Source organism: Streptomyces sp. NPDC059788 (genome assembly GCF_042732265.1).
Taxonomy (GTDB): domain Bacteria; phylum Actinomycetota; class Actinomycetes; order Streptomycetales; family Streptomycetaceae; genus Streptomyces.
In genome coordinates this window covers 1-57,671 of the sequence record NZ_JBHWHY010000031.1, presented here as the reverse complement: position 1 = coordinate 57,671, position 57,671 = coordinate 1, and the positions used below count along the sequence as shown (strand labels likewise).

At 71.1% G+C, this 57,671-nt stretch carries 48 protein-coding genes and 1 pseudogene (1 of these 49 running past the window's edge); 16 read left to right on the top strand and 33 right to left on the bottom strand.

Going from position 1 to position 57,671, the window contains the following annotated elements; all coding sequences use genetic code 11:
* From ACFV57_RS25965 to ACFV57_RS25885, 17 genes are all read right to left on the bottom strand, one after another.
* Positions 1–447 carry the start of a DUF4910 domain-containing protein gene (locus tag ACFV57_RS25965; protein WP_385237174.1) on the bottom strand. The gene continues 807 nt to the left of window position 1, outside the view, so only the first 447 of its 1,254 coding nucleotides appear in the window; it begins with the start codon at positions 445–447; the stop codon falls past the left edge of the window.
* Positions 448–488: 41 nt separating this feature from the next.
* The gene (locus tag ACFV57_RS25960) at positions 489–1,514 is read right to left on the bottom strand and encodes an NAD-dependent epimerase/dehydratase family protein (RefSeq protein WP_385236961.1); all 1,026 of its coding nucleotides are present in this window, start codon (positions 1,512–1,514) and stop codon (positions 489–491) included.
* A 3-nt stretch (positions 1,515–1,517) separates the two neighbouring features.
* Complete coding sequence (locus tag ACFV57_RS25955) at positions 1,518–2,180, bottom strand: PIG-L deacetylase family protein (RefSeq protein ID WP_385236958.1); 663 nt, start codon at positions 2,178–2,180, stop codon at positions 1,518–1,520.
* Positions 2,177–3,007 carry a glucose-1-phosphate cytidylyltransferase gene (locus ACFV57_RS25950; RefSeq protein WP_385236955.1) on the bottom strand — a complete coding sequence of 277 codons (831 nt, stop codon included), beginning with the start codon at positions 3,005–3,007 and terminating at the stop codon, positions 2,177–2,179. The genes ACFV57_RS25955 and ACFV57_RS25950 overlap by 4 nt, the downstream gene beginning before the upstream one ends.
* Positions 3,004–4,239, bottom strand: coding sequence for a class I SAM-dependent methyltransferase (locus ACFV57_RS25945; protein ID WP_385236952.1), 1,236 nt, complete (start codon positions 4,237–4,239; stop codon positions 3,004–3,006). Before ACFV57_RS25945 ends, ACFV57_RS25950 begins: the two co-directional genes overlap by 4 nt.
* A complete protein-coding gene (locus tag ACFV57_RS25940) occupies positions 4,236–5,510 on the bottom strand; it encodes a glycosyltransferase (RefSeq protein ID WP_385236949.1) in 1,275 nt (424 codons plus the stop codon). The genes ACFV57_RS25945 and ACFV57_RS25940 overlap by 4 nt, the downstream gene beginning before the upstream one ends.
* Before the next feature lie 17 nt (positions 5,511–5,527).
* A complete protein-coding gene (locus ACFV57_RS25935) occupies positions 5,528–6,826 on the bottom strand; it encodes an O-antigen ligase domain-containing protein (protein WP_385236946.1) in 1,299 nt (432 codons plus the stop codon).
* A gap of 1 nt (position 6,827) precedes the next feature.
* Complete coding sequence (locus ACFV57_RS25930) at positions 6,828–8,354, bottom strand: right-handed parallel beta-helix repeat-containing protein (protein ID WP_385236943.1); 1,527 nt, start codon at positions 8,352–8,354, stop codon at positions 6,828–6,830.
* 8 nt (positions 8,355–8,362) lie between these two features.
* On the bottom strand, positions 8,363–10,330 hold the full coding sequence (locus tag ACFV57_RS25925) for an alginate lyase family protein (RefSeq protein WP_385236940.1): 1,968 nt from the start codon (positions 10,328–10,330) through the stop codon (positions 8,363–8,365).
* On the bottom strand, positions 10,327–12,501 hold the full coding sequence (locus tag ACFV57_RS25920) for a bi-domain-containing oxidoreductase (RefSeq protein ID WP_385236937.1): 2,175 nt from the start codon (positions 12,499–12,501) through the stop codon (positions 10,327–10,329). The genes ACFV57_RS25925 and ACFV57_RS25920 overlap by 4 nt, the downstream gene beginning before the upstream one ends.
* Before the next feature lie 18 nt (positions 12,502–12,519).
* Positions 12,520–14,454, bottom strand: coding sequence for an asparagine synthase (glutamine-hydrolyzing) (asnB, locus tag ACFV57_RS25915; protein WP_385236934.1), 1,935 nt, complete (start codon positions 14,452–14,454; stop codon positions 12,520–12,522).
* A gap of 3 nt (positions 14,455–14,457) precedes the next feature.
* Positions 14,458–16,062 (bottom strand): Wzz/FepE/Etk N-terminal domain-containing protein, encoded by a 1,605-nt coding sequence (locus ACFV57_RS25910; protein ID WP_385236931.1) that lies wholly within the window; start codon positions 16,060–16,062, stop codon positions 14,458–14,460.
* Positions 16,059–17,456 (bottom strand): Wzz/FepE/Etk N-terminal domain-containing protein, encoded by a 1,398-nt coding sequence (locus tag ACFV57_RS25905; protein WP_385236928.1) that lies wholly within the window; start codon positions 17,454–17,456, stop codon positions 16,059–16,061. Before ACFV57_RS25905 ends, ACFV57_RS25910 begins: the two co-directional genes overlap by 4 nt.
* Positions 17,453–18,733, bottom strand: a complete 1,281-nt coding sequence (locus ACFV57_RS25900; protein ID WP_385236926.1) for a glycosyltransferase family 4 protein — start codon at positions 18,731–18,733, stop codon at positions 17,453–17,455. The genes ACFV57_RS25905 and ACFV57_RS25900 overlap by 4 nt, the downstream gene beginning before the upstream one ends.
* Complete coding sequence (locus ACFV57_RS25895; RefSeq protein WP_385236923.1) at positions 18,723–20,042, bottom strand: nucleotide sugar dehydrogenase; 1,320 nt, start codon at positions 20,040–20,042, stop codon at positions 18,723–18,725. Before ACFV57_RS25895 ends, ACFV57_RS25900 begins: the two co-directional genes overlap by 11 nt.
* Before the next feature lie 82 nt (positions 20,043–20,124).
* Positions 20,125–21,603, bottom strand: coding sequence for a sugar transferase (locus tag ACFV57_RS25890; protein ID WP_385236920.1), 1,479 nt, complete (start codon positions 21,601–21,603; stop codon positions 20,125–20,127).
* A gap of 668 nt (positions 21,604–22,271) precedes the next feature.
* The gene (locus ACFV57_RS25885) at positions 22,272–24,683 is read right to left on the bottom strand and encodes an ATP-binding protein (RefSeq protein WP_385236917.1); all 2,412 of its coding nucleotides are present in this window, start codon (positions 24,681–24,683) and stop codon (positions 22,272–22,274) included.
* A 371-nt stretch (positions 24,684–25,054) separates the two neighbouring features.
* Here ACFV57_RS25885 and ACFV57_RS25880 point away from each other — a divergent pair, with 371 nt between their 5' ends.
* Together ACFV57_RS25880 and ACFV57_RS25875 are read left to right on the top strand one after the other, a co-directional pair.
* Entirely contained in the window at positions 25,055–25,282 is a 228-nt protein-coding gene (locus ACFV57_RS25880; RefSeq protein WP_385236914.1) for a hypothetical protein, read from the top strand.
* 189 nt (positions 25,283–25,471) lie between these two features.
* Positions 25,472–25,984: an RICIN domain-containing protein gene (locus ACFV57_RS25875; RefSeq protein WP_385236911.1), complete on the top strand. Its 513-nt coding sequence runs from the start codon at positions 25,472–25,474 to the stop codon at positions 25,982–25,984.
* A gap of 153 nt (positions 25,985–26,137) precedes the next feature.
* On the opposite strand, the gene ACFV57_RS25870 is transcribed toward ACFV57_RS25875, so the two are convergent.
* The 7 genes from ACFV57_RS25870 to ACFV57_RS25840 all read right to left on the bottom strand — a co-directional run bounded on the left by ACFV57_RS25870 (position 26,138) and on the right by ACFV57_RS25840 (position 34,130).
* The gene (locus tag ACFV57_RS25870) at positions 26,138–27,007 is read right to left on the bottom strand and encodes a geranyl diphosphate 2-C-methyltransferase (RefSeq protein ID WP_385236908.1); all 870 of its coding nucleotides are present in this window, start codon (positions 27,005–27,007) and stop codon (positions 26,138–26,140) included.
* Positions 27,008–27,021: 14 nt separating this feature from the next.
* A complete protein-coding gene (locus ACFV57_RS25865; RefSeq protein ID WP_385236905.1) occupies positions 27,022–28,290 on the bottom strand; it encodes a family 2 encapsulin nanocompartment cargo protein terpene cyclase in 1,269 nt (422 codons plus the stop codon).
* Positions 28,291–28,325: 35 nt separating this feature from the next.
* Positions 28,326–29,747 carry a family 2B encapsulin nanocompartment shell protein gene (locus ACFV57_RS25860; RefSeq protein WP_385236903.1) on the bottom strand — a complete coding sequence of 474 codons (1,422 nt, stop codon included), beginning with the start codon at positions 29,745–29,747 and terminating at the stop codon, positions 28,326–28,328.
* 281 nt (positions 29,748–30,028) lie between these two features.
* Entirely contained in the window at positions 30,029–30,175 is a 147-nt protein-coding gene (locus ACFV57_RS25855; RefSeq protein WP_385236900.1) for a hypothetical protein, read from the bottom strand.
* A gap of 39 nt (positions 30,176–30,214) precedes the next feature.
* Entirely contained in the window at positions 30,215–30,697 is a 483-nt protein-coding gene (locus ACFV57_RS25850) for a hypothetical protein (protein WP_385236898.1), read from the bottom strand.
* 931 nt (positions 30,698–31,628) lie between these two features.
* Entirely contained in the window at positions 31,629–33,080 is a 1,452-nt protein-coding gene (locus ACFV57_RS25845; protein ID WP_385236895.1) for a CoA transferase, read from the bottom strand.
* Positions 33,081–33,131: 51 nt separating this feature from the next.
* On the bottom strand, positions 33,132–34,130 hold the full coding sequence (locus ACFV57_RS25840) for an MDR family oxidoreductase (protein ID WP_385236892.1): 999 nt from the start codon (positions 34,128–34,130) through the stop codon (positions 33,132–33,134).
* Between the two features lie 137 nt (positions 34,131–34,267).
* Between ACFV57_RS25840 and ACFV57_RS25835 the strand changes: the two genes are divergently transcribed.
* Together ACFV57_RS25835 and ACFV57_RS25830 are read left to right on the top strand one after the other, a co-directional pair.
* Positions 34,268–35,113, top strand: coding sequence for a LysR family transcriptional regulator (locus ACFV57_RS25835; RefSeq protein WP_385236889.1), 846 nt, complete (start codon positions 34,268–34,270; stop codon positions 35,111–35,113).
* 1,162 nt (positions 35,114–36,275) lie between these two features.
* Positions 36,276–37,427: a serine hydrolase domain-containing protein gene (locus ACFV57_RS25830; protein ID WP_385236886.1), complete on the top strand. Its 1,152-nt coding sequence runs from the start codon at positions 36,276–36,278 to the stop codon at positions 37,425–37,427.
* Positions 37,428–37,589: 162 nt separating this feature from the next.
* Here the strand turns inward: ACFV57_RS25830 and ACFV57_RS25825 are convergent, their stop codons facing one another.
* Positions 37,590–39,179: a hypothetical protein gene (locus ACFV57_RS25825; RefSeq protein WP_385236883.1), complete on the bottom strand. Its 1,590-nt coding sequence runs from the start codon at positions 39,177–39,179 to the stop codon at positions 37,590–37,592.
* Between the two features lie 538 nt (positions 39,180–39,717).
* Between ACFV57_RS25825 and ACFV57_RS25820 the strand changes: the two genes are divergently transcribed.
* From ACFV57_RS25820 to ACFV57_RS25800, 5 genes are all read left to right on the top strand, one after another.
* On the top strand, positions 39,718–40,260 hold the full coding sequence (locus tag ACFV57_RS25820) for a hypothetical protein (protein WP_385236879.1): 543 nt from the start codon (positions 39,718–39,720) through the stop codon (positions 40,258–40,260).
* A 278-nt stretch (positions 40,261–40,538) separates the two neighbouring features.
* On the top strand, positions 40,539–41,204 hold the full coding sequence (locus tag ACFV57_RS25815; RefSeq protein ID WP_385236876.1) for a nitroreductase: 666 nt from the start codon (positions 40,539–40,541) through the stop codon (positions 41,202–41,204).
* A 110-nt stretch (positions 41,205–41,314) separates the two neighbouring features.
* Positions 41,315–41,656: a DUF5713 family protein gene (locus ACFV57_RS25810; RefSeq protein WP_385236873.1), complete on the top strand. Its 342-nt coding sequence runs from the start codon at positions 41,315–41,317 to the stop codon at positions 41,654–41,656.
* 314 nt (positions 41,657–41,970) lie between these two features.
* Complete coding sequence (locus ACFV57_RS25805; protein WP_385236870.1) at positions 41,971–42,621, top strand: LysE family translocator; 651 nt, start codon at positions 41,971–41,973, stop codon at positions 42,619–42,621.
* Between the two features lie 497 nt (positions 42,622–43,118).
* Positions 43,119–43,391, top strand: coding sequence for a hypothetical protein (locus tag ACFV57_RS25800; RefSeq protein WP_385236867.1), 273 nt, complete (start codon positions 43,119–43,121; stop codon positions 43,389–43,391).
* A gap of 238 nt (positions 43,392–43,629) precedes the next feature.
* Here the strand turns inward: ACFV57_RS25800 and ACFV57_RS25795 are convergent, their stop codons facing one another.
* Together ACFV57_RS25795 and ACFV57_RS25790 are read right to left on the bottom strand one after the other, a co-directional pair.
* A complete protein-coding gene (locus tag ACFV57_RS25795; protein WP_385236865.1) occupies positions 43,630–43,764 on the bottom strand; it encodes a hypothetical protein in 135 nt (44 codons plus the stop codon).
* A 170-nt stretch (positions 43,765–43,934) separates the two neighbouring features.
* Complete coding sequence (locus tag ACFV57_RS25790; RefSeq protein WP_385236862.1) at positions 43,935–45,194, bottom strand: MFS transporter; 1,260 nt, start codon at positions 45,192–45,194, stop codon at positions 43,935–43,937.
* Between the two features lie 100 nt (positions 45,195–45,294).
* Here ACFV57_RS25790 and ACFV57_RS25785 point away from each other — a divergent pair, with 100 nt between their 5' ends.
* Together ACFV57_RS25785 and ACFV57_RS25780 are read left to right on the top strand one after the other, a co-directional pair.
* Positions 45,295–46,383, top strand: a complete 1,089-nt coding sequence (locus tag ACFV57_RS25785) for a DUF5937 family protein (protein WP_385236859.1) — start codon at positions 45,295–45,297, stop codon at positions 46,381–46,383.
* 367 nt (positions 46,384–46,750) lie between these two features.
* A complete protein-coding gene (locus tag ACFV57_RS25780; RefSeq protein WP_385236856.1) occupies positions 46,751–47,695 on the top strand; it encodes a ribosome-inactivating family protein in 945 nt (314 codons plus the stop codon).
* 193 nt (positions 47,696–47,888) lie between these two features.
* On the opposite strand, the gene ACFV57_RS25775 is transcribed toward ACFV57_RS25780, so the two are convergent.
* The gene (locus ACFV57_RS25775; RefSeq protein ID WP_385236853.1) at positions 47,889–48,932 is read right to left on the bottom strand and encodes a hypothetical protein; all 1,044 of its coding nucleotides are present in this window, start codon (positions 48,930–48,932) and stop codon (positions 47,889–47,891) included.
* Positions 48,933–49,607: 675 nt separating this feature from the next.
* Between ACFV57_RS25775 and ACFV57_RS25770 the strand changes: the two genes are divergently transcribed.
* Positions 49,608–50,474, top strand: a complete 867-nt coding sequence (locus ACFV57_RS25770) for a phosphotransferase family protein (protein WP_385236850.1) — start codon at positions 49,608–49,610, stop codon at positions 50,472–50,474.
* An 8-nt stretch (positions 50,475–50,482) separates the two neighbouring features.
* Here ACFV57_RS25770 and ACFV57_RS25765 read toward each other — a convergent pair whose 3' ends face one another.
* Positions 50,483–50,707: a hypothetical protein gene (locus ACFV57_RS25765; protein ID WP_385236847.1), complete on the bottom strand. Its 225-nt coding sequence runs from the start codon at positions 50,705–50,707 to the stop codon at positions 50,483–50,485.
* A gap of 425 nt (positions 50,708–51,132) precedes the next feature.
* On the opposite strand from ACFV57_RS25765, the gene ACFV57_RS25760 reads away from it, so the two are divergent.
* Positions 51,133–51,555: a VOC family protein gene (locus tag ACFV57_RS25760; RefSeq protein WP_385236845.1), complete on the top strand. Its 423-nt coding sequence runs from the start codon at positions 51,133–51,135 to the stop codon at positions 51,553–51,555.
* A gap of 48 nt (positions 51,556–51,603) precedes the next feature.
* On the opposite strand, the gene ACFV57_RS25755 is transcribed toward ACFV57_RS25760, so the two are convergent.
* The 4 genes and pseudogenes from ACFV57_RS25755 to ACFV57_RS25740 all read right to left on the bottom strand — a co-directional run bounded on the left by ACFV57_RS25755 (position 51,604) and on the right by ACFV57_RS25740 (position 55,543).
* Complete coding sequence (locus ACFV57_RS25755) at positions 51,604–52,017, bottom strand: helicase associated domain-containing protein (protein WP_385236842.1); 414 nt, start codon at positions 52,015–52,017, stop codon at positions 51,604–51,606.
* Positions 52,014–52,694: a helicase associated domain-containing protein gene (locus ACFV57_RS25750; RefSeq protein ID WP_385236839.1), complete on the bottom strand. Its 681-nt coding sequence runs from the start codon at positions 52,692–52,694 to the stop codon at positions 52,014–52,016. Before ACFV57_RS25750 ends, ACFV57_RS25755 begins: the two co-directional genes overlap by 4 nt.
* 324 nt (positions 52,695–53,018) lie before the next feature.
* Positions 53,019–53,714: pseudogene (locus ACFV57_RS25745) on the bottom strand (transposase); the annotation flags it as partial.
* Positions 53,715–54,598: 884 nt separating this feature from the next.
* Complete coding sequence (locus ACFV57_RS25740) at positions 54,599–55,543, bottom strand: ribosome-inactivating family protein (RefSeq protein ID WP_385236836.1); 945 nt, start codon at positions 55,541–55,543, stop codon at positions 54,599–54,601.
* Positions 55,544–56,534: 991 nt separating this feature from the next.
* Between ACFV57_RS25740 and ACFV57_RS25735 the strand changes: the two genes are divergently transcribed.
* The 3 genes from ACFV57_RS25735 (at position 56,535) to ACFV57_RS25725 (ending at position 57,441) form a co-directional block, all read left to right on the top strand.
* The gene (locus ACFV57_RS25735; RefSeq protein ID WP_385236833.1) at positions 56,535–56,702 is read left to right on the top strand and encodes a hypothetical protein; all 168 of its coding nucleotides are present in this window, start codon (positions 56,535–56,537) and stop codon (positions 56,700–56,702) included.
* A gap of 18 nt (positions 56,703–56,720) precedes the next feature.
* Entirely contained in the window at positions 56,721–57,140 is a 420-nt protein-coding gene (locus ACFV57_RS25730; protein ID WP_385237171.1) for a DUF6207 family protein, read from the top strand.
* Positions 57,141–57,225: 85 nt separating this feature from the next.
* On the top strand, positions 57,226–57,441 hold the full coding sequence (locus tag ACFV57_RS25725; protein ID WP_385236830.1) for a hypothetical protein: 216 nt from the start codon (positions 57,226–57,228) through the stop codon (positions 57,439–57,441).
* Positions 57,442–57,671: the final 230 nt, after the last annotated feature.

Genomic DNA, 57,671 nt, shown 5'->3' with positions numbered 1-57,671 from the left:
GAGGTGGCCGTCGGCGAGTGTGGAGTCGACACACACCTCGTACTCGCCGTCCGGCAGCGCGTCCAGGGTCTCCTGGGCGAGGCAGAACCCCCATTGCGGCGTGTAGTAGCTGGTGCGGTACGGCACCCAGGTGGGATGGTCCGGCAGGGTGTGCAGGTGCCCGCGCAGCTCGGCCAGTGGCATGGTCGCCGACACCGGCACGCTGTAGCCGAGCACGTGCAGGCTGGACGCGGCGAAGTCGACGACCCGGTTGCCGGCCGGATCGGCGATGTACGCGCCCCGGATGTTCCACTCCTGCGGCACCGTCCAGTCGAGCACCTGCGTCCCGGTCGGCACCTCGTGCACCTTGAGCGGAATGTACTCGCCGACGATGTCCAGGGTGGCGCGCACCCCGTCGCCGGTGATGCTCCGGCACAGCGGGTACAGCCGCTCCACCAGCGCGTGCATCCGCTTGCCGACCGAGGCCACCGGCTGTCCGCCGGCCGTGCTCACCGGCGCCGCCGCAGCGTGTCGTCGACGGCGCCGCTGTCGGACGCCGCGCGCAGCACGGCAAGCCGGGTGAAGCGCTGCTCGAAGCCCTCCCGGGTCAGCCCGAACGTGCGGTAGGCGTCGGCGAGTTCGAGTGCGCCCTGCTTCACCGTCCACTCGCAGTCGAAGCCACCCGCCGCGGCGCGGAACCGGGAGAAGTCCACCCGGTACGACCGCGGGTCGGCGCCGGTCTCCCCGGTGATCACCACCTTCGAACCGGACACCGCCTCGGCGACCTGCTCGGCGATCTCGGCGACCGTGACGTTGTTGATCTCGCTGCCGATGTTGAACGCCCGGCCGTGCACCGCTTCCCGCGGCGCGGTCAGCGCGGCCGCGAAGGCCCGCGCGATGTCGGCGGCATGCACCAGCGGGCGCCAGGGCGTGCCGTCGGACAGCACCAGCACCTCGCCGGACAGGAGCGCGTGGCCGACCAGGTTGTTCAGCACGATGTCGGCGCGCAGCCGGGGGGAGTAGCCGAAGGCGGTGGCGTTGCGCAGGAACACCGGGGTGAAGTCGCCGTCGGCCAGCGCGTGCAGGTCGTCCTCCACCCGCACCTTGGACTCCGCGTACGGCGTCACCGGCCGCAGCGGGGCGTCCTCGGTCACCAGCTCGCCGCTGCCGGCGGCACCGTACACCGAGCAGGTCGACGCGTACAGGAAGCGCCGCACCCCGGCGTCGCGGGCCAGCCGGGCCAGCCGCACGGACGCGTGGTGGTTGATGTCGTAGGTGAGCTCCGGCGCCAGCGATCCCAGCGGGTCGTTGGACAGCGCGGCCAGGTGGATCACGGCGTCCACCCCGGCCACGTGGTCCGCCGTGACGTCGCGCAGGTCCACCCGGTGGCCCGCCGGGTCCGCGGGCGGGGGGCCCAGCACACAGTCGGCGAACAGGCCGGCGTCGAGACCGACGACCTCGTGCCCGGCGGCCGCGAGGACCGGGGCCATCACGGTGCCCAGGTAGCCCTGGTGTCCGGTCAGCAGTACGCGCACAGTTCAGTCCCCCAGATTCGAAGTGCCGAGATCGAGCGTGAGTTTGGTGACGGCGAACGCCTCGGCGTAGCGCGCGTGGCATTCGATGCCGCGAATCCGCGCGAGGCCGAGGAAGGCCTCCCGGTCGTACCAGGGCCGGTGCCGCTGCGAGGGGTAGTGCTCCTGCAGCAGCCGCACCTTCTCCTCGGCGATCTCCGGCGACAGCGGCTGGTACGCCGCCGTACGGCCGAGATCGCCGTCCCACTTGGCGATCTCGTAGCCGAGCACGAGGTGGTCGCGGAACGCGGTGGGTATCAGCCGGGCCAGGCCGCGGTGGTCCTGGTGCGCGTCGTCGGTGCGCGGGGCGAGGATCAGGTCGGGCTCGGTCCGCTCGCGCAGCTCCTCGACCGCGGCCTTGGCCTCCTCCCAGTGGGCGGGCAGTCGGCCGTCCGGCAGTTTGAGCACGGTCGGCCGCAGGTCGGCGGCCGGGCAGAAGGCGGCGAGCGCGGCCTGCTCCTCCTGCTCCCGCTCGCTGCCGCCGCCGGAGAGCACCAGCGCGTCGACGCGGACACCCGGGTGCGCCAGGCACATCGTCAGCAGCGTGCCGCCGGCGCCGATGGCGATGTCGTCGCAGTGCGCGCCCACCGCGACGATCCGGTCCGGGCGCCCGGCCCCGAGCCGGATCACGCGGACCCCGCCGCGGCGCCGGCCCTGCCGCCGGTCGCTCCGGCCCCCGCGCCGTCCCGCTCCCACACGGCCCAGGGGCGATCGCCCCGGGCGTACGCGGCGTCGAGCGCGGCCCGCTCCTTCACGGTGTCGGTCGGCTTCCAGAAGCCGCGGTGCTGGTGTGCCACCAGCCGCCCGCGCTTGGCCAGTTGGGTGCAGCCGTCGGCGACCAGGTCCCCGTTCTCCGGGATGTGGTCGAAGACCTCCTGGCGGAGCACGAAGTAGCCGCCGTTCTCCCACAGGGGCAGTTCGCTCACCGCGGTGATGCCCCCCACCAGCCCGTCGTCGCCCAGGTCCACGCAGTGGAACGAGGACTGCGGCGGCACCACCATCATCGACGCACCGGCGTCGCGCCGGGCGAACCGGTCGATCATCTCGGGCAGCGGGGCGTCGGTGAGCACGTCGGCGTAATTGGCGAGGAACATCTCGTCGCCGTCCAGATGGTGGCGCACCCGGCGCAGCCGTTCCCCGATCGGTGACTCGATGCCGGTCTGTACGAACGTGATGTTCCAGTCCGCGATGTCGGTGGACAGCAGCTCGATCCGCCCGTTGTTCAGCACGAAGTCGTTGGACGCCGTCTCTTCGTAGGTGAGGAAGAAGTCCTTGATGTGGTGGGCCCCGTAGCCGAGGCACAGGATGAACTCGGTGTGCCCGAAGTACGCGTAGTAGCGCATGACATGCCAGATCAGCGGCCGCGGGCCGACCATCGCCATCGGCTTGGGTACGTCGTCGAACGCTCCCTCGCGCATACGCAGCCCGTAACCGCCGCAGAAGAGTACGACCTTCATGGCTTGACCTCGACAATGCTCAGTTCCGGAATGGGAAAGACCAGCCGGCCGCCCCAGGCGTGCACGAAGGACAGTTGCCCGGTCAGCTCGGCCCGCAGATTCCAGGGCAGGACCAGCACATAGTCCGGTCGGTCGGCGGCTATCCGCTCGGGCGAAAGGATCGGGATGCGGGTGCCCGGGGTGAACCTGCCGTGCTTGTAGGGATTGCGGTCGACCGTGTACGGGAGCAGATCGGGCCGGATGCCACAGTGGTTGAGCAGGGTGTTGCCCTTGCCCGGGGCGCCGTAGCCGACGACCGTCTCGCCACGCTCGGCCGCCTCGACGAGGAACTTGAGGAGGTCCCGGCGCACCTTGGCCACCCGGACGGAGAACTCGGCGTACCCGGACAACTCCCGCAGCCCGGCGGCCTTCTCCCGTTCCAGCACATCGGCCACCTGCCGGGACGGCTCGCCGGCCACCTCGGCCGGCCGGGCCCACAGCCGGACGGAGCCGCCGTGCGTGGGTAGCAGCTCGACGTCCACCAGCGCGAGTCCGCCGCTCGCCAGGGCCCGGATCGCGGACGCGACCGTGTAGTACTGGAAGTGCTCGTGGTAGATCGTGTCGTACTGGTTCCCCTCGATCAGGGTCAGCAGGTGCTGTACCTCGATCGAGACCCAGCCGTCGTCGGCGACCAGGGCGCGCAGCCCCCGGGTGAACCCGGCCACGTCGGGGATGTGCGCGTACACGTTGTTGGCCACGACCAGGTCCGCCGGGCCGTGCTCGGCGCGGACGGCCGACCCCGTGGCCGGGTCCAGGAACTCCGTGAGCGTGGGCACACCCGCCTCGCGCGCCGCGGCGCCGACGTTCACCGACGGCTCGATGCCGAGGCAGCGGATACCGCGGTCCACCACGTGCTTCAGCAGATAGCCGTCGTTGCTCGCGACCTCGGCCACGAAGGCGTCGGGGCCGAGCCCCACCCGCTGTACGGCGTCGGCGACGAACGCGCGCGCGTGCTCCACCCAGGACGTCGAGTAGGAGGAGAAGTACGCGTACTCGCTGAACGTCTCCTCCGGCGTGATCAGCGGCGGGATCTGCGCGAGCCAGCAGTCGGTGCATACCCGCAGGTGCAGCGGGTACGTCGGCTCCGGCCGGTCCAGTTGGTCCGCGGCGAGAAAGCTCTCGCACGGCGGGGTCGCCCCCAGGTCGACGACGCTCGCCAGCGCCGCCGAGCCGCAGAGTCGGCATCGTGTCATCTGCTTCCCCCATCTCTGCTCGCACGGTGCCCCCACCGCGAGCCAGTGCTTTCGTCCTCTGACGGCGGCGGGACGTCCCCGCCGCCGCACCGACCCGCGATCGCGGTGCGGTATCCGTCCACCAGGCGCTCCAGCCCGACGGCCGGGCTGAAACCCTGCTCGTAACGGCGCCGGGCCGCCTCGCCCAGCTCCCGGTTGCGGGCCGGTTCGGCCGTGATCCGGCGCAGGCAGGACGCGAGCGAGGCGGGCTCGCCCGGCCGGTGCAGCAGCCCGGTCACGCCGTCCTCGACGAGTTCGACGAAGGCGCCGTGCCCCGCGGCGACGGCCGGGACCCCCGCCGCCATCGCCTCCACGACCACCAGGCCGAACGCCTCCAGCCACGTCGAGGGAGCCACCACGGCGACCGATCGCGCGACGGCCTCCCGGCACCGCGCCGGGTCGTACAGGCCGACGTACCGCACGTCGTCCCGGCCCGCCGCCCAGGCGCTCACCTCGCGCTCCAGCGGCCCCGCGCCGGCGATCACGAGCGGCACGCCCACACCGCCGCCCGCCGCGATCTCGTCCCACGCGGCCATGAGCAGCCGCACGCCCTTGGCCTCCGCGAGCCGGCCGAGGTAGAGCAGATGCTCACCGGCGCCCGACCGGCGGGCGTCCGGGTCGGGCACGAAGTTGTGCTTCACCGCCAGCCGCTCGGGCGGCATACCGGCCCGCACCAGGACGTCGCGCTGCGCCGCCGAGATGCAGAAGAACCGGGTGACGCCCGACCACCAGCGACGCCGGTTGACCGACAGGCCGACCGCGAGCGGCACCGTCGCCAGGCGGGAGCCGCGGTAGCAGCCGTGCCGTACGGCGGGCAGCGGCGCCCTCCCGACGCACTCGGCGCACGGCCGGCCGTCCCGCTGGAGCGTGCCGGGCGGGCAGACCTGGGCGTAGTTGTGCAGCGTGGCGACGGCGGGCACACCGGCGTCGGCGCAGGCCGCCAGCACCGCGGGCGACAGGAGCGGGAAGACGTTGTGGATGTGCACCACGTCCGGGCGCTCGGCGCGAAGCCGCGCGGCGAGCTCCGCGCGGACCGCCGGGTTCCACGGCACCAGCAGCGGCACCGCGGCCTTGCCCGGCAGGGACCGGGCGGCGATGTCGTCGCTGCGCCGCTCGAACACCTCGACCCGGTGGCCTGCCGCGCGCAGCAGCGCCACCTCCTGGTCGACGACCTTGTTCTCCCCGCTCGGCTGCGCCGAGGAGTAGCGGTTGTGCACTACGAGCACGTGCATGCCGTGCATGGTCGAGGTCACCTCCGATCCCGGGCCCATCGCGGGATGTGTCGTGGGGGTACTGCGGGGGTCGAGAGGGGCGCGGCCGGGGCGGGCGCCACCAGCAGCGCGGCGGCCAGGGCCAGATGCAGCAGATACGGCGAGGCGTCGCCCAGCCCGGCCTCGGTGTACGACGCGATCGCGCAGTAACTGATCAGGAAGATCGCGCAGGCCCTCGCCAACGACGGCGGCCGCAGCAACGCGACGCCGCCCAGCACGACGACGATCGACGCCACCAGGGCGACGCCGGTCAGCCCCTGCTCGTGGTAGACGGCCAGCCAGCTGTTGTCGATCGGCAGCCCGCCGAACGACTTGTCGCCCAGACCCACGCCGAACCACTGCTTCGCGGCCGTCCGGGGCGCCGCCAGCAGGGCGTCCCAGACGTTGGCCCGTCCGGTGAGGCTGGTGAGGTACTCCTGACTCTGCCCGCGCAGGAACCACGCCCGCAGAGCGGAGGCGAACCCCACCGCGGCCACCGCGGCGCACAGCACCGCCCAGGTGAAGAAGCGGCGGGCGGCGGCGCTGGTCAGGACGAGCGAGCCGATCGCCAGCGCCAGCCCGATGAGCAGACCGAGCGTGGCCGTCCGGGTATGGGTCAGCGCGAGCAGGACGAGGGACGGCACGATGACGGCCGCCGCGCCCGCCCGGCCGGTCCGGCGGCCCAGTACGAGCAGCACGGTGAGCCCGATGATCACCGCGGCGTACTGTCCGATCTGCGGCGGGGTGAGCGGCCACAGCGCCCCGACCAGCCGCCCGCCGTAGAGATCGGGCATGGCCGCGCCCGGTGAGACGACCGCGCCGGCGGCGACCGTCCCGAGCACCGCGAAGTACATCCGGATGTGGTGCCGGACGAACGTCGGGCTGCCGTCCCACCAGCGGCTGAGGAGCCACAGCGTGCCGACGAAGAGAGCCAGCCGGGCGCAGCGGAACAGCGCGCCGAGCCCGGACTCCAACTGCAGGCTGGAGAGCACGCTCGGCACGAGGAGCAGGGTGAGCAGCAGCAGGAAGGCACTGGCCCGGATGCGCAGCCGGAGATTGAGCACGAGCGCCAGCACGAACGCGGCGACCAGCGCGCCCATCGTGACGATCTGGATGAGGGAGCGGGGGAGCGGGATGATGGTCTTCGCCCCCGCGGAGCCGAGCGTGTTGAGGATCAGCAGCCCCCAGACGATCCCGGCCGCCCTCGGTGTGCCCGCCGGGCGCGCCGCGGCGCCGGGCTGCGTGCCCGCCGTGTCCGGCCCGCCCGGCAGCCCACCGCACCGCAGGTCCCCGCCCACCTCAACCACCCGCCCGCGGGTCGAGGGTGCTGCCCGCGTCCTGCCGGTACGGGGCGCCCTGCCACTGCCCGAAGTCGAGCACCCGGCCGGGATCGTGGGCGACGAACGTCCAGGGGCCGAGGTAGACGTTGTCGTGCCAGCGGTTGTGCTGCCCGAGGGTGATCGCCTCGGCCACCCGCTCACCCTGGTACGGCGACCAGTCCGGGTAGGTACCGTAGTTGGCGAGCACCGCCATCCGGTCGCACTTCGCCGTGCACTCCACGACGGACTTGTCCAGCACGAAGCGGTTGGCGTGGATGTCCACCCGCTGGGTCTTCCACCGGCAGTCCGCGTAGAGCGGGGCTTCGGCGATCGCCGGCCGGGCGCAGCGGCCGGTGCTCTTCACCAGCAACGTGCAGTCGCCGGACGAGGTGTTGGCCGGGCTGTTGCAGAACCGGTCGGCGTTCTCCCACAGGGTGATTCCGGACCAGTTGTTCTCCAGCAGGTTCCGGTAGACCTCGATCTTGTCGGTGCGGGCCCGGACCCGTGGTTCGCCGCCGGATTCGGAGAGGTAGACGGTCGCGAACGGGAAGCTGTCGCCGCGGTCGGCGTACCTGCGGCCCTCGACCCAGTTGTTCCGCCGGATCGTGTTCGTCCGGATGACGGCGTTGTAGCTGGTCTCGTAGATCAGCGCGGCACCGTCGTTGGCCTCCAGCACGTTGTCCTCGATGCGGAAGTCGTTGTTGTTGGTGTCCGCCCACAACCCGGTGCCACGGTTGTCGTGCACCCAGTTTCCGCGTACGTCGGCGCCGTCGACGGCCCAGAACTTGACGCCCCCCGTGCAGCCGCAGCCCTCCCGCCGCCGCTCCCAGTCGCCGGTGTTGTTGCCCACGATCTCGTTGCCCTCGACCACCAGACCGCTGATGCGGCCGCCGTCCTTGTACGCGTTCATGCCGTACTGCCCGTTGCCGCGCAGGCAGCTGGCGCGGACCCGCTGGCGGGCACCGGCCATCAGCCCGGCACCGGAGTTGCGCTGGATCGTCGCGTGCTCGATCACCCACCCGTCGGCCGAGTCGTGATTGACCACGCCCTCGTCGTGCGGCGCGACGAAACCCTGCACGGTCAGCCGGCGGATGGTGACGTCGCGGGCGGTACCGCTGAACGCGTACTGGTTCTTCTGCTGCCCGTCGAGCACCGCGCCCGGCGCGCCGAGGTAGCGGTTTCCCTGCTTGGGGACGACCTGGGCGTAGCGGTCCGGATCGAGCCGGTGGGTGCCCGGCCGAAGCCAGAACGTGGTGTTCGGGGGGCTGCTCCGGGTCTTCGCGGCCAGGTCGCCGACCACCGCGGGGTCGACCGTCACCGCGCCCGCCGGTGCCTTCGCCGGCCCGGCTTGAGGCTGGGCGCACACCTTCGCCACGGGCGACCGGGCCCCGGACGTGGAGGGTGCGGCGCTCGGCCCCGACCCGGCGTCCGGCGTGCCCACGCAGCCGGACGCCAGCAGTGCCAGTGCCACCCCTGGCAACGCCCGGTTCCGCCACTTGATCGCCACGCGTCCCCCTAGCCGCGGAACCTGAGTACGGTGATGAACCCCGCCGTGCCGTCGGCGAAGCCGGTGCCGATCAGCGTCGTGGTGGGCTCCTTGCGCCCGAAGCCGGGGGAGTACCAGCCCAGTGGCCGGTCGCTCGCACCGCGATGCGCCCGCCAGCGCAACTGTCCGGGCAGGTCGAGTACCGCGGACCGGTCCTCGCCGTCCCGGGTCCAGGTGAGCACGGCCCGGTTGCCCACCAGGTCCGCGGCGATCGCCGGGCCGAGGTGGAACGCCAGCCGCGCGGCCCGCCCAGGGCCCCGCACCTCGTCGATCACGCGCAGCTCCCGGTCGGCGGCGGTCAGCTCCACCCGGCGGCGGTGCACGGAGGGCCGGTAACCGTCGTGCTCGGCGCACCAGCGGGCCACACCCGGCTCGGAGGTGTCCGCGACCAGGACGCGGCTGCGGGCATGCCGGGTCCACAGGAACGGGCCGCCGGACACGGACTGGTCACGGCCGTCCAGTTGCAGCGTGTTGTGGCCGAGGGTCGACCGGAAGTACCGCCGCCACTCGGGCTGCCCGTGGTAGCAGAACGTCCCCGGGTCGGCGAGCACGTCCACTCCGTCGTGCCGGACCTCCACGGACAGCGCGTCCGCGTGGGCATGCGCGGCGATGGACAGGAAGCCGTGCGGACCGCCGTCGCAGCGGCACCAGATCTCCTCCGGACCGCGCAGGACGGCGAGCCCCGCGTCGGCGAAGTGGGCCGGTCGGCTCGCCGGACGACGCACGGCCGGGGTGGCTGCGTCCTTCGCGTACGGCCGGATGAGCGCGGCCAGCAGTGGGGTGCGCACATCGGTGCCGGTCACTGCCGGCCACCAGGCGAGCCGGCCGAACACGGCGTCCCCGGTGGCCAGCAGCGAGGCCCAGCGGTCGGTGCCCGCGCCGTCCAGGACCAGACCGTGGCCGTCGTCCGCGTCTCCCTGGCGCGGCGGCCGTAACCGGTTGTCCACGACGGCCGCGAGCGCGTCGGTCATCCGCAGCAGCACGAGCCGGACGGACGCGGGGACCGGCACACCGGCGGCATCCGCCTCGGCCACCGCGGCCAGGCCGAGCTCCAGCACGAGTCCGTGATATTCGGTGGCCAGCTCACGATTGAGGCCGGAGGCGAAGGTGTTGTTGCGCAGGTGCCGCTCCAGCGACCGCAGCGCGCCGGCCCGCCAACGCGCCGAGGCGGGGAACCACCCGAACGCACAGGCCGCCGCGAACTGCCCGGCGGCCTCGGCGACGGCGTGGTTGTTCGCCGAAGACCCCCGGCTGGGGAAGGCGGCCAGCCAGCGCTGGTGGTGCCAGATCTGGTTCAGCGCCACCGGGTTGTCCTCGAACAGCCCGGCCACGCCCGGCCAGCCGTCGAGCAGCCGGCGGACCCACACCCAGGACAGCAGCCGGATGCCCAGCTCGATGCCGCTGATCCAGTGCACGCCGCGCAGCGGCGGGTTGGCCGCCCACCACGACCGCAGGTGCTCGGCCACCCGCCCGGCGTACCGCTCGTCCCCGGTGCTCGCGTAGGCGGCGGCGAGCACGGTGAGGTACTGGTGCCGGGACAGCTCCCAGATCTGCTTGATGTCGCCGACCGCCTCCTCGTTCCGGTACGGCACGTCGAAGGCGTAACCCCACGGAGCCCGGCGCCCGGTCCTCGGGTCGCACCACCAGTCCGGGTCGGCCAGATCGTCGCGGACCACCCCGAAGTACTCGGCGTGCCCGGCCATCAGCCGGTCCGCCTCGGCGATGAGACGTTTCGCGGCGTCCGGCGGCACCGCGGCGAGCGTCCCGGCGGGCAGTACCGCGGTGAACCGGGCGCCGGTCACGCCCGGGCAGTCCGGCAGCGTCGACCGCCACCGCCGCCTGCGCACCGCGTCGGCCGCCCGGCCGCCGACCTCCCGCGGCCCCATCCGGGACAGCCGCCGCAGGTACCATCCCGGACTCCCCGAGCTCACAGTCATCGTGCCCTCGCCAACGTCACCGGCGCGCCGCCCGCCAGTCCGGCCCGCACGGCGAGGGTGGCCGCCGTGGTGGCGACCAGCGACTCCAGCGGCACCGGCATCGGCCCGCCGGTCCGTACGGCCTTGACGAACGCGGCCAGTTCGGCGTTCTGGCCCTTGTCCCGGGCCTTGGGCAGCCGTGAGCTGACCCACTTCTTCCGGCCGTACACCGATGCGCGTACGAAGTCGTCGAGCCGCAGCACCTTGCCGTCCGCGACCAGGTCCAGCGTCTCCTTGGGGAAGCCGGGCGACCCGGTGGTGACGTAGCTGACGGTGGCGGTGGACCCGTCCGGGTAGCGCAGTACGACCTGGAGGTCCTCGTTGCCGGGCGGGGCGACCGCGTACACCGAGACCGGGTCGGCCCCGAGCAGCCAGCTCGCCGTGTCGATGAAGTGCCCGCCCTCACCGGCGAACCGCGAGCCCTCGGTGCCCTGGTGGAGATACCAGCTGCCGTGCTGCAACTGCCCCGCGTTGACCAGGTAGCGCAGGCTCGCCGGACCGGTCCGGTCGCCGAACCGCTTCCGGGCCTCCTGGAGCAGCGGCGCGAAGCGGCGGTTGAAGCCCACCTGTATCCGGTCGTTGCCGGACTCCTCCACCGCGGCGAGCACGCCGGTCAGCTCGTCCTCGGTGAGGGCCAGGGGCTTCTCCACGAACACCGTCTTGCCGGCCAGCAGCGCCTTTCGCGTCAGTTCGGCGTGCGAGCTGTGCCGGGTGACCACGAACACCGCGTCGACGGACGGGTCGCCGAGCACGGCGTCGAGGTCGGTGGTCGCCTCGGCGAAGCCGAACTTCCGCTTCGCGTTGGCCGCGGACAGTGCCGTCGTGGTGACGACGGCCGACAGCTCGACGCCGTCACGCTGTGCCAGGTGGGGCAGCAGCATCGACGTCGCGTAGTTCCCCGCTCCGATGAACGCGAGGCGCACCGGTGACTTGACCGGGCGCGCAGGAGCGGCGGTGCGTACGGGCGCCGCGGGCACGGTCACCGCCGGGGCCGTTGCCTCGGCTGTGTGCTCGGGGTACCGGAACAGCACGGCCACGGCCTTCAAGTCGCCGTCCTTCAGGCGCTGGTACGTCTCGACGGCGTCGTCGAAGTCGGCCACGTGGGATACCAGAGGCTCCACGTCGACGCGGCCGCGGGCCATGAGATCGAGGAAGCACGCCAGGTTGCGGCGCTCGGTCCAGCGCACGTAGCCGATCGGGTAGTCCCGCCCCTCCAGCTCGTATTCCGGGTCGTAGCGCCCGGGGCCGTACGAGCGGGAGAACCGTACGTCGAGCTCCTTCTCGTAGTACGCGTTCCACGGCAGGTCCAGGCGGCACTTGCCGATGTCGACGACCCGGCCGCGGTCCCGGCTCAGCCGGGCGGCCACCTCGACGGGCTGGTTGCTGCCGCCCCCGGCGGCCAGGTACACCTGATCCACGCCGTGACCGCCGGTGAGCTCGGCGACGGCGCCCTCCACGGCGGCGGACGCGGGATCGCCGCAGGCCGCGGCGCCCAGGCGCGCGGCGAGCCCGCAGCGCGCCGGATCGGGGTCGGCCCCGACGACGCGGACCCCCGAGGCGGCGAGGAGCTGCACCACCAACTGCCCGATCAGCCCGAGGCCGATGACCAGCGCCACGTCGCCGAGTTGCGGCTCCCCGCGGCGGACGCCCTGCATCGCGATCGCCCCGACGGTCCCGAAGGCGGCGTGCCGCGGCGCGAGGCCGTCCGGCACCGGGACGTAGAGGTTCTTCGGCACCCAGTTCAGCTCGGCGTGCAGCGCGTGCTCGTTGCCGGCGCACGCCACGAGGTCGCCGGCCTTCACATCGTCGATCCCGGTGCCGACCTGCTCGACCACCCCGCACAGCGAGTAGCCCAGCGGCGTGTAGGAGTCCAGCTTGCCCATCACCTTGCGGTAGGTGGCACCCACCCCGTTGGTGGCCACGCTCTGCATGACCTTGGCCACCTGGTCCGGCCGGGAGCGGGCCTTGCCCACCATCGACATGCCGGCCTCGGAGACCTTCATGAGTTCGGTCCCGGTGGATATCAGCGAGCAGGCGCTGCGGACCAGCACACCGCCCGGCTTGCACCCCGGCACCGGCACGTCGAGCACCGCCAGCTCGCCGCTCTTGTAGTTCTGTACAACCTGCTTCACCCGAACTCCTCCGCATTCCTAAGCCGTCAACCGGGTGCTCCGGCCGGAGCCGGAGGTCGCGTCGCGATACCAGTACTCCAGGGTCAGCACATGCCACAGATGCTTGGAGAAGTCCCGCTGCCCGGCGGCGTCCTCGGCGACCATCCGTTTCAGCGCGTCACGGCGCAAGGTCCCGGACGTGACGAGCACACCGTCGTGCACCACCTCGCGCACCAGCGGTGCCAGATCCCGGCTCATCCAGGCCCGCAGCGGGGCGCTGAACAGGCCCTTGGGCCGGTACACGATCTCCCGGGGCAGGACCGAGGCGGCGGCCTCCTTGAGGACGGCCTTGCCCTGCCGCCCGACGATCTTGCGGTTGCCGGGCACGGCGAACGCCGCCTCGACCACCTCGACGTCCACGTACGGCACCCGCACCTCGGTCGACGCGGCCATGCTGGAGCGGTCCGTGTAGGCGAGGTTCAGGCCCGGCAGGAACATCCGGGCGTCGCCCAGGCACATACGGTTGACGAAGTCGTCGAGGTCGTTGTCGTGGTAGATGTCCGCGTGCTCGGTCAGCACGTCCTCGACCGCCGGGGCCAGGTCCGGATCGACCAGCGCGAGCAGCTCGTCCTGGTCGTACATGGTGTAGCTGCGCCGGAAGGCCGTCTCCTCCGGCAGATCGGCGAAGGACAGGAACCGCTTCGCGAAGCGCACCGACCGGTACCCCCGGCGGGACGTGGCGACCGGCAGCCGGTCCACGGCCCGGGACAGGCCGTGCCGCAGGGGCCGCGGGACGCGCTGGTAGCGCAGCGCGAGCAGGTTGGCCAGATGCTTGCGGTACCCGGCGAACAGCTCGTCGGCGCCCATGCCCGAGAGCATCACCTTGACCCCGGCCTCCCGGGCGGCCGAACAGATCAGGAACGTGTTGATCGCGGCCGGGTCGCCGATCGGCTCGTCCAGGTGGTACGTCATCCGCGGCAGCAGGTCGAGCACGTTCGGAGCGATCTCGATCTCGTGCAGGTCGACACCGAACCGCTCGGCCACCTGCCGGGCATAGCGCAGGTCGTCCGGCATCGCCTCGAACTTCGCGTCCTCGGCGCGGAATCCGATCGTGTAGGCGCGGATTCCGGGCCGGTGGCGCGCCGCGAGCGCGGTCAGGTAGCTGGAGTCCAGCCCGCCGGAGAGGAAGGTCGCCACGGGCACGTCGGACAGCAGGTGCTGCCGGGCCGACTCCTCGACGACGGCGGCCAGGTCCGGCTGCCCGCCGCCGCGGGCCCGCTCCCGGGCCTCGGCGGCGACGTCCTTCAGGTTCCAGAACCGGCCGTGCTCCACCCGGCCGTCGGGCCGGCACCGCAGCCAGCTCCCCGGCGGCAGCTTCTGAGCCTCGCGGAACGCGCAGCGCGAGTCCGGCACCCAGTAGTACAGCAGCGAGGCCACCAGCGCGGCATGGTCCACCTCCAGCGACCCGCCGGTCACGGCGGCGAGCGCCTTGAGCTCGGAGGCGAACATCAGGCTCGCGCCGCGCCGGAGCAGGAACAACGGCTTGATGCCGAGCTGGTCACGGGCGAGCACCAGCTCACCGGTCCGCTCGTCGAAGACCGCGAACGCGAACATGCCGCGCAGCCGGGGCAGACAGCCGGTTCCCCAGCGCCGCCAGGCCTCCAGCAGCACCTCGGTGTCGGAAGTGCCGCGAAAGCGCACCCCGGCGCCCGCCAGCTCGGCACGCAGCGCGGGCGCGTTGTACAGCTCGCCGTTGTACGTCAGGGCGAGGCCGTCCGAGACCATCGGCTGGGCGCCGGTCCCGGACAGGTCGATGACGGCCAGCCGGCGGTGCCCGAGGTGCACTTCGCCGTCACCGGCGGGGTGGCTGTAGCGGCCCGCCCCGTCCGGACCGCGGTGGGCGAGGACAGCGGTGAGCCGGTCGGTCACGACCTTCCCGTCCGGCCACCGGTACGTACCTGCGATGCCACACATGTCCTACCGCGCCTCCTGGTCGCCGCCCGGGGCCCGTACGGCCGACACCGACGGCCGCTCCGCCCGCGCCTGGGCTTCCCCCACTGCCTGAACGGCGTGGGAGGTACCCCCACCGTGCTGCCGGGCCAGCCGTTCCGTACGCGGCTGGCTCGTCCCGTGCTGCCAGGCCAGCCGCTCATAAGGGCCGTGTGGTGCCGTGCGCGGTCTGTCCCACAGCGTGCCGTCGGTCCGGTCGCGCGGATCGGGGTCGATCAGCACCACACCGAGCACCGCGATGCGCTGGTCCGCGAGCTGCCGCGCCACGGTGTGCAGCCAGGCGGCGCTGCCGTGCCCGGCCCGCACGACGAGCACGGTGCGGCTGCCGAGGTGGCGCAGGTCGGTCCACGCCGTGCCGGGCGCGACCGAGCCGACGCCGAGCCGGCGCGCCTGGGGCCGCGCGGCCGCGGCGCGCTCGCCGCTGATCACGGTCACCCCTTCGGCCTCCTGGCGGCTGTCGGCGAGCCGCGGTCCGGGCAGACCGTCGACGACGACCACCGGCCCCTCCGCCGCCAGCGCCCCGGCGAGGTTCAGGGCGATCACGCTCGTGCTGCGTGCACTGCCCAGTTCCAGCAGCGACACCGGTTCCGCGGAGCCGCGCACGACGCGGGCCAGGGTCGCGGTGAGCCGTTCGTACGTGGCCCGGGTCCGGCGGCGCTGCCACAGTCCGGCCGGCCTGCGGGGCGCGCGGCGCGGCTCCGCGATGACCGAGGCGCCCAGATGCGCCGCGATCTCCCGGCGCAGCACGGGCCGGTCCGCCACCACCGCGCCGACCGCGGCCAGCGCGAGCCCGAGGACGAGCCCGAGGACGAGTCCGATCCCGGCGTTGGTGGCAGCGGTCTTGGGCAGGGAGCGCCGCACCGCGCGCGGTGCGTCCACGATCTGCGTGCCGGCGACGAGCCGTGGCGTGCCGGTGCGCGCGTCCGCGGCCCGCTGGTCGAAATCGGTGATCCGCGAGTTGAGCTCGGCCCGGCGGGCGAAGAGCGACTCAAGGCTCGCCGACGCTTTCGGGTCGCTCCCCGGCGACCGGTCCCCGATCGCCTTGTTGACCTGGGCGAGCTCGTCCCGCATACGGTCACGCTGGTCGAGCAGGGCCTTGGCCTCGGCCTGCGCGGTGTCCCGCATCCGCCGCACATGGTCCGCGACGAACGCGCCGGCCAGCGCCCCGGCCCGGGCCACCGCGTCCGCTTCGCTCTCACCGGTCACATCGATCTGCAACAGGTTGTTGGTCAAGCCGGTGCCCCGGTAGTCCTGCATGAAGTCCTCCGGTTTTTCCGGGGACTTGAGGACCCGCAGGGCCTGGCCGGCGATCCGCGAGGTGCCCAGCAGCGCGACATCCGTGCGGATCAGCGTGCCGGTGTCGTTCGGCTGGTCCTCCTTGTGCGCGACCAGCACCTTGGTCACCGCGGCCGGTGGCGGCGGCATCAGGACCGCCACCGCCGTGCCGACCAGCAGCCCCAGCAGCGCCATGGAGCACCAGAGGCGGCGGCGCCTGCGCACCGCCACCACCAGTGCCTGCAGGTCCAGCAGCGGAGCGGCTGCCGACGGCTCCGGAGCCGTGCTCGTCGTCACGCCGGGCCTCCCGTCGCGTGGCCGCGAACCGCGAGCGACAGGGCGGCGTTCTCCGGAGGACGGCCGGCAGGCCGCGCCGGACGGGCCCGGTCCGTTCCGGCGACGACGGTGCCGACGACCTCGTGCCCGGCGTCCGCACACGCCTCGGCGATGCCGACGAGCTCCTCCGCGGTCCAGTTGCCGGCACTGATCACGACCAGGGCACCGGACTCGGTGTCGCGGTCCGGCACCATGGGCCGGGCCACCGAAACCTCCACCACCCGCAGCGTGGGGAACCCCCGGCCCGAAGAACTGGAGGAAGACTCGCTCTCGGCCTCGGCGACGAGCTGCCCGGCGGCCCGGCGGGCGGTCTCGTCGCCGTCCGGGACGACAACCAGCAGCCGCCGGGGGGCCGGCAGCCGGTCCCGGAGGCGAGCGCACACCCGCCGGTAGCGGACGCGCCTGCCGGCCTCGTCGCCGAAACTCTGCGGGGCCGGTACGTCCCATCGGGTGTCGACACCCAGCAGCCGGCGGACCGAGGCCCGCGAACCATGGTCTTCCGCCCGCCGCGCGCGCCGTTCACCAGGCACGTCGACAGTGCCCAGCAGCGCCGAGCCCAGCGCCGCGGCGATCTCCGGGCCGGTGCGCAGACGGCGGTTCACCCGTGCGGCGGTGAGATGGCCGACGACCGCGAGCAGGAAGAACAGCAGCGCCCCGGCGACGATCAGCTGCACCCTCGTCGGCGGCTCCGCACCGGTCGGCCGGGGCGCCGGCCCCATGACGACCATGCCGGTCCGGTCGGTCGCCGGGGCGGCGTCGTCCAGCTTCTTCATGGCCTCTTCCAGCCCGGTGCGCAGCTTTTCGAGCGCCGTGCGGGCCTGCACGCTCTCCACGGTCCGCCCCGGGTCGGCCGCATTGGCCAGCTCCGTGATGCGGCGGTTGGTCTCCGCGACCTTCTGCCGCAGTGCCTCGGGCCCGGTGCCCGTTTCGGCGCCGGTGCTGCCGCCGGTGATCCGCGCGGCGAACGTGACGAACTGCTGCGCCAACCGGTCGGAGAGCTGCTGCGCGCGCTCCGGGGTGTCGGCCGTACCCGAGATCTCGATGATGTTCCCGTCGGCGGCCTTGGCGCTCACCCGGTCCCGCAGCTCGCCGCCGCTGACGTCCCGCCACCCGAGCGCGGCGGCCGCACGGTCGACCACCGCCGAACTGGTCGCGATCTCCGCCTGGGTCAGCAGCTCGCGCTCTTCCCACTGCCCCGGCAGCAGTACCGACGCCGACGCCGTGTAACGCGGCGGGAACAGCACCGAGGCGCCGTAGCCGACGAGCGCGCCCACCACGGTGAGGATGGTGAGCAGCCGCCGGCGCCGACGGAGCATCCGCCCGATCGTGACCAGGCGTATCGTCTCATCGCTCAACGGCGCGGCCTCCTCCCCGCCCGCACCGGGGCGCCCGCCGACACCGCGGTGCGGTCCCGGCAGGCAGCGGCGTAGGCGGCGAGCAGCGACGCCTGCGAGTTCCGCCAGGAGAGCCGCCCGCCGATCCGCTCCCGGCCGATCCTGCCCATCCGGTCCCGCTTCTCCGGATCGTCCAGCAGCTGCGCGATGAGCCCGGCGAACTCGGCCTCGTCGTCGGCACAGGCGTAGACGGCGGCGTCGCCGGCGGAGACACGGGCCTCCCGGAGGTCGAACGAGACGATCGGCCGGCCCATCGCCATGTACTCCAGGACCTTGTTCATGGTCGACACGTCGTTGAGCGGGTTGCGCGGGTCGGGGGAGAGGCACACGTCCGCGGTGGACAGGTAGCGCACCAGGTCGGCGTCCGGAATGCGCCCGGTGAACTGCACCTGTTCGGTGAGACCGAGCCGCCGCGACAGCTCCACCATCGCGTCGAAGGCGTCCCCGGCGCCGACGAACACCGCGTGCCAGTCGGTCCGCCCGAGGTCGTCGCGGAGCCTGGCGAGGGCCCGCAAGGCGTAGTCGACGCCGTCCTGAGGCCCCATGACGCCGAGATAGCACAGCAGATGAGGCTTGCCGCGCTTCAACTCCGGCTCGGGCGGGACCGGTTGGAACCGGTCGACCTGGGGAGCGCTGCGCACCACGAAGACGTCGGCCGGGCGTCGGCCGCCACGGCGCACCGCGACGTCCCGGTAGCTCTCGTTCGTGGCGAGCACGACGTCCGCGGCCCGGTAGGTCGCCCGCTCCAGCGCGCACACCGCCCGGTAGAGCAGGTCTTCGCCGCGGCCGAACCGGGAGAGATACAGCTCGGGCACCAGGTCGTGCTGGTCGAAGACGAACCGCGCGCCGCGCCGCTTCAGCCACAGCGCCGGCAGGAACAGCAGGTCGGGCGGGTTGCAGGCGTGGACCACGTGGACCGGGCCGACCTTGCGGGCCAGCCGCGCCGTATGCCACAACGCCGAACCGTACTCCCGCAGGTAGCCGGCCGGTCCTCCGGTGGCAGCGCGCAGCGGGTAGCGGTGGATGCGCACCCCGTCGATCTCCGCCTCCGGCTCGGTGTCCCGCGTACTGCCCCGGGGGCAGATGACGTGCACCGTCCAGCCCGCGTCGCGCAGCGTCGTGCACTCCTGCCACACCCGCCGGTCGAACGGCACCGACAGGTTCTCCACCAGGATCAGCGCGCGCCGGCCCGGCCGGCCGCCGCTGACGGTGCCACCCAACGTCTCGTCACCAAGCAAGGCCCATGTACCCCGTTTCGGTCCGGCGCGCCTCGGCGTCGGGAAGGTGGATGAGGTCGACGATCACCGGGCCGTCCTCGCCGTGGGGCAGCGCGGACAGCACGTCCGGGTCCCTGGTCCCGACCAGGCACACCTCGGCGTGTTCGAGCACCTCGCCGACGGAGTCCGCGAGCAGCTGCGCCAGGTGCGGCAGCCGGGTCTCGATGTACTCCCGGTTCGCGCCGAGCAGCCGGGACAGGCTCACGTTGGCGTCGTAGATCTTCAGGTCGTACCCCTTGCCGAAGAGCCGCTCCGCCAGCTCGACGAGCGGGCTCTCGCGGAGGTCGTCGGTGCCGGGTTTGAAGGACAGCCCGAACAGGCCCGCCCGGCGCTTGCCGGTGCGCTCGACCAGCTCCACCGCGCGCTGCAGATGCGCGGAGTTCGAGGGCAGTACGTGCGCGAGGATGGGCACCGAGACATCGGCCCGCTGCGCCGCGTGGACCAGGCTGCGCAGGTCCTTGGGCAGGCAGGAGCCGCCGAAGGCGAAACCGGGCCGCAGGTAGGCGGGGCTGATGTTCAGCTTGCGGTCGGCCAGGAACACGTCCATCACCTGGTGCGAGTCCACCCCGAGCGCCTGGCACACCGCGCCCAGCTCGTTCGCGAAGCCGATCTTGAGGCCGTGGAACGCGTTGTCGGCGTACTTGATCGCCTCGGCCGTCGGGACCGGCACCCGGAACACCTCGCCGGGCAAGCCGTCGTACAGCGCCGTCACCACGTCACCGCTCGCCGGGTCGAGTTCGCCGACGACGGTCTTGGGCGGGTCGAAGAAGTCCCGCACGCTCGTGCCCTCGCGCAGGAACTCCGGGTTGACCGCGACCCCGAAGTCCGCCCCGGCCGTGCCGCCGACGTGCTTCTCCAGGATCGGCACCAGCAGGTTCAGGCAGGTGCCCGGGAGCATGGTGCTGCGGAACACGACGGTGTGCCGCCCACCCCGCCCGGCCAGCGCGGCGCCGATCTGCTCGGTGACCCGCTCCAGGTACGTGGTGCACAGGCTGCCGTTGGGCTCCGACGGCGTGCCCACGCAGACCAGCGACACCTCACTGTCCATGATCGCTTCGCGGACGTCGCCGGTGGCGCGCAACGCCCCGGTCCGCACGGCCTCGGCGACGAGCTCGCCGATCCGCTCCTCGACCACCGGGGCCCTGCCGCCGTTGACCAGGTCGACCTTCACCTGGTTCACGTCCACCCCGATGACCTCGTGCCCCATGCCGGCCAGGCACGCGGCCGACACGCAGCCCACGTAGCCGAGCCCGAAAACGCCGACCTTCATGACCCGTCCCTCCCCCCAGGCAGACCCTCCCGGTCTGCGGTCCGCGCGCCGGAGGGACCGCCGTGTCGCAGCCCCCCGCGCATCAGTAGGCCCCCTGGCCGTAGAGCACCGCACGCAGCGTCTTCCACAAGATCACCGCGTCCAGGGCGAGCGACCAGTCCTCCACGTACCGCAGATCGAGGCGGACCGCCTCCTCCCACGGCAGGTCGCTGCGGCCGCTGATCTGCCACAGGCCGGTGAGCCCCGGTTTGACCAGCAGCCGGCGCCGGATGTCCGGGTCGTACGCGGCGCACTCCTCCGGCAACGGGGGCCGCGGACCGACGAGCGACATCGATCCGGTGACCACGTTGAACAGCTGCGGGAGCTCGTCGATCGAGTACCGGCGCAGCACCGCCCCCACCCGGGTCACCCGCGGATCCCGGTGCAGCTTGAACAGCAGTCCGGCACCCTCGTTGCGGTCGGCCAGCCCGGCACGTGCCGCGTCGGCCCCGACGATCATGGTGCGGAACTTGAAGATGGTGAACTCGCGGCCGTCCTTGCCGACCCTGCGCTGGCGGTAGACCGCCCCGCCCCGGCTGTCCGTCAGGACGAGCAGCGCGACGAGCGCCATCAGCGGCGCGAACACCATCAGCAGGATCGCCGCGCCCAGCCGGTCGACCACCTCTTTGACCGCCCGGCGGCCCCCGGTGAAGGTCGGCATGCTGACCCGCAGCAGCGGAATCCCGAGCACCGCGTCGACGTGCAGCCGCGGGCCGGCCACCTCCATCAGGACGGGAGCCACGACCATCTCGGCATCGCTGCCTTCGAGGTTCCAGGCCAGCCGCTGCAGCCGGTCCGGCGACCAGTGCGGGTCCGGCGTGACCGCGACGACACGGTAGCCGCCGCGGCGTACATGGCCGGCGACGTCCGTCAGCCGGCCGACCACCGGCACTCCGTCCAGCTGGTCACCGCCGAGCCCGAGACCGTCCGTCGTGCACACCGCGTCCACCCGCCACCCGAGGTGCGGAAACTTGCGGGCCCGGGCGATCAGATCGCGCACGGTGGCCGGGCTGCCGGCCGCGAGCACCGGTCTCAGGCACCGCCCTTCCTTGCGCTGTCTGTGCAGCCACAGCCGCAGCAGATACCGCGCGGTCATGGTGATCAGCCCGATCGCGGGGATCGCGACGAAGATCCAGAGCTTGATGTTGCGCGAGGTCAGGGCGATCCCGCCGAGCGCCAGCACGACGGCCGCCGCGAACAGCGAGCGGCCGAGCCGGCGGAATTCCTCCGCGCCCTGGCCGAGCACGGCCGGAGCCCACGCCCGGCTCACCGCAAGCGCTCCCAGCACCAGCAGTTCGGTGCCGAAGGCGAGAATTCCCCATTTCTCGTGCCAGTTGGCCGCGTCCCGGGCCCCGAAGAAGATGCCGATCGCCGCCGCCACGAAGGCGGTGGCCACCGTATCGCTGGTGATCACGGTACGGCGGTACCGCTGCTCCCAGTCGATCGCGGGCTGGCTGCTCGCCCCGTTCGCCAGACGCCCGCGCGCCGACGGAAACGGGTTGACTAATCCCCCCTGCTGCACAGAATCCCCCCGGTCGCCAGTGGTTCGACGTGTTCGCCCAGCACTGTTCCTCGCACCGGGAGGCCCCCGCCTCCCGCGCCGCGCCTTCCTCCCCTCGGGAGGCCCCGCCTCCCGCGCCGCGCTGTCCCCTCCCTCGGGAGGCCCCCGCCCCCGGTGGCATCCCGCTGTGTCGGCGCTACCTGGACAACCCGACCCGGCGCTGCGTACTCGCAGGCCCGGCCGGACTCCCGAAGTGCGTGGGAACCCGGCGAAACCCCGGGTGCTCCCCGCACCCAAGGCCCCTGTCGGGCTCCGAGAACCGATCACCCCGCGTCTGGCGCCCGGGACGCGACTGCTGGCTGTGTGTGGCGCCGGATTTATAGATCATTATTGGTTGCTTCGGGGCCGAACACCTGAAGCACGGTCAATCTAGAGCATCGGGGCGAGTATGAAGAGGGGGAAGTGTGCAATTTGTGCGCAAGCTGCGAAGCCGGATCTCCCGGGCCGTGATCGTCTTCGGGACCCGGCGCCTACGACGTGCCTTGTGACCTGTGATGACAGGAGTGCTCCTGGGTGCCGCCACTGACCGCCCCACTCCGAGCCCTTCCGGCACGGGCGCCCAGGCCGCATTCGGGCCCCATTACGTGACGAATACGGAGGTATGGGGCAAGGGGGTCTGCCCGGCACGGCTACTGGCTCGATGCGTGGGCGGCGGCGGGGCCACGGCCCGCGAGGTCGTCGAGCCGGCGCAGTTGGGCGGCGGCTTCGAGCCGGCGGGGGTGATTCAGCCGGGCGAGGCCCTGGTGGGCGGCGGTCAGGGTGTCGCGGGCCTCTTCGGTGCGGTGGAGGTGGCGCAGGACGATGCCGAGGTCGAGGCGGGCCGGTTCGCTCCAGTTGGACATCCGGGCCGCTTCGAAGGCGGTGACCGCCTGGCGCAGCGGGGCCTCGGCCTCGTTCCACCGGCGCAGGGCGGCGAGGTCGTTGCCGATGTGCATGCGGGTCGCTGCCAGGTAGGTGCCGAGGACTTCCTTCGACCGTGCGGGAAAGTTTCCTCCGCACAGGGCTTCGCTGCGCCGGTGCACGGCGAGGGCCTCGGCCGCGTGCCCGGTCCGCCGCAGGTGGCGGCCGAGGGTGTTGAGGGTGGACAGTTCGGCGAGACGGCTGTGGGTGTCGGTCCGGCCGGCGAGGTTGTCGGCGGCCTCGTGGAGGTGGGCGGTGGCCTCCTCGGCGCGGTCGAGTCCGATGAGCGCGCTCGCCGCGTAGTAGAGGGCCCAGCCGGTCTGGAGCCGGTCGTCGATGGTGCGTGCGGTGGCGAGCGCGGCCCGCGCGGTGGACAGGGCGGTGGTGTGGTCATGGCGGCACGTGCTGTGGGCCCAGGCCAGGTAGTTGAGGTGGACGGCCTCGTCGCGCCTGCTGCCCGTGGCGCGGGCGGCATCGACGCCGAGTCCGAAGACCTCGGCCCACTCCTCCCAGTGCGAGGTCCGGTCGGAGAACCAGTGCATGGCCGTGGCGGTGTCGAGGGCCTGGCGGTGCCGGCCGGCGGCGTGGGCGCGGTGCAGGGCCTTGAGCCACTGGGCCCGTTCGGCTTCCAGCCAGGCGTGGGCCTCTGCGTGATCCCAGGGTGCGTTCGCCGGGCCGTGATCGTCGTCCGGGCCGGTGTGGTCGGGCTCGCCGTCGAAGTCGCTGGGGTGGGGTTCGTTGTCGCCGTCGGGGCCGGTGCTGAACAGGCGTGCCGCGGCGGCGGCACGGCCGAGCGTCCAGGCGTCGGTGCGGTCCCGGGCGGCGGTGAGGTCGGCGGGCTGGTCCTCCTCGGCGAGCTGTTCGGTGGCGAACAGGTGGAGGAGGTCGTGGAAGCGGTAGCGATCCGCGGTGGGGTGGGGCTGGAAGAGACCGGCGTCGGCGAGGACCTGGGCACACCGGGCGGCCTCGCGCAGGGGCAGGCCGGCCAGGAGGGCGGCGGTGCGGGGGCTGAAGTCCGGGCCGTCGGCGAGGGCGGCGCGGCGGAAGACGGTGCGGGCGGCCTGGTCCAGCTGCCGGTAGGACAGGGCGAAGGCGGTCCGGACCTGTAGGGAGCCGGCTTGCAGGGCGTCGAGGCGGCGCTCGTGGGCGGCGAGTTGCGTGACGAGCTTGGCGAGGTGCTCGCCGGGGCGGGAGGCCAGGCGCTGGCCGGCGATGCGTACGGCCAGCGGCAGATGTCCGCACAGCTCCGCGAGGTCACGGGCGGCCTGGGCTTCTCGGCGTACGCGCTCCGGACCGATGATGCGGGTGAGCAGTTCGACGGCTTCCTCGCGGCGCAGCAGGGCGAGTTCGGCGCGGTGGACGGCTTCGAGGCCGCTCAGGGCGTGACGGCTGGTGACCAGGGTGAGCGAGGGGCCGTGGCCGGGCAGCAGGGGCCGGACCTGGTCCTCGTCGACGGCGTTGTCGAGCAGGAGCAGCACGCGCCGCTCGCGCAGCACGGAGCGGAGCAGGCCGGAGCGGTCGTCGGTGCCGGTGGGGACGGCGGCGTCGGCCACGCCCAGGGCGCGCAGCAGCCGGGCGAGGGCTTCGCGCGGCTGGACGGGCTGGGTGTCCATGCCGCGCAGGTCGACGGCGAACTGTCCGTCGGGGAAGTGCGGGGCGAGGGTGTGGGCGGCGTGCACGGCGAAGGCGGTCTTGCCCAGGCCCGGCTGCCCGCAGACCACGGCGACCGGCGGCCGGGCGGGGTCGAGGTTTTCGGCCAGGGCGAGCAGCCGCTCCAGGGCGGGGCCGCGGGCGGTGAAGTCGGGAAGGTCGCGGGGCAGGGCGAGGCTGTGGTGCGCGGTGGGTTCTGTCCCCGGCGCGACGTCCGCTTCGTCGGCGGGCCCGGTGGTGGTACGGGGGCGGCCCAGACTCGCGGCGTGTTCCAGCTCCTCCGCGCCCGCGGCGTCCAGCCGTAGAGCGGTGGCCAGGGCTCGCACGGTGCGGCGCTGCGGCCCGCGGGAGCGTCCGCGTTCCATGTAGGACAGCGCCCGCACGCTCACCCCCGCGGCGTGCGCCAGCTCCTCCTGGGTGAGCCCGGCACTCCGGCGCAGGCTGTTCAGGAGCGCGCCGAAGTCGCCGGTGGCCGGTGTAGCGGTGCCCATTGCTGACGTGCCCCCTGATTGACGTGGTCCCGTCGGACCCCGAACCCCACCTGCAGAAGTATGCAGGACATTACTTTTGCAGGTGAAACTTCCTGTTACGCCCGCGTTCCGTCGGGTTGGCTGAGGGCGTCAGGACGTCGGGGCAGGACGCGGGACGGTCCGAGGCCGGAGGGAGACCTTTCTGCCTCTGATGCCCGTGGGCCGATCCGCGGCGGCCTGCCACCGCCGGGCCGGGAAGAGAATGCCGCTTTCAGGCCAACTGCCCGACATTGCAACATCGTTGGAATTCTGACGACGGGACGCCATTGCCTGCTGTCGCAGAGTCTCCGGCGTGCCGGTCCCCGTACGGACGTAGAGAAAGGAGAGCTTCGATGCATCCGCAATCCGCAGTGCGCCGCCTCGGCAGACGGCTCGGGGTGCTGTGGCTTGCGCTCTTCGCCACGTGCGGGCTGCTGAGCGGCAACGCGGCACCGGCTCACGCGGACACCACGGAGCGGTGGACCACTCTGAACGGCGCCACCGCTGAATCCGCCCGCTTCGGCTGGATCCGGCGCCGCATCGAAGCCGTTATCCGCTCCGGACACGACGCGTCGCGGTGACAGTCGACAACCGCACGTACAACAACTTCCGCGAAATCCGTGACGGCGGCGGAAACAGGCCGGCGCTCGCCCCCTTCCCCGCGCTGTAAAACCAGCGCCGAGCCGGCCGGTGCGGACAGGCCGCACCACGATTCCCCACCCCTGCAAACCCCGCTTCGGCGGGTCGACGAATCCACCTGGAGGCAATCAGTGAAGATCTCAGTGAAAAAGAAGACCGGCGTGGTCGGCGCCCTGGTCGCCGCGGCCTGTATGACCGTCATGGCCGCGCAGACGCCGGCGGCCGCGGCGGCCCCGCGTGCCCAGGGCTCGGCCGGCGGGATCACCAATTGGCAGACCGGATACTGTCTCGACGGCGATGCCGGCGGGGCCGTCTACACCAGAGGAAACAGCAACGGCTGCGGCGCGAACAACCCCTACCAGCGCTGGCAGTCCCACGACGGGCCCAAGGGCATGATGCTGCAGAGCAGCAAGACCGGTCTCTGTCTCACCGGCGGGGGATCGGGGAGCGACCGGGTGCTCGCCAAACCCTGTGACTCGGAAGACTCCCGGCAGTGGTGGGAGCAGAAGTACCTGATGCAAGACGTGTATGCGCTGATCAACTACCAGAACAGGCGCGCCCTGGACTCCAACATGCAGGGCAACGCGTACACCAGTGTCTTCTCGGACTCGAACTCCTACATGAAGTGGTACATGCCGAGCTGATGCCCTTCTCGGGGCCGCGGCGCGATCGCGGGGCGCAGCCTGATGGCCGCCCCGCGGTCGCGCCGGTGCGGTCAACGAACAAGACCTTGCCGCAAGCGTCGTTTCCTCTCGCGGAGCAGGCCCCGGCCCCACCCCCGCGAGCGGTCGACGGAATCAGATCCGGTCGGCGGCGATCAGCAGGTACTGGAAACTGCCGTTCTTGTACGCGGTCAGAAACGTCTCTTCGATGCCCGTGGCCAACGAGGACCTCGCGCGTAGCTCCCAGTACGGGATGGTGGCCGCGGTGAGGTCCACCACGCCGCTCGGCACGAGCCGGTTGTTCGCCATTTCCTTGAAATAGGCGGAGCGGGGGTGGATATCGCAGATGTAGTGGGCGTTGATCGTCGAGACCTCGCGGGAAGGCAGCCCGTAGGTGTCGTTGTAGCAGCCGGTGATGGTGACGTACCGGCCGCCGCGCGCGAGGAGGCGGGCGTATTCGGCGAACAGAGTCGACAGGTCGACGTACATCGTGGACTCGTTGTTCCAGATGGCGCGGAACGAGCCCGTCTCGAAGCCGGTGTCGAGCATGTTCTTGACGTGGAAGCGCACCTTGTCGTCCACGCCGTGCTTCTCGGCCTGTGCGGTGGCGAAGGCCACCTGGGTCTCGGAGATGGAGATCCCGTCGACGCGGCAGTTGAACCGCTTGTTGGCGACCAGGCTGCCGCCGCCCCGGCCGCAGCCGGAATCCAGGAGCCGGTCGTCGGGGGTGACGGCGTCGAGGTGGTCGGCGAGGAAGTCGGCCTGGGCGCTCTCCAGGCGGTGCAGTTCGGCGATGGTGCGTTCGTCGCGGGTGGCCTCGGGGCCCTCCAGGACGCTCCAGTCGACAGTGCCGATGCCGTAGTGGTGATGGTAGAAGCCGTCGACTTCGCCCAGGCGGAGATTGACGGCGTTCCGCTCGTGGTTCCAGTAGTCGGCCACCGACTTCTGGTACGGGCTGATGGCCGGGGCCGATGCCGCGCTGCCGCGGTGCGCTGTGGTGGTCATGCGAATGCCTTCTCTCACCAGTAGTTCGGCAGGGAGTAGCGGTAGGTGTTGGTGTGGTGCCATTCGTGGTTGCCGGCGACCCAGGCGGCGAGACCGGTGGTGTAGCGGGCCAGGACCGGGTTTCCGGCGACCAGGGCCGAGGACTCGTCCTCGAAGGCGTGCATGATCTCGTTATGGATGTCGACGGCCTTCAGATACGCCTCTTTGAGGCCTCTGCCGTCCTCGGCGGCGATCACCACCGGGAGATTCAGATGGTGCTCGTCGACGGCCATCTCCTTGGTGAAGGAGTACAGGTCGTTGACGAGCGTGGTGGCGTTGCAGGCCAGCGCGGTCACGCGTTGGACCTCAGGGCGGGAGTAGAGCGGCTCGGGGATCTCGTAGCCGTCCACGGCGTCCACGATGGACAGGCAGGGGCGGAAGTTGTTGAACTGCCGCATCACCAGGTACCGCCACACCGGCGGGGTGGTATGGGTCTGCGCCCAGGCGCCCTCGGCGAGATACCCCAGGTGCAGGCGCGCCATGTCGTGGACGAACCGGGTGACCTGGCTGGGGGTGGCGACCTCCCGGAAGGCCCGCATCGCGTCGGCGTAGGAACGCAGCGGAGCGTCCGCGCCCAGGCCCTCGTTCCACTGCTGCTGGTAGCAGTCCGCGGTGTGCAGGGGGTCCAGGGCGCTCTGCGCGATGATGAGCCGGCCGCCCAGGCCGATGGGCGACCCGCCGTAGTCCTCGCAGTAGCAGTCGTCGACGACGTTCTCCGCCACCAGCAGTTTGCCCGCGACGACGAGGCGCTCCAGGCTGATGGCGCCCGGGTGTTGCAGGACCACCGCACGGCCGACCTGGAACCCGGCGAAATCCCCCGCCCATTCAGGGGGGAACAGATCGAGTTCATGGGCCCAGGCTTCGAGTCGCCGGTCCACCTCGGCGACCTTGGCCGGGTCGGCCGGCACGGCGGGCGGGCAGTACAGCCCCGGGATCGGGTCACCGGCGCGGGGCCCGGCCGTGGGGGAGGGAGCGGACTCGTCCCGGTCCGCTGCCGGCGGCAGGAGGGCCCTGGCCGCTGATGTGCCCAAGCCGGTGGGGCCGCAGGGAAGCCACGCCGCGGACTGCTTCTCCGGGGGGCCGGGCCGCGGGGGCGTCGGCTCGGACGGCGGGGCGGTCGGCTCAAGCGGCGGGGCGGTCGGCTCCCGTTCCCCGGGGCCGGCCGGATCGGCCGGTGAGGCGCTCACCTGGTCCGTGACCTCATGGGTGGCGGGAGCGGTGAACATCCGGGACAGCGACGACACCGTCTCAGCCCTCCTTCACTCGCCGAACCGGGCGCTCAGTCACGCGGTCGCACCTCGACGTTTTCGAGAATGCCGATGGCGTCCGGGACGAGAACGGCGGCGGAGTAGTAGGTGCTGACGAGGTAGGAGATGATCGCCTTCTCGTCGATTCCCATGAACCGGACGTTGAGTCCGGGCTCGACCTCGTCGGGCAGGCCGGTCTGGTAGAGGCCGACGACGCCCTGGTCGTCCTCGCCGGTTCGCATGGCGATGATCGACGACGTCTGGTGTTCCGAGACCGGGATCTTGCCGCACGGGAGGATCGGCACGCCGCGCCACGCGGGAATGTGGTGACCGTCGACATCGGCGCTGCTGAGGGAGAGGCCGCGCTTGTTGCACTCCTTGCCGAAGGCGGCGATGGCACGCGGGTGGGCGAAGAGGAACTTGGTCCCACGGCGCATGCTCAGCAGGTCGTCGAGGTCGTCCGGGGTGGGCGGACCGGAGTGGGCCGGGATGCGCTGGTCGAAGTCGGTGTTGTGGAGCAGCCCGAATTCCGGGTTGGTGACCAGCTCCCTCTCCTGCCGCTCGCGCAGCGCCTCGATGGTCAGACGCAGCTGCTGCTGCGTCTGGTTCATCGGCTGGTTGTAGAGGTCGGCGATCCGGCTGTGCACCTTCAGCACCGTCTGCGCGACGCTCAACTCGTACTCGCGGGGAGCGAGTTCGTAGTCCACGAACGTGGTCGGCAGCGTCGGCTCGCCCTGGTGGCTGGACAGGAACTCGATCGCGGCCTCACCGGTCTTGTTCGTCGGCTTCCGCGCGTCGGTGCTGCGCTTGTCCACGTGCGACCGCAACGCCTCGTACTGGCCGGCAACCGTCTTGTACGCGCTGTGCGGCAGCGTCAGGACCGTCACCGCGGTGGCTGCGCGGGCCGTGAAGTCCCACTTGCCGTCCGCCCCCGCCAGCGCGTTGCCGCCGAAGCTGTCGCCGTCCGACAGCCGGCCCACGATCGCCTCGCCCTCGTACTTCGCGGGTCTGACCTTGTCCACCCTGCCGTGCACGATGAGGAAGACGTGATCGGCCTTCCGGTCCTGCTGCACGATGATCTGACCGGGTTCGAACTCTTTTTGAGTGAACTTGTCGGCCAGCGCGCCCAATGCCGTGTGGTCGTCGAATCCCCGCAGCAGCGGCAGCTCCGCCAGCTCCTCCGGGATGACACGCACCTTGGCCCCGCTCTTCTCGAACGTCACCTTGCCGTCCCCGACGGTGAACGACAGGCGCCGGTTCACCCGGTAGGAGCCACCGGGAACGTTGACCCACGGCAGCTTCCGCAGCAGCCACCGCGAGCTGATCCCCTGCATCTGGGGTTCGGACTTGGTGGTGGTCGCGAGGTTCCGCGCCGCCGCCGTGCTGAGGCTGAGCTGCTCCTGCGCTTGTTCCTGCGCCTGCGCGGCCGCTGATGGGCTCGTCTCGACAGTCATCGACTACCTCTTTCGATCCATGAGATAACCCGCCTGACGCCGAGTGGGCAGACTGCACCAAAGGTCAGACGTGATCACTTTGCGTATGCATTCGTAACGCATGGTGACGCACGGGTGTGGCAGGCGCGCCCGCCCTCATCAGCAGGCACTGCGCACCCCGGCACTCACAAGTGATATCCGGCGGGAAACCGTTCCTGCGCTCGAAGGGGCGTCACCAGATCACCGGCAGGGTGAGCGGTGACCGGGCGGGCTTGCGGTCCTCCCGCGTGGGGGCTGCCCCGTCAGGCGGAGCCGGGGGAGGTGGTCGAGAAGGACTTCCAGCCCACGCTCAACTGGGTGCGTGCCAGGTGGGCGCCGATGCAGCGGTACGAGGAACTGGTGGCCGGGGACCGGCAGCTCGTACTGGACGAGACGAAGATCCAGTTCAAAGTGGGGACGGTGCTTTGCGGATCGAGCCGATGCGTCGCCTATACCGGGCTGCGAACGTAGCGGCCGGCGATGTCCACGAAAGCATCATGCGCGGCCACCGCGGCCAAGCGTGCCGAAGTCAGTCCGTCCCTGCTGGACCACGCACCGTGCATCTGGTAGGTCAGCGCGATCATGCGGTCTGCGGCGGCGCGCACGCCCTGATCCTCGATGAGGACGCGCAGCGCGGTCAGCGGGTGGGCGACCAGGGCGCGAGTGTCATGTCCCGTGGTGCGCAGTTCATCGATCCGCTCGTCGCTGGCGCGCTGGAGGACGGCGTCCCCCCGCTTCCAGATCGCCGTGCGGTGGGTGCTGACCGCACAGGCCAGCTCCGTGACCGCCCTGAGCTGTTCGCGGCGGAGGGTCGCATCGTGGGTGGCGCGCACCGCGCGCTCCGCGGCGCGCTCCTGAAAACGGCCGCTGACGACTGAACCCAGCAGGGTGGCGACGATCGCTACGGCGGCAGTGATGAGTGTCGCTAACACCGATGCAGGTCCTCCTCAGCAGAAACTCGGCCGGAACACGGCGCCTGCGGCTGTGAAGGGAACTCCGGTCCGCCCGGTACCCGTTATGCTCCGCCCCCCGGCCCATCCCGCAAAGGCGCACAGACACGGCGCGCGGAGCACCCGAAAGCTCTTGGCGTGACCGCTGACGGGCCACTGCGCGCGGAGGGTTCTGTGAGTACGAGATTCTCCCTCGTGGCGCGCGCGAGAAGTCAACAGAGGTTCGAAGACGGGTTCTCACTGAGTATGTGGTCCTGTCCCGCCGCTTCCTGTTGGGGTTTGGGCTGACCGTTGGCTCAAGGCAAAAGGGACCGCTGAGCCGGTCGGCCGGAAGCGTGACGACAGAGGCGTGTTTCCTTCCGCCGCCTCCTGGCTCCTCCCAGGACGGGGCGGTCGGTGGTCCTGCGCCCCTCGCCAGGCCGACCCCGCGCGGTACTCCCAGCGATCACGGCCCCCGGCTCGGCATCGATGTCCAGCCCGTCGCCCGCCCGCCGCGGCTTCGCGATCATTCCGCGGCGCTGGACCATCGAGCGCAGCATCGGCCGGCTTGTTTGGCATGACAGCAACACGGCAGGCGTCAAGTGCACCGGAAGCGCGTTCTACGCAAAGGCCAAGTGCAAGAATGGCCGGACCGCGCGAGGCGCGGTCTCGGCTTCGGGAACCACTTCCTACGCCTACTGCTCTTCCTTCAATTCGTCCCTGGCCAGGCCCGTGAAATGGTCGGGCGTCCGAGTGTGACGGGCTGTCGCGTACAGCGGTAGGAGTAATGCGGCGGCCCCTGCCTCAGGGGCCGCCTTCTCTCACGCCCAATGTGATGCAGTCCGCCACGGCGGAATGAACCGCCAACCACGACTTCCAGGAGAGAGGGAAGGCCCTCTCAACATCCCTCCCAGCACCCCTCCCCGTGTTCCTCTCAGCGTGGCAGCCACTCGGGTCGGGAACTGCCGAGTCGAGGGGTGGTCTTCGACCAGCTCGGCGGGGTTTCGCTCATCCGGATGACGGGGCCGAGGCTTTTGAGATCGCCGTAGACGGTGCCGTCGTCGGTTACGGCGTAGCGCTCGAACTCGTCGGTGGTCAGGCGGCCCGGGGCCCCGGCGAAGTCGTCCACCAGACCCTGGCGTTGCAGGAACGTCGCGGACTGGCAGAGAGAGACCTGCACGTGGTACGAGCCGCCCTCGCGTGCGCGCCGGGCGAGCGCGAGCAGCGTACCGTAGCCGGCCAGGAATCCGGTGAGGAAGTCGCAGAGGTACACCGGCGTCAGCTGTGGTCGGCCGTCGTTCGTCGCGTCTCCCTGGACGGCGCATGTGCCGGTGACGGCCTGTGCGACCTGGTCCCAGCCCGCACGCGCCCCGAAAGGCCCACCCGAGCCGAAGCAGTTGACGCTCACGTACACCACACCGGGGCGAAGCTCCGCGAGGTCGTCGGGGCCGTAGCCGTGCGCCTCCATGTGGTGGGGACGGTATCCCTCCACGAAGACATCGGCGACGGCGGCCAGCGCGCGCAGCCGGGCCGCTTCCTCCGCCTTGGTGTAATCCAGGTAGGTGCTGCGCTTGCCGTGGCTGGTGTCGCGGACGAAAGGCGGCACCTGGGGCAACTGCGGTGCGGTCACCATCAGCACGTCCGCCCCGTGCTCGGCCAGACTGATCGCGGCGGTCGGGCCGGCGAGGATCCGGGTCAGATCGAGCACCCGCACCCCGGACAGCGGCTCGGTGCCGCGAGCACCGCCGGGCAGGGGCTCGGGGGCGCTGCCGCCGATCTTCGTGATCTCCACGACCGGGCGCGAAGCGAGGTGGACGCCGTGCGGGTGCGCCCGCCATTCCTCCGGCATACGTACGACCCCGCCGCAGGCCTCGGCGGCGGCGACGGCCTCTTCGAGGTCGTCCGCCTTCCACCTGCGCACTGCCGCTCGGACCGACGCCGGCGTGGGATCGCAGTGCAGCACCTCCAGTACCCGTCGTTCGAGGTGCGCAAGATTGAAGTGCGGCAGGAACCAGCGGTCGTCGGCGGTCTGCCAGGGCTGCGTGAGCGAGACCATGTGCTCGACGTCGGGTGACAGCGGCGCGGGCCGGTACGCGCCGTCGGCACCGCGGACGAGTGTCATGTCCTCGCCGCCGAGGGCGGTCGCGGCCGCGGCGCGCACATCGACCGCGATCCTCTGGCGGCGGCCGGTGCGCAGCTGCCACAGATCGTTGGCCGCGACCGCGCGGGCCGCCAGCGCGTCGGCGAGCGTCCCGCCGATCCGGAACGGCGAGGCGAAGAGCGGATCCGACCCGGTGATCGTGACCTCGCCGGCGGCTGGTCGGGGACCGTCGCGCAGTGCCATGAGTTCGTCGAACGCGCCTGCTTTCCTGGGTGTGGTGCTCACTTCTTCCTCTCTTCCTCCCTCGGCGGCCTCTTCCTTCCCTTGCCGGAGTTCTCAGGCCCGCTGGATCGCGTCGACCACGATGCGGCCGGTGCCGTTCCCGGCGAGGAGTTCGGCTGCCGCTTCCTGGGCGCCCGTGAGCGGGACGAGGCGGGTGACGGTGTCGAGGAGCGCCGGGCGGAGGTGGCGCGCAAGGCACTGCCAGGCCGCTTCGCGACGGCTGACGGGGGTGCGGACCGAGTCGATCCCGACAAGGGAGATGCCGCGCAGAATGAACGGCAGGACGTTGCCCGGGTACTCGGCGCCCGCGGCGAGCCCGCAGGTGGTGGCGACGCCGGAGTGCTGAAGGCCGGCCAGGGCACCGGAGAGGACACGTCCCCCGGCCGCGTCGACCGCGCCCGCCCAGCGCTGCTTGCCCAGGGGCCTGCCGGGAGACGTGAGCTCCGCCCGGTCGACGATGTGGGCGGCTCCCAGGGCCGTGAGTCGTTCGGCGAGCGAGTCGGGGCGCCCGGTGGCGGCGATCACCTCGTAACCGGCTCCGGCGAGCAACGCGACGGCGATCGAGCCGACGCCGCCACCGGCACCCGTCACCAGCACCGGGCCGTTCTCGGGGCCCACACCGTGCCGTTCGAGCGCGAGGAGGCTGAGGGCCGCGGTGAACCCGGCCGTGCCGATCGCCGCGGCCTGCCGCGGGCCGAACGGATCGGGTACGCGGACGAGGTCGTCCCCGTTGACCACGGCAAGGTCGGCGAGCCCGCCGTGCAGTTCTTCACCGAGCCCGGCGCCGTCCAGGGTGACCATGTCACCTTCCCGCCAACGGGGGTGCCGGGAAGCGAGCACCTCCCCGGTGACGTCGATGCCGGCAACGAGCGGATGGCGGCGAACCACGCCGGGCCGGCCTTGCAGAGCGAGAGCGTCCTTGTAGTTGATGCTGGAGTAGTGCACCCGCACGCTGGTGTCGAGATCGTCCAGCATCTCGGTGTCGACCTGTTCGAACTTCGCGCGCGGCCCGTCCGCGGTGTCCCGCACGATCCAGCCGGTGAACGACGGCATGTCGCATCCCCGTCCTCTCCTGGTCGGTTATCCCTTGAATTCCACGGTAGGAAGCCGCAATGCGCGAGGGAAATGCCGGTCACTGTCCCGCTATGCGCGGTGGGCATAGCGGCTGGGGTTCCCCTAGGCTGCGGGTCATGGAGGTAGAGCTGCGGCATCTGCGCGCGTTCGTCACGGTCGTGGCACGGCGTACGTTCACGGCCGCGAGCCGCGAACTGCTGATCACTCAGCCGGCTCTGTCCCGCACGGTCCAGCAGCTGGAGGAGGCGGTCGGTACGCGGTTGCTGGACCGTACACCGCACGGCGTCGAACTCACCGAGACGGGCGGCGAGCTGTTCGAGCGGCTGAGCGGTGTACTGCGTGACCTCGACGCGGCCTTGGCCGCCGCGGGCGGGCACGCGGGGCTGCGGGTCGGCTTCCAGTGGGCACTGCCCGATCCGTGGACCAGCGACCTGCTGGGCGCGTTCGAAACCGCCACCGGCGCGAGGGTGACCCTCCTGCGGCGCGACGACATCGTCGCCGCCCTGCACTCGGGTGATGTCGACGCCGCACTGGTACGCGGCGACGTCCACGCCTCCGGAATCACCGGCACGCTGCTGTTCGAAGAGGACCGGCTGGCCGCGGTTCCCGCCGGATCACCGCTGACGGCCGGCGATGAGCTGAACTGGTCGGAGTTGTCCGCGCACCCCTTGGTCGTCAACACCGTCAGCGGAGCGACGAGCCCGGGTGACTGGCCGCCGGGGAAGCAGCCCGCGCGGGTGGTCGAATGCGGCAGCTACGACGAATGGCTCGCCATCATCGCCGCCGGCCGCGGCATCGGCTCCACCACGACCTCAGCCGCCCAGGCCCACACCCACGCCCGCGTCACCTACCTGCCCCTGCGGGACGCTCCACAGGTAGCCCTCCACCTGCTGTGGCCGACCCGCCGCACGAGCGACCCACTCCTGCGGCGCTTCCGCGAGCTCGCCCACTCCCTGGCGTGACACCGACTGGTGTCAACACCGGCTGGTGCGGAGCCGCGGCGATGCTCGGCGAACGCCTCGCTCTCCCGTAGCGGAGGGCACGGACGGCCAGACGAGGGCACAAAGCGTCCAGCTGCCTGCCCCCTTGCCCGTCCCCTCGCCCGGAGACGGCGGGGCGACCAAGCGCTTCATCTAGCGGGGCCTGGCGAAGGGTGGCGATGGCACATCGCGTGTCCGGCGAGCCGGTAGGTTGCCAGGTGTCCGATGTGGTCTCTCCCGGTACGCCTGCCCAAGTGAGGTGGGTCCCCGCTGAATTGGGGTGACGAGAGATCGGAGATCGGACGAGATGGAGCGATCAGCTGAGCAGGGCAGGCGTTGCCGAAAGCGTCGGCGGCCGACTGACTGGGGTCAGTTGGCCGCCTTGTTCCTCACGGCGGTCACGGCCATCGCGGGGTGCGTCGAGCGCTTTCTCTGACGCACGAGGGTGATCCGGGTTGTTGGCTGGAGCGAGTGAGCCCGGCCGGCGCATACCCGGCCGGACCCACCCTGTCCCCGCGCACGGGCCTGGCTTCGGGCTGCATCCCGAAGCCAGGCCTTACGCGTACGCGGGAAGTCCGGCTCCGATGCCCCCACTGAGGTATCCCCAGAATATTGACCCCTCTGAGGTAACCCCAGAGTTCCGTGCTCTGCCAATCCCGCGCTCGACAGAAGCGGGGAAAAGTCGACATTTCCCTGGCGAACGAGTATGGCGAACGGTGGCGTATGCGGCGTGGCGCATACGAGGCGAGTACGCGATGCCTGGTCAGGAGCGTGCCGGGGTGGCGAATCCTGGCGTATGGGCCCCATACGAAATCGCACGAAGAAACCCAGGCCATGCGGCGCCCGGAGACTTCTTCGTGGCGAGCGGCGACCCTACCCGCGCCTGCCCGTGGACCCTTGATCGGCGACTTCCACCAAGGAGCGACGTCTCATACGGCAGGGGAGTGCCGTACAGGACCGGACCGTCGCCCACACGGTCCGCCGCCCCACCCCGCCCTGACCGACCTCCGGATCAGAGGCAGGCCCGCAACTGACGTGGGGACAGCCTCAGTAGGGCTCCTGCGGCTGCCCGGATGGTGCACCGGGCCGCGTGTCAGCACGCTGGTCCCTGCTGCCCCAGCCGCGTACACGAGAAGGGCCCACCATGTCGAAACGCTCTCATCATCGTCGGATCACGGTGGCGGCCGTGTCGGCCGCCACCGCCCTGGTCTTGGCGGGCACCCTGCCCGTTTCCGCCGCGCAACCCCGAGCCGCCGACCCGGTGCAGCGCGGGCTGGAGCGGCTGGTGCACCAGGACGGCTACCCCGCCGCACTGGCCGCCGCCACCGGCCGCGACGGGCGCACCCGTGCCGCTGCCGCAGGCGTCGCGGACCTGCGGACCGGGGCGAAGGCGCCGGTCGACGGACAGATACGGGCCGCGAGCATCACCAAGTCCTTCACCGCCGTCGCCGTCCTGCAACTCGTCGGCGAGGGCAAGGTCGCGCTGGACGCCCCGGTCGAGACCTACCTGCCGAGACTGCTGCGCGGCGACGGCATCGACGGCCGCCGCATCACGGTGCGCCAACTGCTCCAGCACACCAGCGGGCTGCCCGACTATGTCCAGTACATGGACGACCTGGTCAGCAACCGCCACCGCTACTACAGGCCCCGCACCCTGCTCGACCTCGCCCTCCAGCACAAGGCAGAATTCCCGCCCGGCACGGGCTGGCGGTACAGCAGCACCGACTACCTGGTGGCCGGACTGCTCATCGAGCAGGTCACCGGCCGGCCGGTGGACGAGGAGATCACCCGCCGGGTGATCGACCGCATCGGGCTGCGGCACACCTACTTCCCGGCCGCGGGCGACCAGGGCATCCGCGACGCCCACCCGCATGGCTACGTCTCGTTGAAGCCCGGCACGCCGCTGCTGGACGTCACCGAGATGGACCCGTCCGCGGCCTGGGCCGGCGGCGCGCTGATCGCCACCCCGAGCGACCTGAACCGCTTCTTCGGCGCCCTGCTGGGCGGCCGGCTGCTCAAGCCCGCGCAACTCGCCCAGATGCGGACGACCGTGGCGATCCCGGCCGACGCCGGGTACCCGAAGGGCACCCGGTTCGGGCTCGGCCTGTCGAGCCAGCCGCTGAGCTGCGGAGGCCTGATGTGGGGGCACGACGGCGACTTCCGCGGCTACGCGGCCGACTCGGCCGCCACCGACGACGGCCGCGCCGCCACCATCGCCGTCACCGCCGAACCGGGCCCCACCGAGCAGGGCCGACACAACGCCGCACACCTGCTGGACACCGCCCTCTGCGAGTGACCCGCCGAGCCCTGCCGCCCCGGGGCGACGTAGCCGCGACCGTCGTCTGGTACCTGGTACCTGGTACCTGGTACCGCAAGCGAGCCCACGGCCGCCCGACACCGCCCGTCGGCGGGCCCCGGAAGCCGACGCCGTACGGCGGGCGATGCGGTGAAGTCCGTTCTACAGCAGTCCGCCCAGCGGCCGGACCCGTTCGGCGAGCCGACCGCGCAGGCAGCCTGCGGTGGTGTCGGCCTCGGTGAGCCAGTCGGCGCCGACCAGCAACCCGGCGTGCTCGGGGATCTGGTCGGGGTGCAGGGCGCAGAAGGCGGCGGCCCGGTCCAGGTCCAGGCCGTCGTCCTCGGCGCTTCCGAGGCGGCCGTCGGGGCGGGTGTGGGCGGCGGTGTACAGGGCCAGGAGCCGGGTCGGGGCGCCCAGTTTCTTCTTGCGGATCTTTCGGTCACCCAGCACCTTCTGGGCCCAGCCGGAGAGCCGTGAGCGGGTGATCTTGCCGAAGGCGAACGGGCGGGGCTGCGCGGGCAGCAGCGCGGGAACGGTGAACGCGGTGGCGTCCTCGGGCCGGGAGGCCAGCGCCTCGGCGACGGTGCCGGGCAGGCGCAGCCAGTCGGCCGCGACGAGCCGTTCCAGCACCGGCTCGGCGTCGTCGTGCAGCCAGCCGGTGAGGTCCTGGCCGGTGACGTTGCCGATGCCGTCCCGCGCGGCCCGCAGGGCGAGCATGAGTACCGTCAGGTGCACCTCGGCCTGCCGGTGCGGGGCGTGGACGGCGGTGTAGTCCAGCACGGTGCGGGCGTGCCCGGCCTGTGCGCGGGTCAGCAGCCGTTCCACCGCCGGCCCGCCGTCGGCCGTGCCGCCGCGGTTCTGGTGCATCTCGCGGGTGGTCCGCGCGGCCTGCTCGGCGCGCTGGGCTTCGTGGCGCAGGGAGTCGTCGTCGCTCACGTCGGCCCACAGTCCGAAGGCGCGGGCCTTGCGTTCGTGGAGATCGGCCAGGAGGGCGAGGTCGGCCTCGGCACGCCGCTGGTAGGCGCGGAACGCGTCCCCGAGCTCGATGAGCTCGACCCGTAGGACGTCGGGTTCCAGATCGTGCGGCACGGTCCGCTGCGCGATCTTTCCCCACCGCTTCGTCTTCCGGGGCGCCGCACGTGGTGAGGCGGCGCGGGCCGGGGGGACCGTCGCCGGCCTGGCGGTGGCTGGGGAGGGCGAATCCACCGTGGGGGAGGGGCCGTGGTCGGAGAAAACCGCCGCCATATCGCCCGCCCCCGGGCCGCCTACAGGCTCCTGCTGTGCGGCCGGCCTGCCGGGGGCCGATGCCGGCGCTGTGTCCAGGACACGGCAGCCGGGCGTGGCGGCCGCGCAACGCGCGCACATCTCGGCGATCCGCCACAGCCGTCCGGCCCGGTCCGCGGACACCGCCAGGACCACCGGGCCGCCGCACCGCGCCGCCACCGGCCGTGTCCCGCTCCGGCGTCCGGCATCGGGGTTGGGGGTGTGCCATGCGCAGTCGGCGGCGCGGCAGGCGCACCACGCCCCGCCACGCGGCCCGCCGCCCTCCCGGATGCGAGCCAGGTGCAGGTTGACGTGGCCGACCGCGGCTTTGCGCCCCGCGACGGCGCCGTCGGGGAAACGCTGGTCGTCGCAGGCGGGGCGGGAACAGGAGAGCCTCACCGCGCCGGCGGAAGGGCGGCCGTACGGGGCCAGGCGCACCGTCCACACCCGCCCCGCGGCGTACTCCACCTGCTGTGTGCCGTCCTCCATGACCATGTGTGTACTCCCCGCATTGCCTGATCCGTTGATCCGTTACTTCGGGCGGTCCTCATCATCGGGGATACCGATCACCCATCTGCTGAAGAACGAAAGTCCGGGCCCCGTGTTGCTCACACATGAAACTGGTGTGCCTATACCACCGCCCCGTCCCGGTCGCCAGGCCCGCTCCTCCTCACCCCTCACCTTGGCTGCGTAGGTTTCAAACGACCAGTCGACGATGCCCGGCGCAAGACCGCCCTCATGCCTCATGCCTCATGCACACCGTCATCCGGCTGCGTCCGCTGCCGGCCCGCAACGCCGTGCACGGCGCCGCGAGCGCCGTGGCGTACAAGGACGCCGCGCGCGAGGGCATCGCCCGCCGTACGACACCCTGATCGGCCTTGCCCGGGCCATCGACGGCCTGGCCGGCCGGATGGGATGGCTTCGCATCAGCTGCTCATTCGGCGCATCGAATATGCCGCCCGGCCCGGACCAACTCGCCTTCGGCACAGCACCCGTCCCCTTATGCACGTTGTCCTAGGGTTGCCGCATGCTGCATGACATCGACGGGCCGCAATGGGCCGACAACCCCCGACTGAACTCCTGGCTGGCAGTCCAGCGCGCTGCCTTTCCCATATGGTGCAAGGACCTGGGCGGCGAATGGGACTTCAGCCTGGACTCGGTCGGCCACCTCGAAGACGCTCTCAAGAGCCGTTACGTCGACTGTTGCGAAGCAGACATCCATCGTGACGGCCCCTTTGCTGCGGTAGCCGCCTGGTACTTGGGCGAAGTTTTCGTACGCAACCTCGGTCTCGTCTGGCGGTGCGTCCCCGAGGAACCGCCCACACTGCCGCCCGCGGGCGGCTACCCAGTGGTGTACGCCGCCAGAGAGTCAATTCCGGCGGAGGCTCTCGATCGGCTCGACGCAGATGAGGCCATCGGCGGGGAGGACGACACCATTCCCTGGTGGCCTGTCATCGATCCGGCTGAAAAACTGCGAGCCACCTCCACAGGAGAAGTGGAATGGCACCTGCTCGACTTGGTGGCCAATTGCGAAGAATTCAACCACTGGTGTAGCTCCTTCGAGAACTGAGCCCTGCTGTGTCCCGCCGCAGCCGTCGGAGACGAGATTCGTGAGTGCGCGGCCTTGCCATCGCAGGTGTCGATCTGCCTCCTGGACCGCATGACGGAAGGGCACTTCCCCTGTCGCCATGTGCGCTGTCCGGCACGACCACACCGCTGCGCCCGCACGACGGCGAGGCCGTCGTGCGCATTCGGTCACATCTCCCCGCCGCCGAACGTCATCACCGTAAAGGACTCCGGCACCAGGTGGCCGGTGGGGCTGGAAGGCGACGCACGAGGGGGTTTGTCTTGGACGTCTACGAGGCAGTGGCGAGTCGGCGGGCGGTGCGCCGGTTCCGAGGAGAGCCCGTGCCCCGGGAAACACTGGAACGGATATTGTCCGCCGCGGCCCGATCACCATCCGGTTCGAATCTTCAGCCGTGGCACGTCTACGTGCTGACGGGTGAGCCGCTGGCGCAGCTGAAGAAGCGCACCGCCGAGCGGGTGGAGGCGGGCGACTCCGGGGACGAGCGGGAGTACCGGATGCACCCGCCCGAACTGAAGTCCCCGTACCGGGAGCGCCGATTCGCCGCCGCGGAACAGCGCTACTCCGCGCTCGGAATCCCCCGCGAGGACAGACGGTCGCGTGCCGCGGCCGTCGCCGCCAACTGGGACTGCTTCGGCGCGCCCGCGGCCCTGTTCTGCTACATCGACCGCGACATGGGACCGGCCCAATGGGCCGACCTCGGCATGTACCTGCAGACCGTCATGCTGCTGCTCCGAGCCGAGGGGCTGCACAGCTGCCCCCAGATGGCGTGGTCGGTGTACCGCCGGACCGTCACGGAAGCCGTGTCGCCCCCGCCAGAGCTGATCCTTTTCTGCGGCATGTCCCTCGGGTTCGAGGCTCCCGAGGCCCGCCACGACCGCATCGACCGGGCACCGCTCGCCGAGACGGTCACCTTCATCGGCGGCTAGGCCCGCTGCGTCATCGCTGATGACGACGGCTCTGGCAGCCAGAGGCGACGTCCTTGTCAGTGGTGCCGTGCATGATCGGCATGCCGGTTCTTCTACGGGTACGGAGTGCTATGCCGATCACAAACCACCAGATATCAGGGCACGCGTTTCTGCGGCAGCTGTACGAGGATGCGTACTTCCCGGATCACATCGTCGACAAGGGCAAGGCGATACTTCTGCGCATGTGTGAGCGGATCGAGGCCGAGCAGCCGTCGGACCTGCCGGCTCTGTATGCGCTCAGCCAGGCCGCGACGGAGGAGTTCAACCTCCTGGAGGCAGAGTTCGCAGCAGCCGGCAGCGACATCGAGACGGTGGCACGAGAGGGGATCGCTGAGGACTTCTGGTTCGTCGCGTCGGCCTACGGGTTCACGGACGTGGACGTAGAAGAGCTGATCGCGACCCGCGACTGGTGAGCGACCACCGAAAGTGGTCGCTGGTCAAGTGGAATAGGCGTGGTCACCTGGCGTTGGCTGCGGAGGCGGACCGGACCGAGGCCGGTGCCCGGCCCCATCCGCACGCGCGGGGTTCCCCAGCCCGGCCCCTGAGAGGCGGCGGACGTGACGTCGAGGCTCGGCGGAGGACGCTGGGGTGCGGGCCTGTGCCGAGGCGGTGGCTGCGGTCGGCTGGCGGCGTGTTCCCGGGCGGCGGCCTGCGCTTCGGTGGCGATGCCGTGGTCGGTTGGGCTGCTAGGTTGCGTCCAGGCGAACGTGTGTACGGAGGGAATGCTGTGATCGGGCTGGGAGCAATAGCGGGGATCGCGGTGGTGGAGCTGGGCATGGTGCTCACACCGGGTCCGAATATGATTTACCTGGTTTCCCGCTCGATCGCCCAGGGCCGCCGGGCGGGACTGGTCTCGCTGGCCGGTGTTGCCCTCGGCTTCCTGGTTTACCTCTTCGCGGTGTCTGCCGGTATCGCTACCGTCTTCGCGCTGGTGCCGGAAATCTACCTGGCGGTCAAGCTGGCCGGCGCCGGCTATCTGCTCTGGCTGGCCTGGAAGGCTGTCCGGCCGGGCGGCAGGTCCCCGGTCGAACCCCAGGAGTTGGCGCAGGACAGCCCCCGCAAACTGTTTCTGATGGGTTTGCTGACCTGCCTGCTCAATCCGAAGGTGGCAATCCTCTACATCTCGCTGCTGCCGCAGTTCGTCGACCCGGAGCGCGGCCATGTCGGCCTGCAGGGGCTGCTGCTGGGGCTGACCCAGATCGCGGTCGGGGTCGCGGGCAACGCGTTTTTCATCGTGACGGCCGGTTCCGTTGCCGGATTCTTCGCCCGACACCCGCTCTGGCAGCGTCTGCACCGCTATGTGATGGGCACGGCCCTGGCGGGCTTTGCCGTCAAGATCGCCACCGAACGGACGAGCGCGGCGGTCGCCCTGCGTTGACGGCGCTGTGCAAGCCGATGCGACGGTCTTCGCCCGCATCGGTACGGCGGCCGGATTCTGGGCCGCGGACGAAGGACGACTCGGCCTGGCAGGCCCCTGCGGCCGGTGCTTTACCGCGGTCCGGGGCGGCGGCCGGGACGCGCCGCTGCTGGTGTCCGGACGGCACTTTTGATCCTTGGCGTCGCCGACGGGCTGGCGCGCGTCCGTGTGACCGGGGGCGAGGGGCCGTGCTGCGCAAAGTCGTCTGGGGCCCGCGGCCGTCGCTGTGGAGGGGACCGAAGTCGCGGGCGTCACAGCGGGACCTGCTCGGGTTACTCGATTCGATCTGCTCACTCGCCCCTTTCCGATGCGAGTGAGCACTGACAGACCGGGCGGCGGTCGTGGCGGTTGGTTCGTCGCCACCCGGAGTGCGTTCCCCCCCGCCGCCGGATGGGCAGCTCGTCGGCTCATCGGGGCGCTGACCCGCCCGGTCCTTGGTGCATGACGGCGGCCTCGGCTTGTCCGAGCTGCTCCAGTGCCCAATGAGCCCACCGCTGTTGCGCCTGGCACTGCTTGATCCCGTACTCGATGGCCAGTCGGCCGAACCGCAGGGGAGCGCGGGGGTGCGCTTCGGTATCGGCGGCGTCGGCGAGGGCTCGCAGCTCGGCTGCGACTTGGTCGGCCTGTACGCCGCCCTTGTGGTCGAGGGTGATGCCGTAGCGCTCGTTGCCGGGTCGGCCGTGCTGCCGCCCACCAGCGAGCGCTTTCGAGGCCGTCGTAGGCAGTCCTGAGAGCGGCCTCGGGGATCATCGGTACGGCGGGCCCTCGGCAAAAACGATCATGACTCGGGGGCCTTCGAAACCGAGGCGGTGCGCTTGCCGCGACATGTGCCGGGCCGTCACCCTCCGACTGCGTGCAGCGCTACGGGGATGGAGAAGCACCTGGATCCGGGCGCGCTCAATACCCCGATGCGCTGCGAGCGCCGTCCGCCGCTGCCCGCTCCCGCCACTCACCGGATGACAGGCCAGGTCACACGGGTGAGGTCGGGACGATGAGGACCGCGTCGGCGAGCGCCGCGGCGGGCTGGGTGATCGTGACGGCCACGCAGGACGCCCCGGCCTTGTGCGCCGCCGCGATGCCGACCTGGGCGTCCTCGAAGACCACCGCGTTTTCGGGGCGAGTGGAGTAGTGGAGCCGGTGGAACGGACGCCCGCCGAGCCCGGCTCAGTGCCGCACAGCTGCTGCACCCACGCAGCACGGCAAGGCAAGACGCGGCGAGGCACGGCACGGTAAGAACCGCGTCCCGCTCGCCGGTCCAGCGGCGGTCGCCGAGCTCACAAGCCTGCTCGCCCCCGGAACCGGGAACCGCCGACCCGCGCCCCTCCTATCCGCGTTCCTGCTTCATCCCTGGTGGCTACGGCGGAGGCGGACAGGAGTGTCGCGGCCGTGAGGCTGCCCCAGAGGGCGGCCGGGCCGAGTGGTGCGAGAGCAGTGATGACGGCTGGCGAGACGGCTAGGCCGAAGCCCGAGGAGAGCTGGAAGCGGGCGAGGGCTCGTCCCAGGGCGCGGTCCGGGGCGAGTGCGGTGGCCAGTGCGGTGGCGCTGCCGGCGTAGATGATCTCGCCGAGCGTGCAGATTACGGACACCGCGGCGACGGCCGGGGCGGCCCAGCCGTGTCCCAGTGAGGCGGCTGCGAGGAAGCCGAGGTAGGACGTGGCCAGCACCACGCCGGAGAGCGCCAGCACGGTCCGCCTGGCGAAGCGGGACAGCAGGACGGTGACCGGCACCTGCAGGGTGACGACCAGCACCGTGTTGGCCACGAAGATGGCCGCCGGCCACACCGGAGATGCGTGCAACTGTGTCACCAGGATCAAAGGGAGCGCGATCTCGGGGACGTTGAGGCAGAAGACGTAGACCACGTTGGCGGCCAGCAGCCCAAGCATCCGTGACGGACTCTCCCCGTCCCCGTCCTTGGCCGGGGCGGCTCCCGCCGGATGTGCGTGTATGCGGACCGACCATGCCAGGGCGGCTGCGGCAAGGTAGGCGAGCGCGGTGACCGCTGCCAGCGCCCGCAGTGCGGTGGTGCCGCCGGCCAGGCATACGGTGGCCAGGAGGGCTCCGACGCCCAGGGCGGCGTTGCGCAGGGCGTGGGCCGCTGCCAGGGCGGTATCGCGTTCTCGGCCGTGGGCGACCGTGGCCACGAGCGCGGCGTGGGCCGCAGGCCATGCCTGGTTGCCGACGCCGAGCAGGAGTGCCGCCGTCGCGAAGAGCCAGATGTGCCCCGCCGGGGCGGCCAGCAGCAGTGCTACGCCCAGCACCCGCACCAGCATCGACGCCGCCACGACCGTGCTGCGCGCGCCGCGGTCCAGCCATCGGCCCACCGCGGGCATGCACACCAGGCCGGCAGCCATGCCGGCGGCCATGGCGGTGCCGGTGGCCGGCGCGGACAGGCTCAGGACCGTCACGCCGTAGAGCAGCAGGAAGGGCCGCAGCAGGCCGGTGCCCAGTGCGTCCACGGCCAGGGCGACGGCGTAGCGGGGGCCTCCTGAGGCGCGGACCAGGGCGCGTGGCCGGATTCGGGTGAGGGATGTCATGGCGCAGACGCTGCGGTCGGCCGCCCGGGCAAGCACGTCGGTTGATGAACATCGTCAATCGACGCCGCCGCCGGGTGGTCCGGAAGGTGATGATGGGGGGATGACGCTGAGGATCGACATCAGCGGCCTGCCGTCCGAGCGGGTGCGGTTTGCCGCCTCCCCGCTGGCCGAGCTGACCGCGATGCTGCACGTGCTGGCCGAACCCGGTCACCACCCGCAGTTCGCCGGCTGGGCCGCGGACGTCCGGGCCGAGCTGCGGCCGGAGCTGACCGAGCGGCTCGGTCAGGCGGAGTTCCTCTGGCGTGCCTCACAGGCCGACTTTCTGATCCCCGCGCGGCCCCGGCCGACCCTCGCCGAGGAACTGGACGACGTGGACCGGATCGACGACGAGAGATATGTGACCACCGCGCTCGTCACCACGTGCGGCAGCAACCGGACCCAGGCCTCCGGGGCGTCGCCGCTCACCGACACGACCGCGCGCGAGCGGGCCCTGGAGGTGGCCCAGGCCCGCGGCGCACAGCAGGAAGCCTTCGCCCAACGGCTGCTCGCGGACCCGGCCGCGGTGCGGGCGCAGGTGCGCCGCACCCTCGAAGAATGCGCCGAGGCCTTCTTCGACGCCGCCTGGACGGGCATCGCCGCGCAGCTCGCCACCGACCTGCGCCTGAAGAACGAACTGCTCAGGCGCCACGGCATCGGGGCAGCACTCGCCTCGGTCTCCGGCGCCGTCACCCTGGCACCGGACAGCGACTGCATCATCGTGGACAAGGTGCAGGACAAGACGACCGCCGCTCGCGATGCCGGAGTCGTCACCTTCATCCCCAGCGTCTTCGGCCGCCCCCACCTGGTGGCGGTCCACGCCCCCGGGTGGCATCCGGTACTGCAGTACCCGGTCGCCGAGCCGAGCCCGGCGGAGCCGGTCTCCTTGGAAACGGTCACCCTCCGGCTGGAGGCGCTCGCGCATCCGGTACGGCTGCGGCTGCTGCGCACCCTGGCCCGCGGCCCGCACACCACCGGCGAGCTGGCCCACGTCTGGGACCTGTCGACCCCGGAGGTCTCCCGCCACCTCACTGTCCTGCGCCGCGCGGGCCTGCTCACGGCCCGGCGGCAGGGGCGTTACATCCGCTACACCCTCAATCTGCCCGATCTGGCAGAGCTGGGCACCGACCTGCTGGCAGCCGTACTGCGCTGAGCAGCTTTTGTCCCTCGATCGCGGGCAGCCGCCATGGCTCTCGCCTCCGAAACGCTCGCGTTGCGCGCGTTCACATAGGGGCCCCTCGCCGAATCCCGCGTCACGGGAGAGCTCCAGGTGGTTCTGCGGCTCGGTCTGGCGCGCAGCCTGACCGGTCAGGGACGCCACGAAGAGGCTCTCACCGAGGTGGCGCATGCGAAGGAACTGCGCCGGAATCTGCCTGACGGGCCGGGCAATTCCGGGAGCGGCGCGGCCGGACTGATCGAGGCCACGGCCCTTCTGGGGCTGGGGCGCAAGAGCGAGGCCCGTGCCCGAGCCACGGCTGCCTACGACGCGGCCCGGGCCGCCTTCGGCTTTGGTGCATCCAGTGTCCACCGTGCGCCGCGTCGGCAGACGCCTTGGCGTGCTGCTTCTTGCCCTGCTCACCATGGGCGGGCTGCTGGACGCCAACGCCACACCGGCCGGCGCCACCACACCATCGACTTGGAACATCATTACCTGGACCATCGATGATTTGCAATACACAACACATACCCAGCTAGGTTCGCAAAATTACCGCAACCTCATCCAAAACATCCGTGGATTGGCGGCAGCCGAAGGGCGTCTCGGATCCGGGGCCAACAGTTATCATCTACAGGAAACCGAAGATCGGCCGGGCCGTTTCATCGAGGTTCAGGTCCTCGATCACGACGAACATACCCTGTCGCTGTACTTCCAGACGAGGGATATGTACCTCGTCGGTATAGCCGCCGGCAACGTCAGGTATCAGTGGGCCGACTCCGGTGACGAGTCCCCGTTGGCTCGGGCGTACCGGCAGAATTACCACGAGGCTGGGGGTTTCCGTACTATCGGGTACAGCGAGAATTACAACAACCTGACCTCCCGTCAGGCGCGTGAGGAATTCGTATACACGCTGTTGGAAATGTACCGTCGCTTGAACAGGCTCGCGGACATGACCCGGAGCAACGCGGACAGTCGCCGCACGGACTTCGCCTACGTCATCCAGGGCACTTCCGAAGCTGTCCGCTTCGACTGGATCCGCGATCGCATCTACCAAACGATCCGAGACGGAGTGTCCGAGCCGGACCCCGCCGGTGGCCGGTACAGCTGCCTCGGCAGCTATGGCGTGGATTTGACGCTCAACTGGTCGGCGCTGTCGGTCTTCGTCTACCACGCCTTGAGCAGCCTCCCGGTTTATATCGAGATCGCCGGCAACGCATATCGCACGCTCAGCGAGCTGCTGTATGGCCAACGCGACGTGCGTCCGGGGATCGGTGGCATCCTCACGGCAGTCAACCAAAAGGGCGCGTAACTCCAGCCAGCAGAGTGCCGGCGGCATGGCGTGCCGCAGCCTCGGCCAAGGCCGCGGCACGCCGGGGCAGGCGGGTCTGGCCAGATCCGCTCTCGCTTACGAAAGCAGCCTGCGGAGGGCTGACGCGCACAATCTCTCAGCGTTCGTGAGTGGATCGCTGCGATCCCGGCGCCGTACACACCCCGTCAGACGTTCACGATCGGCAGGCATCGTGGTATCTGCGCAGTCGGGGTATGCGAATGGCGGGCAGCCCGGCCAGGGTGGATGTGAAGGCGCGGTGGTGGGGCGTCAGCGGGCGCCAGGGGCGCGGCGGCAAGGGATAGTCGTCGCGCAGGACGCCGTCCGGGAGTATCCCCGTCATGGGCAGGGGCGAGGTCTCGTCCGGGTGGGCGAGGTACGCCCAGACGCCGCTGTCCAGTGGCACCACGGCCGTGTCGTCACCGGGTGGGCGCCAGGGCGTGCCGGTGAGGGGGTGGCAAGGGACGAGGAGGATGTCGGGGCGGGGCCGGGGGGTGCGGATTCCCGGGCCGGCCAGCCCCACGGTACGGGGATCGGGTCCGGCCGGCAGGTACTGGCCGACGGCGTGGCTGAGCAGTTCGGTGACGGGACCGGCGGGGAGAATCACGGGGCAATCCTCGGTGGCCGCCACGAGGTGGGCCAGCGCGACCCCGACCGCCGCCTCCCAGCGACGGCTCCACGTCCCGTCGGGTTCGACGGGTGGGACGCGGTGCTCGGCGCGCTCCAGCGCGTCCCAGTCGGGAGGCGGTCCGGCGGGGAGCCCCGAGGGGCGGCGTACGACCGCGTCGGGCTCCAGCCACACCGTCTGCCACAGTCCGCAGTCGTCCATGCGGGTCGCTACGGCCCGCTCGCACCCCTCGCACGCCAGGTTGGGGCCGGCCCGGCCGTCCACACCCCGGCAGTAGCCCTCGCACTTCTCGGGTATCAAGACCATGGACCGGGAGTCGCCGGGGGCGATGACGATCCTGTTGCGCGCGCCGAAGGAGACGGAGTACACCGGTGCGTACACGCCCTGCCGGGCAGCCGCGTCCTGGCCGACCTCCTCCCACAACCGCCACGGCGGCCCCGAGGGCCGTGGGTCGACGGCATACGTCGCAGGCTCCATCAGCGGGGGATGGAGCTCCTCCCAGCCCCCGTGATGGGTGTGGACCGGAAGGGCCACGCGGGACAGCGGCGCTGTCAGCTCGGTGCTGCACCCGGCATACGCGAACACGTCCAAACAAGCTCCCTCTCGCTCCGGTTCCCCAGGAATTGTGCTTCGCTTACGGCGAAGGGCCCACCGGATTATTGAGGGGGCCGGCGGGCCGCGCCTGCGTCGCCGCATCAAGCCGCCGCCGTCCGCATTACGTGTCGTGCACCGCGGCGGCCCAATGCGCAAGCTCTGACACGGCATCCGTGCGGGCGCTACCGCCGTTCCTCGAAGCGTCCCGCAGAAAGGCCATGCCAGGCTCAGGCCCGGCACCCGGCCTCGGCGGGCCCGTCCCCGGACGCGGCGAACCATGCGCACCGCATCGGCGCTCCTCGTCGGAAAGCAATCGGGGGCGGGCGGGTGCACGGTCGCGGTTACGGGATCCGGGGCGGGTCCGGGCAGCCAAGGCGGCGGTGGACAAACTGGACCGGGACGGCCGTACGCCGGACGCCGATGCCGGATGCACGCAGCTGGTCGGCGAGACTGGCCGGCGCCTGTCTGCACTTCACTCCTAAAAGGGCGGGAAGAGGTGCAGGCGCTGGAAACCTCGTTGCTCCCCGAAGGCGTCACCCGGATCATGTCGCCATGGGGAGACGACCAAGCGCAGAGAACACCGGAGTGCCTGCGGCTGCAGGCGTACGAGTGGAGTGGTGGGCTGTTCCCCACAGCGTGCGAAGCCGGGCCGAGGCACGCCTGGGGGCGCCCGTGGAGAGCGCCGTCACCCAGACCGGTGGCTTCTCGCCCGGGGTCGCTGCACGCGTGCGCCTCGTCGACGGGCGGCGGGTCTTCGTGAAGGCGGTGGGCCCTGAACCCAACCCTGAGGCCCCCGACCTCCACCGGGCCGAGGCGCGGATCACAGCGGCCTTGCCGACCGCTGCCCCGGTGCCGCCGCTGCTCATGGCCCTGGACCTCGAAGGCTGGGTCGTCTTGGCCTTCGAAGACGTGGACGGGAAGATGCCGGCCCAGCCATGGCAGCTGGACGAGTTCCATCGTGTCCTTGCGGCGGCTGCGGAGCTGTCCGTGCTGCTCGATCCCTCGCCGATCGAGGCACCAACGATTGCTGACCGGTTCGGCGAGAACTTCCAGGGCTGGCGTCGGCTTTCCGCTGCTTCTGCGGAGGGGGCGGACGACCTGGCCTGGCTCGATCCCTGGGCGCGACGTAATCTCGGACGTCTCGCCGACCGAGAAGCCGCCTGGATCGCAGCAGCAGCCGGTAGTGCCTTGATCCATGGTGATCTGCGCGCGGACAACGTTCTGCTGACCGACCATCACGTCATGGTTGTCGACTGGCCGTGGGCCGCGGTCGGAGCCCCGTGGTTCGACATCGTGGCGATGGGCCCGAGTGTGATCATGCAGGGCGCCCCGGACGCCATGAACCTTCTTGATCAGCATCTCTTCGCTCGTGGCGCCGACCCGGAAGAGGTCACCACCGTGCTCATCGCCATGGCCGGCTTTTTCCTTCACCATTCCGTCCAAGCGCCGCCGCCGGGGCTGCCGACAGTGCGGGCCTTTCAGCGCGCTCAGGGCGAAGCCGCACTCCTTTGGGTGCGCGAGCGGACACATTGGCGTTAAGGAGCTGTTCAGGATTCGTTTCTAGGTGAGGCCCGGGGCGGTGCCAACTCGGGCTGACAGAACTCGGATGTGGCGGGTGCCGCCTGCTGGGCGTCGATGGGAGGAAAAGGGAAGCCGGCCGCCTCGCCGGCGTGGGTGACGCCGACCCAGCAGCCGATCAGGGCAAGAAGGCGCTGGGCATCGACCGCATGAGACGAGGTGATCTGGCGCAATTCGAAGGAGCCGTTTTGCATCCCGGGAGTCTGGCACCAGCCACCGACAACAGCCCTGCGCCGACCGGGTGCTGGGTGCTGGGTGCCGCTCGGCTGAGGGCTGCAGGTGCGAGGCGGATAGTGCGCGGGTGCATCCGGATGCGTATGGGCTCGGGCTTGCTGGCCGCTTTCGCCGGGCCGGCACAGTGCGGTGAATTACGGGGCGGTCGCGGGGGCTGGGTAAGGCGGCGCACCATGAGGGTGATGAAGATCCAGGTCAGGTGGGCCTGGCCCTGGTCACCTTGATGAACCGTCGCATTACCCGGCGCCGGGGCCAGGCCCGCTGGACTGACGCATGGCCCGGGCCGACAGGCGGGCCGGCGTCGCCAGCTTCGCGATGACCCATCGGGCTCGCTCCACCAGCCGCGCCAGGACCGTTGGCCGGCCAGGTGAGGCATGATCAATGGATGGGACAGCACTTGGGGTTGGTGACCGTGGTCGTCCGCGACTATGACTCGGCCATTGCGTTCTATGCGAACGTGCTCGGTTTCGAAGTACGCGAGGATACCCGGCTCGGCGACGGGAAACGCTGGGTGGTGATCGCACCGCCGGGGGCGCAGACGGCGTTGCTCCTCGCACGGGCGGTCACCGCGGAACAGGAGAGCAGGATCGGGAACCAGACGGGCGGCCGAGTCGGCATGTTCCTGTACACCGACGACTTCAACAGCGATTACCAGCGCCTACGGGCGGCCGGGGTGCGATTCGAAGCACCCCCTCGCTGCGAGCCCTACGGCACCGTAGCGGTCTTCCAAGACCTGTACGGCAATCGCTGGGACCTTCTCCAACCCCGGAACGGCGACAACTCCGGCTCCACACACAACCAAAAATGACGACGGCCTTCAGCCTCGGGCCTGGGGAGAGGACGCCCAGGGCATCCATCACCCGAATGGGTGGCCGATGCGTCGCCACCTGCGAATCATGCGATGCCCTAGCCGAGCCAGTGGCCGATGCCATCTTGGCCGTCCTGGCCGTTCCAGATCACACTGAGCAGCCAGAACGGGGCCCAGAACGCCTCTCTCGCCCGGGGTGGCGCTGTCGTCTTCGACCAGGCGTCTCAGGAGGATGTAGCGGCGCTGCCAGTCGACGGGCCAGGCCGGGTTCCAGCCCGCATCGAGGGCTTCCAGGAGCCGGCGGCGTTCAGTGGCCCGTTCCTGGTTGGTTCCGAGGCCGCCGGTCTTGCGCAGGTTGGCCGGCCACTGCCCGACCGCCACGCCGTCGGCGACCGCGTCCTTCGGGGCGGCCAGCGTTCCGTGGACCGCGAAGTACGTCCGTGCCGCCGACAGGTTCTTCATGAACTTTGAGTCGGCGACCGACCAGACCATGCCGAGCTCGTCCAGCAGCTCGGTGCGCCAGGCTTGAGCGTCCCGGCCCGAAACGCCCTGCGCTGCTCGCTGATCCACGACCCCAGGGTGTAGAGGCGGTCGCCGTCTTCGCCGAGGGCGACGGTGCCGTCCAGCGGTACGTGCGCGGTGCCGTTCTCCTCCACCCAGATCCGCAGGGCGTTCAGTCCGGTCAGCCACACCTCCGAATCCGGCTGCAGTACCCGGGTGCGGAGGAAACTGGCGGTCACATCGGGGTTCTTCGGCAGCGAGAACCGCCACAACGGCGTCTGCGCCTTTCTCTCTTTCTCCTTCTTCTCCCGCTGTCCGTCGACGGCGGCTGCACCGCCCTCCAGGCCGCCGTCAGCATCCTCCTCCGGGACCGGAGCCGGGGCCTGCCCGCCAGCGGTTTCCGTCTCCGCGGAGTCCTGGCCCTCGCCGCCGACCGTGCTGCTGGTATCGAGGTCGCCTTCGCCTGCCCCGACGTCCGTGCTTCCGACGCTGTTCTCGTCGGCGTCAGCGTCGGCGTCGAGGCCCATGACGCTGGTGGTGCGGGTGGTGAGCAGCAGCCGCTGCGCGATGCGCTCGTCGTGGGCCCGCAGTCCTTGGAGGACGGCGACCAGGGGGCTGTAGGGGGCCGGCGCCGTCATGTCCTGATGGTCCGCAGGGGAGTGTCAGTTGGGCTTCTTCACCTGCGTGTCAGTGGCACAAGCCCAATGACCTGGAGGATGACCTGGAGGTTGGCACTGACACGTGGTGCTCATTTCCTACTGACACGACTGCCGGAAGAGCATGTCATTTTCGTGCAGACCGTTATGGCGGTTACTGGTTTTGTGCTGGTCGGAAGCGTCACGCCCCAGGGGGCGCGGCGATGCGTCTATCCATGGAGAAGACGCGGGTCCACTCGAGACGGTATGCAAAGAGGCCAGGGACGCCGGTGCACGCGTGTGCCGAGCCCTGTGCTTGTTCCTTTTCGGCAGCCGCAGCACGCGGTCCGAGCGCAGGCGCCCGACCAGCTCGACGGGCAGGTCGCGCAGGAGCCAGGCCAGCCGCATCACGTCGTAGCCCGCGTCCATCACGACCAGGACGTCCCGGTCGCCGTGCTGCCACTGGCCGGCTGCGATCAGCCGCTCGACCACGGCCCGCAGCTGGTCGGCGGTGACGGCCGCCGCGTCGTCGGTGGGCCCCAGCCGAACCGCGTCCAGGACCTGCGTCCACGAGGTGCGGTCCGGGGTGAGCGCGACGATGAACGAGTATGGCCAGCCCGGCACCACGTGGTCCGATGGGCGGCCGTTGCGGCCGTGGACCAGGCAGAACAGCCGATCCGGCGAGCAGGCGGCGTCCGGGCGCAGCCATGGAGACGCGTCGACGGCAAGCACGATCCGAGCGTCGAAGCGCGGCATCGGCAGGGAAACCAGCAGGTCACGCAGAGTTTCGGTGTCCAGGCGGCCGTGGTTCAAAGCGCGGTACAGAGAGCCGTAGCCTCGCTGATGTTCGGCGGGCAGCAACAGTTCGACCGGTGTCCGCGTCGGACCGTCCGCGCACAGCAGCGCGTCGGTCAGCTCGAAGAACGCATCAGCCCGCGCGGACAGGCACCCGTAGAAAGCCGTCCGGAAACGCGACAGTTCCGCGAGCGCCTCTCGTCCGCCGGCCCGCACCAGCACACTCATCCCGCGGCCTCCATCACGAACTTCCGTACCCGGGGACAGGCTTCAGGACCACGAGGAGGACGGACCGCCTACCCGGCAATCACTCCGGAGAGTCACCGAACGACCAGGTCCGTGGTTAAGGAACAAGATGACCGGGTGGTGGGCCGTCTGTGTTGTTGGTGGGTGTTGTGGGCCTGGCTGCTGTGGGCGGGGGCGGGGGCGGGGGCGTGGCCGGGTCTGCGGCCGGGTCTGCGGCTGGGCCGGTTGTACGCGCAGCGGGTGGGCGGACCGCTGGATGACTTGTTGCCTGGCAGGACCGGTTGGGCGGTGTAGGAGGTGGCCGCCGGGGCCGTGCTGGTGATGGGGATCGGGTGGTTCGGCGGTGGCAGGCGGGTGCTGTGCGGGGCCCGGCCGGGTGGTGCGGGCTGGTGGGGCGATGTGTCCTGATGGCCGTGCTGCTGTGCGGGGCTGGGGGTGGGGGTGGGGGTGGCCGCCGTGCGTGTTCTGCTGTCCGGAGGTGGTGCTGTGTACGCTGTCTCCACCTCCGGACGGCTTGTGCTGACAGGCGGGTGTGCGAGTTGTCGGCTGCCGGTGCGTACCGGGTGCGGGGTACACCGCGTGCGCCAGCACCGGGCGCTTGTCGCGCATCGCCTCCGGTGTGCGGGGCTTGTGCGTCTGTCCTCGTCGCAGGTTTTCTGTGTCTTCCTGCGTGGCGCGGTGCTCGGCGGCGGGCCCTGCGTTCCTGCGGGGCCGCTGTGCTGTCGGCCGGCCCTGTCGCCGCGGGCGTGTGGTCTTCAGCCCGCGGCGAAAGCCGTGTGAGCGGCCCGTGCACCTGGCCCGCACCCGCCTGTCTCGACGTGTTGCCGTTTTGGGCGTGCTATGCCGCTGATGCTGTGTCGGCTGGGTTACTTGGGTTTTTTGCTGCTTGCCGCAAGTATGCCGCCGATCCCGGGCATTTGGCCGTGGACGCCGTACAGGAGGCGCTGGAGACTGTCGTACACGTTGCCGGCAATGATGATGGTTGCCGGGAGGTTCGCCACGAGCTGGTAGACGAAGGTGGACAGTCTCGTCCAGTTGAGTGTCAAACCCACGCCATAGGTTCCGAGGTTCTGGTACCGGTTGCCGGCCGGGTCCGGCTCGGATTCTCCGTCCCGGATCGTCTGGAAGATGCGATCGCGGATCCAGTCGAAGCGGACAGCTTCGGAAGTGGCCTGGATGACGTAGGCGAAGTCTCTGCGGCGAGTGTCCGCGTTGCCCCGGGTCATATTACTGAGGCTTTCCAGCCTGTTGTAAAACGCCGACGGGTTGTATGCGAATTCGCCGCGCACCGCTTCGGAGGCCAGGTCCCTGTAATTTTCGCTGTACCCGACAGCATGGAAATTTCCGGCCTCCCTGTGATGCTGGCGGTACGCCTGGGCCAGCGCGCTGGTGTCGCCCTCGCCGTTCCACTGATACCTGGCGTTTCGAGTGGCTATACCGACGAGGTACATATCTCGCGTCTGGAAGTACAGTGACAGGATGCGGTTGCCGTCCTCGCGGACGATAACCTCGATGAATCGGTTAGGCTGGTTCTCGGTTTCCTGTAGGTGTTCGCTGTCTGCTCCGGAGCCAAGGTGCCGTTCGGCTGCTGCCAAACCGCGGATGTTATTGATGAGGTTGCGGTAACGCGACGCCCCTTGCTCGGTCGATGTCTGGTATCGCATATCGTCGATTTCCCACACGATTTCGGACCAGTTGCTGTGTGTTTCCGCGTGGGCCGGTGTGGCGTTGGCGTCCAGCAGCCCGCCCATGGTGAGCAGGGCAAGAAGCAGTACGCCAAGGCGTCTGCCGACGCGGCGCACGGTGGACACTGGATGCACGGAAGTTCTCCCTACGCTTCAGCGCGGAGCCCCCCAGCGGGGCCGCGCGAGGATGTGCCGGCAAGGCGTCAGCTTGCGATGCAGGCGAATGCCGGTGCCGCTGCCTTGCCCGTCGGTACCGGCCGCCCGAGTGCATCGGGCGGACATCACCGGCCGCCGAAGCGCAGGGCAGACCACGCCACGGCCACAGCGGACGTCCCTCACCCTGTCGTGCGGACCTAACGTTGATCTAACGTCGGCACCCAGGCACCACTCCGGCTCCGGCTCCGGCCGGCTGCACGGCCCGCCTCACCTTGCCGGCCGCCTGACGGAGCTGACAGTCCATCCCTCCCGCACGCGAACCCTCCTCCATTCCTTGTACGGCCGGGCGGCATCGTGGTCGCCCGGTGAGGGCGTGCAGGGTGCGGCGCAGGCCAGGGCAGGCAAGCGGGGTGACCGGGCTGCTGACAAGCAGGCCCTTAAGTGCGTCGAGGGCGTGCCCGAGGCCCCCGGCGCCGAGTGCGGACGGATCGAGCGGATCATGCTTGCCGGGCATGCGGGCGTCCCGGCCGGCCGGGACTGCTGGGAGCGGGTGCTGCGCGTTGCCCAGGGGCTGGCCGCCGCGGTGGCGCGGGACGTGGCGGGCAGCGGTACGGGGAGGCCGCGACACCGTTCAGCACCTTCGCGGCGACCTGCCGGCGGATGATCCGCCACCGTGACGTCGCTGACGCTCTCGGCGACCAGGAGTACTGACCCCTGGTGTGGATGCCGGTGCCCGGGCTCTCGGGGTGCACCCGGGCGTCGGCCTCGGGACGCTGCTGCATCCCGCAGCAGTGCACCGCTGCAGGCTGCCTCGTGCGCGGGGCGGTGGGCCGTACGGCGGCAGGCGCTTGCGTCGGCCCGCGTGCGGATGCGCGCAGCCGGCGGTGGTCGCAGGGGGAGTGGTGGATGCTCTCCCGCTCCGGGCATCGTGCAGCCGCCGGCACCGGCCGGCGGGCGGCGCGTGCGTGTCGACGGCACCGTCCTGGGTCTCGCCTGCGGACCGCGCGACGTGATCGAGTTCCTGCGCCGGGCCGGTGCCGGCCCGGACCGGGTCGGCCTGCAGGGACCGGACATCGCATGGCGCGGCGGCGGCCCGGACGTCTGGGCCCCGCCCGGGATCACTGCGTAGGACCACGCCGGGCCGGGCCTGGCCGCTGTGGACGTGGTGGCCGGTGATGAGGGGACGGCGGCCGCGGCCGCGCGGGTGCTGTGCTCGCTGTGGTGGTCCAGTGGCCCCTCGCGGCTGTGGCGGGTGCCCGGCGAGGCCGGTGTCCGGGTCCGGCTCTTCGTGGGCGTCCGGCGGGCAGCGGGCGGTTCGTCCGCCCCCTGGCCCGGCTGTCGTGGTGCGGGGAGCGGACGTCCGGTGCGCGGCGGGCTGTCCGGCTGCGGCCGGGGCACGGCTGGTGTGTGCTGCTGTTCCCGCTTCCCGCTGCCCGCTGCCTGCCGACCCCGTTTCGTCGGTCGTGCTCCCGCCGGGCCGGGGACCACCGCTGCCGTCGGCGTCGTTTCGGGGCTTGCCCGGACGCTGTGGGCCAGGCGTGGTCCTGTGGGGCGTCCACGTGCTTGAGGGCGCTGCGGGCCTTAAGGATGCCGGCTTCGGACAGCGTGGGTCAGAAGTCAGGCGTGAGGATGGTGGTGGCCAGCTCCAGCCGGTGCTCCGGGAGCTTGGCTTCCTCGGCTTTCTCTTCGTCCGTCCAGCCGGGGCAGGCCCCGCGCTGCCGGTCCTGCCCGTAGCCGCTCTCCCGGCTGTTGTGGAAGGCCTCGTCGGGTTCGGGGGAGCAGGGGAGGCGCTCGTAGAGGGCGTGGAGGCCGGCGGTGGCCTGCTGAAGGGCGCGCTGGGCGGCGAGCAGATCGTCGGGAAGTCGTAGCTCACTTCCCGGAAGGGTGCTCCTGTGCGAATTCTGTGACGGGGCGGGTGGTCAGAAGGTGCCGGGCGGTGGCGGGGAGTTGGGGCTGGCCGGCGTCTGGGTCCAGGCGGTGGCGGGGGAGTTGGGGCTGGCCGGCGTCTGGGTCCGGGTGGTGGTGGGGTGTCGGGGGTGGTTTCGGTGAGGCGGGTGGCTGCGGTGTGCGGGTCGCGCGTTGGTGGGTGTAGTGCCTG

Coding starts and splice junctions, on each gene's coding strand:
- ACFV57_RS25950 (WP_385236955.1), bottom strand. CDS start 3,007: ATGAAGGTCGTACTCTTCTGCGGCGGTTACGGGCTGCGTATGCGCGAG.
- ACFV57_RS25945 (WP_385236952.1), bottom strand. CDS start 4,239: ATGACACGATGCCGACTCTGCGGCTCGGCGGCGCTGGCGAGCGTCGTC.
- ACFV57_RS25940 (WP_385236949.1), bottom strand. CDS start 5,510: ATGCACGTGCTCGTAGTGCACAACCGCTACTCCTCGGCGCAGCCGAGC.
- ACFV57_RS25925 (WP_385236940.1), bottom strand. CDS start 10,330: ATGACTGTGAGCTCGGGGAGTCCGGGATGGTACCTGCGGCGGCTGTCC.
- asnB (WP_385236934.1), bottom strand. CDS start 14,454: ATGTGTGGCATCGCAGGTACGTACCGGTGGCCGGACGGGAAGGTCGTG.
- ACFV57_RS25895 (WP_385236923.1), bottom strand. CDS start 20,042: ATGAAGGTCGGCGTTTTCGGGCTCGGCTACGTGGGCTGCGTGTCGGCC.
- ACFV57_RS25885 (WP_385236917.1), bottom strand. CDS start 24,683: ATGGGCACCGCTACACCGGCCACCGGCGACTTCGGCGCGCTCCTGAAC.
- ACFV57_RS25880 (WP_385236914.1), top strand. CDS start 25,055: ATGCATCCGCAATCCGCAGTGCGCCGCCTCGGCAGACGGCTCGGGGTG.
- ACFV57_RS25870 (WP_385236908.1), bottom strand. CDS start 27,007: ATGACCACCACAGCGCACCGCGGCAGCGCGGCATCGGCCCCGGCCATC.
- ACFV57_RS25860 (WP_385236903.1), bottom strand. CDS start 29,747: ATGACTGTCGAGACGAGCCCATCAGCGGCCGCGCAGGCGCAGGAACAA.
- ACFV57_RS25840 (WP_385236892.1), bottom strand. CDS start 34,130: ATGCCGTCGTTCACCGGCTGGATCGTGCGGGACACCGCGGACGGGCCG.
- ACFV57_RS25835 (WP_385236889.1), top strand. CDS start 34,268: ATGGAGGTAGAGCTGCGGCATCTGCGCGCGTTCGTCACGGTCGTGGCA.
- ACFV57_RS25830 (WP_385236886.1), top strand. CDS start 36,276: ATGTCGAAACGCTCTCATCATCGTCGGATCACGGTGGCGGCCGTGTCG.
- ACFV57_RS25825 (WP_385236883.1), bottom strand. CDS start 39,179: ATGGAGGACGGCACACAGCAGGTGGAGTACGCCGCGGGGCGGGTGTGG.
- ACFV57_RS25820 (WP_385236879.1), top strand. CDS start 39,718: ATGCTGCATGACATCGACGGGCCGCAATGGGCCGACAACCCCCGACTG.
- ACFV57_RS25810 (WP_385236873.1), top strand. CDS start 41,315: ATGCCGATCACAAACCACCAGATATCAGGGCACGCGTTTCTGCGGCAG.
- ACFV57_RS25790 (WP_385236862.1), bottom strand. CDS start 45,194: ATGACATCCCTCACCCGAATCCGGCCACGCGCCCTGGTCCGCGCCTCA.
- ACFV57_RS25785 (WP_385236859.1), top strand. CDS start 45,295: ATGACGCTGAGGATCGACATCAGCGGCCTGCCGTCCGAGCGGGTGCGG.
- ACFV57_RS25765 (WP_385236847.1), bottom strand. CDS start 50,707: ATGCAAAACGGCTCCTTCGAATTGCGCCAGATCACCTCGTCTCATGCG.
- ACFV57_RS25760 (WP_385236845.1), top strand. CDS start 51,133: ATGGGACAGCACTTGGGGTTGGTGACCGTGGTCGTCCGCGACTATGAC.
- ACFV57_RS25755 (WP_385236842.1), bottom strand. CDS start 52,017: ATGAAGAACCTGTCGGCGGCACGGACGTACTTCGCGGTCCACGGAACG.
- ACFV57_RS25750 (WP_385236839.1), bottom strand. CDS start 52,694: ATGACGGCGCCGGCCCCCTACAGCCCCCTGGTCGCCGTCCTCCAAGGA.